Consider the following 57,671-nt stretch of genomic DNA (forward strand, 5'->3'; position numbering starts at 1 on the left):
CAGCGCCGTCAGGCGCTGCTCGACATGGTCGATCAGGGGCAGGTTGGAATTGCGCGAGGTGGTGTCGAAGGCGATCAGGGTGCGCAATTCTTCGATTGCGGTCGCGAGGAAGGGCGATGACTGGGACATGGGACACCTCGATCAGTTTGTAACGAGGGTGTTAGCCGGTTTTTCACCGCAATTCCAAAACTCAATCCCCAAGGCTCCGGCCAGCGCGCAGTATCGCCCGGTTTTGTGGAGCTTGAGCGCGATGTATTCGAGCCTGGTCAGATATTTGCGGCGTTGGGCCGGCGACCGGAGCGGCAATGTCGCGCTGATGTTTTCGCTCCTCCTGCTGCCGCTGATGGTATTGACCGGCGGCTCGGTCGACCTCAACCAGGCGCTCAACGCCCGCACCCGGCTCGCCCAGGCCCTTGATGCCGCCGCCCTTGCCGTCGGGGTCCAGACATCACTGACCGAGGAAGAGGCCGCCGAGTTCGCCCTCGGCTTCATCACCGCAAACTATCCGGCCGGCGAAATCGGCGAGGTCGGCGGCATCCAGGTGGCGATCGACTCGGTCAATGACATCGTCACGGTCGGCGCCGAGGCGCGGGTCACCACCCATGTCCTCAATCTGATCGGCATCAACGCGATCACCGTACACTGGGAAAGCGAAGTCCAGCGCGCCCGGCGCCGGCTGGAGCTGGCCATGGTGCTCGACAATACCGGTTCGATGGGCGGTTCCAAGATTTCCAGCCTGCGCGGCGCGGCCCGCCTGCTGACGGATATCCTGTTCGAGGGTGCCGATCCGGACAGGCTGAAGATCGGCCTCGTGCCCTTTGCCTCGACGGTCAATGTCGGCACCGGCTACGAACGCGCCTGGTGGCTCGATCCGGCAGCGCTTTCGCCCCTGCACTCGGAGAATTTCATCCCCGCCGCCAATCGCTGGGATTTGTTCGATACCATCACCAATCGCGACTGGACCGGCTGTGTCGAGGCCCGTTCGATCCCGCATGATGTCGAGGACACCCCGCCCGCCAATGCCTCGCCAGAGACGCTCTTCCTGCCGTATTTCGCGCCCGATGAGTCGAGCTACGGCTCCTATCCCAACAGCTATATGAGCGATCAGATGTCCGGCTCGGACCAGCGCGCCCGCATGCGCAACTCGCCCAAATATGCCGGCGCCTCCGTCTCGTCCGGCGACGGGCCGGGCTGGGGCTGCACCGCGCGGCCGATCACGCCGCTCACGGGCAACCAGGCCAGCATCAATGCCGGCATTGCCGACATGATCGCCAGCGGCACCACAAATATCCCGATCGGCATCAGCTGGGGCATTCGGGTCCTGTCACCGGGCGAGCCCTTCACACAGGGTGTCGCCTGGGATGAGGATGACACCATCAAGGCGATGGTCGTGCTGACCGACGGGGAGAATTATCTCAACGGTCGCGGCAACAGCAATTACTCCGACTATTCGGGCTACGGCTATATGCGTGACGGCCGGCTCGGCATCATCTCCTCCAGCGACAGCGCGATCCGCAACGCCCTCGATGATCGCACCGCCGCCGCCTGCGACTATGCCAAGGGGCTTGGCATCCGCGTCTACACCATCACCTTCCAGGTCAATTCCAGCTCGACCCGCAACATGATGCAGGCCTGCGCCACGCATCCGGGCCTGTATTTCGACTCGCCGTCTTCGGACGCCCTGCGCGATGCCTTCGAGATGATCGCCGGTGATCTGAGCAATCTGCGCCTGTCGCGATAATTCACCCCCGCTTAACCATCCCGTCTAACGCGGCTTTAACTCCGAACCGCTAGAGTTTTAGCGAATAGATGATGGTAACCGCACATGTGCCTGGCCCGCCTTTTCAGAAAACTCACCGAATTTGCGTCGGACCGGCGCGGCAATGTTGCGGTTATTTTCGCCCTGGCGCTGGCGCCGGTAACGCTGCTGGCCGGCGGATCGGTTGATCTGAGCGCGGCGATGAACGCCCGCAGCCGCCTGGCCCAGGCGCTTGATGCGGCGGCTCTGGCCGTGGGCGTCAATGCCTCGATTTCCGATGAGGACGCGCTGGAAATCGCCACCGGCTTCATCAATGCCAATTACCCCGAGCGCGAGCTGGGCAATATCACCAGCATCTCCGTTTCCGTCGACCCGGAGACCGACAGCGTCACCGTGCGCGGTGCCGCCGAAGTGCGCACCACCATGCTCGGCCTCGCCGGCATCCAGAAGATCACCGTGCATTGGGAAAGTGTCGCGCAACGGGCCCGCCAGCGGATCGAGTTGGCGATGGTGCTCGACAATACCGGCTCGATGGGCGGCTCCAAGATCCGCAATCTGCGTGAATCGGCGCTGCTGCTGTCGGAGACCCTGTTTGAGGGTGTCGAGGATCCGGAAGACGTGAAGATCGCCCTCGTGCCCTTCGCCGCAACGGTCAATGTCGGGACCGGCTATGAGCGCGACTGGTGGCTGGATCCGGACGCGATCTCGCCCATTCATGCCGAGTGGGCCGGTGGCGACTACAGCGTCGAGGAATGTTCAGGCCGTGGCCGTCGCCGTACCTGCACGACCACCGAGATCCACCCCAATCACTGGGACCTGTTCGACGAGCTGAGAAACACCAGCTGGGGCGGCTGCGTTGAAGCGCGGGCCCTGCCGATGGATATCGACGATACCACCCCCAATCCCGGCCGGCCCGAGACACTCTTCGTGCCGTATTTCGCGCCGGACGAGCCGGACACCTGGGGATTCTACAATGATTATCTCGATGACGAAGAGTCGGGCGATGATTTCGAGCGTTTGCAGTATTTGCCGAAATACGACGATGTCCGGCCGAGCTTCGACGGCCCCAATGCCGCCTGCACGGTGACGCCGATCACACCGCTGACCAGTACCCGCTCGCGGATCGACAATGCGATCTCCGACATGGAAGCCAGCGGCAATACCAATATTGCCAACGGGATTGGCTGGGGCGTGCGCGTGCTGTCGCCGCAAATGCCTTTCACCGAGGGCGCCGATTATGATGACCGCGACGTGCTCAAGGCGATGGTGATCCTGACTGACGGCCAGAATGTCCTCAGCGGCCAGTATAACAGCTTCATGTCGCGCTATGAGGCCTATGGCTATATCAACGACGATCGCCTGGGTGTTCGCACGTCAAGCGGCAGCCAGTTGAGCGATGCCCTCGATGACCGCACCGTGGCCGCCTGCGCCTATGCCCGGGCACAGGGAATCCGCGTCTACACCATCACCTTCCAGGTCAATTCCAGCTCGACCCGATCCATGATGGAAGCCTGCGCCTCGAACCCGAGCCTGTATTTTGACTCGCCTTCGTCCTCGGCCCTGCGCGATGCCTTCGAGATGATCGCCGGCGATCTCGCCAATCTGCGTCTGGCGCGCTAGCGCCGTACCGGCGGGCTCACGCCCCCGATACGGCACTGCACAGTCTTCAGTTACCGGAGCATGGCAGCGGATGGCCCGTGCCGGCCACTAACGGTCGAACACAACGTCGAGCAGCTCAAGCTGGAAAGCCAGGGCTTCGTTCGGCCCGATCGGGCCGCCGGGCGTGCCGCGCGGGCCATAGGCCAGTTCCGGCGCGATGAAGAGATCCCAGGATTCGCCAACACGCATCAGCGGCAGGGCTTCAACCCAGCCCGCAATCAGGCGGTTGGAGGGGAAGGTCGCCGGTTCGCCGCGGGCATAGGAGGAATCGAACTCCCCGCCATAGGTGAACATGCCGCGATAATGCACCGTGACCATATCGCCGGCGATCGGTGAAATCCCGTCCTCGCTGGCTTCGCGAATGCGGAAGAGCAGGCCCGAGGGCAATTCGAACACGCAAGGCTCGGCGCGCACCGCGTCAAGATAGGCGATGGCCGCTGCGGCATTGGCTTGCGGGTTCTGATTGCCGTCGGCAGGCGGATCGACGACCAGCATGGTCGTGTCGGCTGCGCCGGCACAGGTCCGCGCCTCGGCCACGATCGTCTGCTCGGGCGTCATTGGAGCGGGCGTGGCGACAGCAACGGCATCGCTTGCGGTGTCCGGCGCAGTCTCGGTGGCGGTCTGGGTCGCAGCGCTCACGCCAGCGTCCGCGCGGTCATGTTCGGCACGGACTTCCTTCGAACAGGCCGCGAGCGTCAGGGCAAGCGCGGCAGTGGCCAACAGGGCAGATTTCATTTCCAGTCTCCATTTCGGGCCCTCGGGCCCGGTCCAGTCGTGCGGGCGCGGCTGCGCCTATTCCGTCTCACGCGGCAGGATGGTCACCCGCCAGCTCGTTTCAGGCCGCAGATAGGTCGCGGCCATCTCGACCAGCTCCTCCCGCGAAATATCGCTGTAATCGGCCATCAGCCCCCGGATCCGGTCCAGCCGTTCGGGCTTGTCCCAGGAGTGGGACAGCCAGCTGAGCCAGGCGCTGTTGTTCTCGAATGCTTCCTCGATCTGTTCCAGCAATGGACGGCGCGCACGCAAAATCTCGTCGTCGGAGATATCGCCCGCCGCGAGCATCGCGGCCAGCTCGTCAATCGCGGCATAGGTCGGCGCAAGATTTTCGGGCCGGACATCGACCCCGACCCACAGATAGCCATAACCGGGATAGACATCCGAATTACTGGAATTGTTGAAGGCCGAATAGGTGAAACCCTCGGCTTCACGCAGACGTTCGGTGAGCTTGAGATCGAACACGGCGCGCAGCAGGCTGAGCGTCCGGCTGCGCCGCCGGTCACTGTCGTCAAAGGCCGGCCAGTAGACATTGGCCATCGCCTGATAGTCCGGCCCGTTATGGCGCAGGATGACGGGTTCGGCCGTCGGTTCCGGGAAGCGGATATCGCGCGCCTCGTCATAGTCCGGCCAGCTCGCCGCGCGGTCCGGCAGGGCACCGAAGGTCGCACCGACCGCAGCGATCACGGCCTCTTCGCTGATATCGCCGACAATGGTGATCTCGATCGGAGCGTTGTCCAGCGCCGGTTCGAGGAAGGCCTGGATGGCGGCCAGATCGACACCGGCCACCTCCTCGTCGTCGGGGAAGCCATAGCGCGCATCGCCGCCATGCAGCATGCGGGTCACATCAGCCTGAAGAATGCCGGTTGGCGAGGAATAGAGATTGCGCCGGATCTCCGGTGCCTGGCCCCGGTATTGTGCCAGACCTTCCTCGCGCCAGCCCGGATCGGTCATGAAGGCCGCGAACACATCCATCTGGATCTCAAAATCCGCCGGCGTGGTGGTGGCGGAGAAACTGAAGCTGTCATCGCCGACGCTGAAGCTGAGCCCGACCGAGCGGCCGGCCAGCACACGCGACAGATCGTCGGCGCTATGGGCGCCCAGCCCCGATGATGTGAAAACGGAACTGGCCAGGATATCGACCGCCGGCACCGCGCGTGGCTCCAGCTCGCCGCGACCAAACTGGACCTGGACACGGACAATCTGGTCCTCGAAATCGGTCTGTTTCAGCGTCACCGCGACACCGTTCTCGAAGCGCAGGCGGACGAGGCCGAGATCCTCGACCACGGTGCGCTCGGCAACCGCGCCGGCCGGGCCGAAATCGGTATAGGCAAAGGCCTGGGCTCCGCTTTCCTCCGGCGGGTCAACCGGTGTGGCGGCGCTGGCCTCCCAGACCGACCGGATCGCGGTTTCCGGATCATCGAGGACCACGGAGGTCGCGAGGAAGAGCAAGGGCTCGGCATCGGTCCACTGGGTCCGCCAGGCGGCGTTCACGGCGTCGACGGTGATGCGGTCGGCACTGGCCTCGAAACGGGCCAGGCCGGAAGCCGGGGTGGTGAAGACCTGGTCGCTGCGCCAGCTCGACCAGATCGCATCAGACAAGGCAGCGCTGTCGCGGGTGCCGGCCTGGTCAGCGGAGTTCTGCAGACTGGTGCGGAAGTTCGACACCTGCTCATCGAGCTCGGCCTGGGTGAAGCCGTATTCCCTGGCCCGGCGCAGCTCCTGCTCGATCACGGCGATGGCTTCGGCCCAGCGCTCCGGCGTCGCCACGGCGAGTATGCCGGCTTCGTCGGTCAGCTCATAGCTGCTCGAATGACTGGCACCGGCCTGCAGCAGCGGCGAGACCCCGGAATTGACGATGGTCCGCAGACGGCGCGACAGGATGGCATCGCCGAAACTGGCCAGATTGTCGCGAAAGCGGCTTTCGCCGGTGTCGGGCTCGTGCTGGTGCGGACGGATCGTATTGACGGTGAAGATGGTGAAGACTTCAGGGTCGTTGAAATAGCCGACCGAGAAGGGCCGGTCGGCATCGACCGTACCGAGATCCGGGTCCGGACGCGCATCGGCGCGCGACTCCCAGTCCGAGAACACTTCGCGGATCCTGGCTTCAACCGCGTCGGGATCGATCGCCCCGACCACGACCACCATGCCGCGCTGCGGCACATAGAAATTCTCGTAATAATCGACAAACCGGTCGCGTTGCGCCGTCTCGAGGGTTTCAACCGTGCCGATCGGATCACGCTCCGGAATCAGCGAGCCGGGCAGCTGGAAATACTGCAGCGCCGTGCCCCAGCGGCGGATCGCCGTATTGCGGAAGCGCTCCTCGGACAGGATCACGCCGCGTTCGCGGTCGATCGCCTCGGGGTCAAACACCAGTTCGCTGGCGGTTTCGCGCATCAGGAAGAGCGCGGTATCGATGGATTCCGCATCGGCTTCGGGCAGGTCGAGCTGATAGCCCACCGTATCAGGTCCGGTGAAGGCATTGGTATCGGGGCCGAATTGCAGGCCGTATCGCTCCAGCAGCGGCACCATCTCGCCTTCGGCGACATGGGTGGAGCCGTTGAAGGCCATGTGTTCGATGAAGTGCGCGATCCCGCGCTGGTCGTCGGCCTCGCCGAGCGAGCCCATATTGAACACCATGCGCACCGAGGCGACATTGGCCGGGGTCTCATTGACCAGGATCGCATAGCGCAGGCCGTTCTCGAGCTGGCCATAGCGCACTGCCGGATCGGCCACGAGATCGCTGATGTCCTGCGGCTGACCGGCGTGCTCGGCCGGCTGGCAGGCCGCGAGCATCAGCCCGGCAAGCAGGGGCAGGAAGGCGAGCTTGGATAAGGCCCTGAGCGACATGAGGTTCACCGATTCAGCTTTGCGTGCGGGGCAGCATAGCGTGCGGGACGCCCGCGTCGATTAAATTGGACGTAAGACCGGTCGAGATCAGGCGGGCGCGTGCTGGATCGGATCGTGTTCGGCAACCCAATGACCCGGCTCGACCTCGATCAGTTGCGGCTGATACTGCTCGGCATCGGGATCATCGATCAGCTTGGACTGCATGAAGCGCAATTGCGCCCGCGTATCCATCGGCGAAGGCAATTCGCCATCGAGCTTCAACCGCTTGCGGGTCTTCTCGATCAGCGGATCGGGGACCGGCACGGCAGAGATCAGCGCCTGGGTATAGGGGTGGCGCGCGTCCTCATAGATCTGGTCGCGATCCGCCATTTCGACGATACGGCCGAGATAGAGCACCATCACCCGGTGCGAGATCTCGCGCACCACGGACAGATCGTGGGAGATGAAGATCATCGACAGGTCGAGATCCTGCTGCAGCTTGATCAGCAATTCGACGATCTGGGCCTGGATCGACACGTCGAGCGCCGAGACAGCCTCGTCGCAGATCACGAGCTTCGGATTGAGGATCATGGCGCGGGCAATGCCGACGCGCTGGTTCTGGCCGCCGGACAATTCGTGCGGATAGCGATTGATCATGTTCCGGTCGAGTCCGACCCGGTCCATGATCTCGCGCACGGCATCCTGGCGCTGTTCCCGGTTCATGTCCTTGCGGAAGGTCTGCATCGGCTCGGCGATCGAGGCGCCGATCGTCATGCGCGGATCGAGCGAGGCCATCGGGTCCTGGAACACGATCTGCAGGTCTTCACGGGACTTGCGCATATCCTGCCGGCTCAGGCCGAGCAGGTCGCGGCCGATCCAGGTGACGGCACCTTCCTGGGCAGGGACGAGACGCAGCACGGCGCGCGCCAGGGTCGACTTGCCACAGCCGGATTCGCCGACCACGCCCAGCGTCTCGCCGGACTTCAGATCGAAACTCACACCATCGACGGCGCGCAGAAGCTTGTAGGTCGGGCGCAGGCCGCCGCTGACGCGGATCGGGAATTGCACCTTGATATCATCGACACTCATCAGCGGCTTGGCGCCGGCCTGGTCTACCACGGGCTTGAGCTGGACATGGCCCGGACGGTCCGGCGCATCGATGCGCGGCATCGCGTCGAGCAGCATGCGCGTGTAATCATGTTTCGGATTGGCGAAAATGTCCTCGCAGACACCGCCTTCGACATACTCGCCATAGCGCATCACCTCGACCCGGTCGGCCATGCGCGCGACAACGCCCATATCGTGGGTGACGAAGGCCAGGGCCGCGCCGGTATCACGCTTGAGCTCGTCCATGATGTCGAGCACCTCGGCCTGGACGGTCACGTCGAGCGCGGTGGTCGGCTCATCGCAGATCAGCAGATCCGGTTCGCACAGCATCGACATCGCGATCATCACCCGCTGGCGCATGCCACCGGACAATTCATGCGGATACTGGCTCAGGCGCCGGTGCGCTTCGGGAATGCGGACCCGGTCCAGCCATTCCAGCGCGCGCTGCTCGGCCTTCTTGCCATGGAGCTTGAGATGGATGCCGAGCACTTCCTGCATCTGGTCGCCGATACGCATGTGCGGCGTCAGCGAGGTCAGCGGGTCCTGGAAGATCATCGTCATCTTGCGGCCGCGGACACGATTGAGCTTGTGCGGTGCCAGGCCGAGAATTTCCTCGCCCCGATACCGGATCGAGCCGGTCGCGCGACCGTTCGAGGCCAGCAATCCCATAGCGGCAAGGAAGGTCTGGCTCTTGCCCGACCCGGATTCGCCAACGACAGCCAGGCACTCGCCAGCTGCGATTTCGAGCGAGATGCCCCGCACAGCATTGACCATGCCGTCCGGTGTCTCGAACCGGACGTCCAGGTTCTCGACCTGCAGGATCGGCTGTGCGCCAACCGGCGTCTGTCCGCTATGCAACACTGGCAAACTCCTCACACACGGAATTAGGGCCGCAAAGCATATCGCCGATATCGCGTAAGACCAGCGCGCGGATCACCAAACGCTGCGGTCATATCAAATGATCACGCTTGCCTCTGCCGCTGATAACCGTAAACCGGCAGTCATGATATCGGTCGCGGCGGGTTTGCAATGACAGGTGGCGGCCCGTCCCGTCAGCCCGGCCAGTGCCGGCAGGGCATGAAAGCCGGCGCGTTTCAGGCCGCGTTCGCGCAACCGGGCTTGGAGGTCGCCACTGACTCGGGCAAGCTCGTGCGAAGTCGGGCCTGGCGCGGGCCGCCAGAGCAGAACAGAAGCGGGACGCATGACCGAGCCGAAAGATATGCTTCAGACGCTCTACCGGAACTCCCCGAATGCGGTGGTCGTGACCAATGCCGCCCGCGAACTGGTCTCCATCAATCCGGCCGCCGAGCGTCTGTTCGGCCGCACCGGCGCGGACATTGCCGGTGAATCTGCGCAACTTCTCTATGCCGACCCGCGCGATTATGACCAGCTCGGCCAGACCCATTTCCACCGGGACGCAACCAACGACACCCGGACCTATTCGGTGCGCTACCGGGCCCGGACCGGCCGCATTTTCGACGGCGAAACCCTCGCGAGTCCGATCATTTCCGCGAGCGGCGAGCGGACAGGCTTTCTCTGTATCATCCGGGATGTGACCGCCGAGCTCGCGCTCCAGGCCAAGCTCGAAGCCAGTGACATCCAGCTGCGCGTCGCCCTCTCCTCCGCCAATGAGGGCACATTCTCCCTCAACCTCGCTTCCGGACTGGGGTCGACCCGCGGCTTCATCAATGAATTTCTCGGCATCAAGGCCGCCGACGCGACGATCAGCCTAGCACGCTGGTCCGACGCGCTGCACGAACAGGACCGGGACGATTTTCACCGCGCCATCGACCTGCTCAAGAAACGGCCCACGGCCAAGCTCGACACGGTTCACCGGGCCCGCCGCGTCGATGGCGCCTGGCGCTGGCTGCAGACCCGCGGCCGTGTCAGCGAATTCGCCAATGACGGCACGCCGCTGCGCATCTCGGGCATCGTCGCCGATGTAACAGAGCGGCGGGAACTTGAAATCCGGCTCGCCGAACGCGAGCAGCAACTGGAGAACGCGATCGCCGCCGGTTCCTGCGGCATCTGGGAAATCGCTTCCGACTCGCCGGGAATTGTCGCGATCGGGCCGATCCGGGCCATGCTCGGAATGGCCGACGGCCCCGAGAAGGTCAAAGTGGAATCCTGGCTCGCCCAGATTCATCCGGACGACCGCGACAATGTCATCAGTGTCACCGGGCAATTGGGCCGCAGCGAGATCGACACGGTTGATATCGAATACCGGCTGCGCGACCTGCGCACCAACCAGTGGGTCTGGCTGCGCGGACGCGGCAAGCGGGTGACGACGGACCCGGCGCGCTCGGTCATGGCGGGCGTGCTGATCGACATCTCGGTCCAGAAGGAACTTGAAGACCGCCTCGCCCGGAGCGAGCGCCTGGTGCGTGAAGCGCTGGAGTCGGTCAAGGATGGTGCCTGGAGCGTCAATCTGGAGCGCGAGACCGTGCGCGTGTCGGGATTTTTGGCCGACCAGGGCGGGCGCAAGAACCTGAATGAAGAAATCCCGGTCAAGACCTGGCTTTCCTTCCGGCCCGCCGAGGATCGCGAAGTCGGCTTTGAACGGCTCAAGCAACTCCAGCAGCCGGCCCCGCTCAATGACCGGGCCAGCAAGGTGAGCGTATTCGACTTCCGCACCCTCGACCGCAATGGCGAGATCGTCTGGGTGCGCAGCCGGGGCCGGGTGATCGAATGGGACGAAGCGGGCAAACCGCTGCGTGCCGCAGGAACCCATTCCGACATCACCGAGGAAAAACGCCTCCAGGCAGAACTGGCCGATCGCGACCTGCAATTCCGGGATGCCCTGCAGGCGACAAATGAAGGGGCCTGGCGGATCAATCTGAAAACCCGGATATCCGACGTCACGGCAGTGATCAGTGAAATGATCGGCCTGCCGCCTCGCGATGCCCGCATTGCCCGCGACGAGCTGGTATCGCGGATCCATCCCGACGACCGCCCCATCGCCGAGGCAGCCTTCAAGAAGCTCGATTCCGGCCAAGCGGACACGGTGGACTACACCGTGCGCTTCCACTCCCAGAAGGATGGCTGGATCCATATCCACAGCCGCGGCCGCATCAGCAGTCGCGATCCGCAGGGCAACCCCCTGATCGCGACCGGCTTTCTCTCCGATGTCACCGAAAGACTGGAAACCGGCAAACGCCTGCAGGAACGCGAGGATCAGTTGACCGATGCCATCGCGGCGACCTCCCTGGGTCTGTTCCGGATTGATGTCAAAACCGGTGAGCTATGGCTGCGCGGGAACGCCGCCGAGGAGTTGTTCGCCACGCCCGCCGAAGTGCGGATTTCAGCGGACGACTGGCTCGGAAAAGTTCACCCGGACGACCTGCAGCTGGTCACCGAGACGACATCAGCCATGTACCGCGGCACGCAACTGGTCGCCGATATCAGTTATCGCATGCAGACCCGCGATGCGGGCTGGGCCTGGTACCAGGCGACAGGCCGGGTCGTGGAACGCGCTGCAAGCGGACGCGCCCTCTCAATCAGCGGCGTGCTCTGGAATATCGACTCGCAGAAACGGCTCAATGATGCCGTGCTGGAGGAACGCAGGCGCTTCGAGGCAATCTACCGGGCGACCCCGGCCATGACGCACACGATTGATGCCGATGGCATCATTCGCGAGGTCAGTGATTACTGGCTGTCCTATCTCGGTTATGAGCGCGAAGAGGTTGTCGGCCGGCAATCCACGGATTTCCTGGACGCGGACTCGAGCCAGCGCGCCAAAGAGATTTACCTGCCCGAACTGTTCCGCACCGGTCAGAACCGCGACGTGCACTATCGCTTCGTTCACAAGGACGGCACCCGGTTTGACATGCTGCTCTCCTCCTTCCTGGTCCGCGACGAGAACGGCGAGCCCCTGCGCAGCTATGCCGTGATGACGGACATTACGCCGCTGCGTGCCGCCAATGCCCAGCTGGAACGCTCAAACCAGGAACTCGACCGCTTCGCCACGGTGGCGAGCCATGACCTCCAGGAACCCCTGCGCAAGGTCGCGGCCTTCGCCAGCCTGGTCCGGCGGCGCTATATCTCGCAACTTGATGAGGACGGCGTGCGCAGCCTCGATTATCTCGTCGACGCCGCCCAGCGCATGCAACGCCTGATCGATGACCTGCTCGCCTATTCGCGCATGTCGAGCCAGCCGCTGCAGCTCCAGGCGGTTGATCTGGGCGCCTTGCTGGAGGACGTGCTCGAACAGCTCGACGCCTCGATCGTCGAAGCCGGCGCCAGTGTCGAAATCGATATCGATACCATGCCGACCGTGTGCGCCGATCCGCTGCTGATGCGGCAGGCGCTGCAGAACCTGGTGAGCAATGCCGTCAAATACCGCGGCACCGAGGCGCCCCGGATCAAGATCACGGCCAGCTCTGACGCCGAGAGCTGGGCCATCACGGTCAGCGATAACGGGATCGGCATCGACCCGAAATTCTTCGACAAGATTTTCGCCCCCTTCCAGCGCCTGCACTCGCGTGAGGCCTATAGCGGCACAGGGATCGGCCTCGCTATCGTGCGCCAGGCAATCGAGCGGCATGAGGGCCGGGTCTGGGTCGAATCCGCAGAAGGCACCGGGTCGAAATTCTGCCTCTCCATCCCGGTACAGACGGCCGTCCGGGACAGGGAAGACGCCAGGAGCGCCTGATCGCTATTCGAAGCGGAGCGCCTCGATCGGGTTGAGCCGGGCTGCGCGGTGGGCCGGGTAAAGACCGAAGAAGACACCGACAAAGGCCGAGGCCCCGATCGCGATCGCGACAATGGCCGGATTAACGGCAATTTCGAGCTCTCCGACATTGGCATAGGCGATTGTGCCGCCGACACCGACCACCAGCCCGACCAGCCCGCCTGTGACACACAGGACAATGCTCTCGATCAGGAACTGGTTGCGGATATCGCTGGCGCGCGCGCCAACCGCCAGACGCAGGCCGATCTCGCGCGTTCGCTCGGTCACCGAGACCAGCATGATATTCATGATCCCGATACCGCCAACCAGCAGCACGATGCCGGCACCGACCGCCAGGAGCAGGCCGAGCTGGCTTTCGGTTTCATTGCGGGCACGGATGAACTCGGCCAGGCTGGAGACGTTGAAATCGTCATCGGCACCCGGTGCAATACCGCGCCGGACCCGCAGCAGATCCTGGATATCGGCGATGACCCGGCCGGTGTCTTCCCCGGCGCCCACGGCGACATAGATTGTCTGGACCGGGTCCCGCACCGTCGGCACCTCTCCTGCACCGAAACGTTGCCGGACGGTGGACAACGGCAGGAAGACGATATCGTCCTGGTCAGAGCCGTAGGAGGTCTGCCCCTTGGCCGCGACGGTGCCGATGACCGAGAATTGCTGTCCGCCAATGCGCAGGGACTGGCCGACCGGGCTCGCGCCGTCGAACACTTCATCGACAATGGTCTGACCGATCACCGCCAGACGCCGTGCCGACTGTTCCTCTTCCACCGAGAAGGCACGGCCTTCCTCGATCACCCAGTCGCGAACATCAAAGAAGGCCGGATTGACTCCGGTGATCCGTGTCGACCAGTTGACGCCGCCAAACACCACGCTCAGCCCGAACGCGTTGACCTCGCCGGAGACCCCGCCGATCCCGCTGATCTGGTCACGGATGGCTTCGGCATCGGCATCAGTCACCGGCGTGCCCGTGCCCTCGGCACCGCGGCGCCCGCCAAACATCGAGGCGCCGGGACGCACGATCAGAAGATTGGCACCGAAACTGGCGATCTGGGCCTCAACGGCCTGTTTGGTGCCTTCACTGATCGAGACCAGCACGATCACCGACGCAACACCGATGATCACGCCGAGCATGGCGAGCGAACTGCGCAGGGCATTGATCCGCAAGGCGGTCAGGGCAACGCGTATCGAGGCGAGCAAATTCATGTGCGGTCCTCCACCACCTGGCCATCACGAAACACGATCTGGCGGCGGGCATGATCTGCGACTTCCTGCTCATGGGTCACGAGGATCACCGTGATGCCCTCACGATTGAGCTGGTCAAAGATTTCCATGATGTCGTCCGAGGTCTTGCTGTCGAGCGCGCCGGTCGGTTCGTCGGCGAGCAGGATTTTCGGGTCATTGACCAGGGCGCGGGCAATCGCGACGCGCTGCTGCTGGCCGCCGGACAATTGCGATGGCTGGTGATCGGTGCGCTCGCCAAGACCGAGCTGTTCAAGCCGTACCAGGGCCCGCCGCCGCCGTTCGGCATGGGGCACACCGCCATAGACGAGCGGCAGGGCGACATTCTCCACCGCCGAGGTGCGTGGCAACAGGTTGAATTGCTGGAATACGAAGCCGATCGTGCGATTGCGAAAACGCGCCACCTCCTCCGGCCCCAGCGTACCGAGATCCTCGCCGGCCACCTTCAACAGGCCCGATGTCGGCCGGTCGAGGGCGCCGAGCAGGTTCATGAAGGTCGACTTGCCCGAACCGGAACTGCCCATGATGGCGACATATTCACCTTCCTCGATGGTCAGGGAGACGCCATCGAGCGCGCGAATGGTCATGTCGCCCATGGTGTAGGTCTTCACCAGGTTGCGGCATTCGATCAGCGCCGTCATTCGCGCACCTCGCGGGCGCGGGTCACCACGGCCTCGCCCTCGGCGAGATCGCCGGCGACGACTTCTGTATTCTGGCTGTCGGAAATCCCCAGGCGCACACGGCGCTCGGCCAGCATGCCATCAGCCTCCTGCACCCACACCGTGGCGGCGCGCGTTTCCGCGGCCTCGCGGGCGATGGCGCGATAGCGCTGCATCTGGTCCGGCGTGAGAATGCCCGACAGGCCGCGATCGACTTCCGCCTGCACCGCCGCGCGGTCAAAACCGCCACCGGCCTGGGCTGCAGCCTGGGCGCGGCCAAAGGCGCCGCGGAACAGGGTCGTGACCTGCTCGGCCTGGTCCGGTGTCAGATCAAGCTGTTCGGTCAGGCGGTCCGCCGGGTTGGGCCGGCCGCCACCAGCACCTCTGGTGCGGGCGCCAGCCTCCGCGGTCTCGATCGGCCGGGTGCGATCCTCAATGGCCGATGAGGGGCGAAAGCGCAGTGCGGCATTGGACACACGCAGGACGCCATCGCGCTCACCGGTGACGATATCCATATTTGCCGTCATCCCCGGCAGCAAACGCTGGCCTGGATTGGAAGCCGACACGACAACCGTATAGGTGACGACATTGTTCAGGGCCGTCGGGGCGAGGCGGATCTGGTCGACAACACCGGTCAATTGCATATCCGGATAGGCGTCGACGGTGAAATTGACTGTCTGACCCTGTGCGATCTGGCCGATATCGGCCTCGTCGACCTGGGCATCGATCTGCACCTGGCTGAGATCCTGGGCGATGGTGAACAGCACCGGCGCCGACAGGCTGGCTGCAACGGTCTGGCCCTCATCGACGGCACGATCCACGACGATGCCATTGATCGGCGAGCGGATCGTGGTGCGTTCCAGATCAATACGGGCGCCTTCCAGCGTCGCATCGCGCTGGGCCAGCACCGCTTCGGCATTGGCGATCTGGGCCTGGGCGACGGCGACGTCGGCGAGCGCCGAATCGAGCGCTGCGCGGGCATTGTCGAGCGCTGCTGCAGAGGCATTGCCGCGCTCGCTCAGAGTCTGGGTGCGGTCGAAATCGAGCTGGGCTGTGCGGGTATTGGCCCGCACCCGCGTCAGGGTCGCACGCTGCAGCGTCAGGCTGGCCAGCGCCGTGGAGCGGGAGGCCTCGGCTTCGCGCACACGTGTCTCATAGGTCTGCGGGTCGAGACGGGCGATGACCTGGCCTTCCTCGACCTCGTCATTGAAATCGACGAGGACTTCGGCGAGCTGGCCGGAAAGCTGGGAGCCGACCTCGACAGTCACCAGGGCCCGCACCGCACCGGAGGCGGCAACAATGCGCCGCACCTCACCGGTGGTGACGGCCGAGGTTTCGATCTGCACCGATCCCGTACTGGCCGACGAGCGGCCGAGGAACCACCAGGCCGCGAGCGCCAGCACGACAATCCCGGCAACCACCATAATCCAGCGTTTATTCTGCAACATCTTCGCCCCTTGGACCTCAAGGGCCCTGAATTTGTACACACGACCTCAACGCGGCTGCGGTGTGATTCCGTCGCGCGCCTTGCAGTTCAATGCGGTGTAGCCTGCCGCGTCCGCGAAGGCTATCCACACCACGCGCTCACAGAAGGGTCCGCTCATGGATGTGATGGAACTGCTCGATGCGCCGGGAATGGCGCCGCTGCTGGAGGCGGCACCCCTGCTGGGCCTGGTATTGTGGGTCTTGCTGGTGGCCCTGCTGTGGCGGGATGGCTTCAACGACCTGGCCGAGCGCTTCACCCGCCCGGGCTGGACGATGACGCAACGCCTGGCGACGCTGCTGATGATCCCCGTGCGGGGCGTCATGCTCGCTATTGCCGCCGCGCTCGGTGCCGCCCTGACAACACTGGGGCTTCTGATCAATATCGGCGTCGTCCTCAACCTCCTGCGTGCCGGCAAACTCCTGCTGGCGGGCTGATCCATACCGGGATGTGCTGCCGGTCAGTTTGTCACGCCTGCTGCATGGTGACATGGCCGCAACCGGGCCTTATGTGTAAGCTCCCCAGCTGATAACGACTTGCAAACGCAAGCAGCCGCGACAGGACCGGATGTGACGCTCGACCAACTCGAAAAGGGCCAGATTTGCCACGTGACCGGATTTATCCCGGGCTGCGAGGATCTGGTGATCAAGCTCCGCGAGATCGGCTTTGCCGAGTCCGATGAGGTCGAACTGATGCATCGCGGCCCGCTCGGCGCCCAGCCCCTCTGCTTTCGCCTCAACCGGACCCTGATTGCCCTGCGCAGCGATGAAGCGCGCGCCATTGAAGTGGAAACACCGCAATGAGCCGTTTGCGCATTGCGCTGGTCGGCGCGCCCAATTCGGGCAAGTCGACCCTCTTCAACGGCCTGACCGGTGGCCGCGCCAAGGTCGCCAATTACTCGGGCGTCACGGTGGAGACCCGTACCGGCTGGCTGCAGACGCCCGGCGGCACCGAGATCGACCTGATCGACCTGCCCGGCATTTACGGTCTCAAGGCGCGCTCGGCCGATGAACGCATCGCCATCGAGCTGTTGTGCAATGGCCGCGATGACGAGCCCGCACCCGACGGCATACTGGTCCTGATCGACGCCGCCCATTTGCGCACCCATTTGCACACCGTGCTGCAGATGCGCGCCATTGGCCGGCCGATGATCGTCGTGCTCAACATGATCGATCTGGCCGAACGCGATGGTCTGAAGATCGATGTCGAACGCCTTCAGAGCGAACTCGGCGTCCCGGTCGTCACCTCTCGTGCGACCCGCGCTGCCGGCCGCGCCGACCTTCTGGCCTGCCTCGATCGCCAAACCGCAAACTGGCCGGCCCGCCATGCGGCGGACGAGAACAAGGTCTGCACCACCGATATCGACCTCACCGCCCTGCAGCGCGAGGCCCGCGGCATCGCCAACCAGGCCATCCTGTTCGAACCGGCGATGAACCGGCTCACCCGCCAGGTGGACAATTTCGTCCTCCATCCGGTTGCCGGCCCGATCATCCTCTCGGCCCTGCTCTTCTTCATGTTCCAGGCTGTCTATTCCTGGTCCGGCCCCTTCATGGACGGACTCGAGGCCGGCGCCGCCGCGCTCGGCGACCTCGCCGGCCGAGTCCTGCCGGCCGGCTGGATCCATGACCTGGTGGTTGACGGCATCATCGCCGGGGTCGGCAGCGTCGTCGTCTTCCTGCCGCAGATCATCATCCTCTTCCTCTTCATCCTGGCATTGGAGGCCTCGGGCTACATGGCCCGCGCCGCGGTGCTGATGGACGAGCTGATGCTGCGCGTCGGGCTCAATGGCCGCGCCTTCATTCCGCTTCTGTCGAGCTTCGCCTGCGCCATTCCCGGCATGATGTCGGCCCGCACGATCGACAATGAACGCGACCGGCTGACCACGATCATGGTCGCACCGCTGATGACCTGCTCGGCGCGCCTGCCCGTCTACACGTTGATCATCGGCGCCTTCATCCCGCCCGATGCCGTGGGGCCGTTCAACCTGCAGGGCATTGTCATGTTCGGCCTCTACCTTACCGGCGTCGTCAGCGCCGTCACGGTGGCCTTCGTGCTCAAGCGCACCGTGACCAAGGGGACCAACCAGGTCCTGATCATGGAATTGCCGACCTATAAACTGCCCAATCCGCGCGATTTCTTCCTCTCGCTCTGGGGCCATATCAGCGCCTTCCTGAGACGCGCCGGTACCATCATCCTGACGACCTCGATCATCCTGTGGTTCCTCGCCAGCTATCCCAGCTCGGCCACGAGCCTGCGGGACAGCTATGCCGGCATGATCGGCTCGGTACTGGAAAAGATCCTCGCCCCGATCGGCTTCAATCTCGAGATCGCCATCGCGCTCGTGCCCGGCATGGCCGCGCGCGAAGTGGCCGTCGGCGCCCTGGGCACGGTCTATGCCATCCAGGGCGGCGAAGAGAATGTCGAGGGCCTCGCCGCGGCGCTACAGGGCGCCTGGTCCCTGCCGACCGCGCTCGCCTTCCTGGCCTGGTATGTCTTTGCCCCGCAATGCTTCGCCACCCTGGCGACCGCGCGGCGCGAGACCAATTCCTGGGCCTGGACCGGCTTCATGTTCACCTATCTGATGGTGCTCGCCTATATCGCCGCCGGAACGGTGTTCCACGTCGCGACCTGGCTGGGGCTTTAGGGGCGCCGGACACCTTCACGCAGGGCATCAAACCAGGCCGCATTCGCAAGCCCCGTGATCGGTGCCCGCGCGCCAGCGAGTACCCGCTCACGTAAAACCTGCTTGGCCCGGGCCTTGCCGTCAGGCTTTAACGGTTTGACCGGGCGTGCCTTGCTCGTGGTCATGGGCTCAGAATACTCGTTTCGGCGATGACCGGAAAGGTCACGAATAATCCCTCACTTGACACGATACCAAAAGGTTTCCTATAAACGGAACCGAAAGGTTTCACATCATGTCCACAGACCTCGACTCCGCCCAGCCTGTCTTCCGAGCCCTCGCCGATCCCACTCGGTGCGCGATTGTGAAACTGCTCGCTGAGCAGGATCTGCGCGTCGGCGATATCGCGGCGCATTTCGCGATGACGCGGCCGGCGGTGGCCAAGCATCTGGCGGTGCTCAAATCGGCCGATGTCATCCGTGTCAGCCAGGCCGGACGCGAGCGGATCAATTCCCTCAATCCGGCGGCGCTCAAAGCGGCCTCCGACTGGCTCAATTATTTCGATCACTTCTGGGACGACCGTCTGGCCGCCCTCAAATCTGCCGTGGAGGCTGACGCATGACCGAGCTCAAGATCACCAAGACCCTGTTTCTCAAAGCCCCGGCCAGCCATGTCTGGAAATTCCTCACCGAGGCCGACAAGCTGGCGGTCTGGTTCCATCGCGGTGGCGCGGACCTCGTCGCCGATGGCGAATACAGCGTGCTGACCAATTCCCTGGGCAAGGAAGGCACGAAGATGTGCTGGGGCAAGGTGGTCGAATTTGATCCGCCACACCGCCTCGTCCACACCTTCACGCATGATCATCTCGACGGTGTCGAAACCCTGTGTGTGTGGACGCTGGCCGATGCCGCGGGCGGCACGGTGCTGACGCTGGAACATACCGGTTGGGAAAAGGTCGGCGAAGCGGCCTTCAACATGGCCGCCAATCATGATGCCGGCTGGGACGAACACTTCCCTCGCCTGCGCCGCGTCGTCAGCTGATCGCGTCCGCCATATCGGCCAGTTTTGCGATCGTGTTCATGTTCCGGGCGGTGCCGGCCTTTGCCGCCGGGATGACGAGTTTCGACTGGCCCATACCGCCCGGATAATGGACATAAATCTCGCGCGCTCCGGGGTGGATTTCCTCGTCCTTCCGATTGCGGATTCCGTCAGGCTCGCCCGGCGGCGCATCAAGGAAGATCGCCACGGTGCGATTGCCGGGCTGGCCGGCGAAAGGATTGGCCTGCAAAACGGCGCGCATCTCATCCGCAGTCCGCACCATCACCCCTACCGGCTTGCCGGCCCAGGCGAACAGCCGAGCCTCGAGGCCGGCCTTCACCGCCGCCGCATCCTGGTCGCTGGTGAAGACGACATTGCCTGAAGCAATCCAGGTCCGCACCCGGTCATGGCCGAGCCCTTCGCACATCGCGACGAGCTCGCCCATCGGCAATTTGCCGGTGCCGCCGACATTGACGGCGCGCAGCAGGGCGATGAAAGCGGTCATGGCTGAGCTCCGGAGATATTGGGGCGAAATATCATCGCCAAGCACACACAGCTTATCCGGCAGGGTCACCGCGCTGCGCTCGCGCCCGCAGGTCTGCGAAATAGGCCGCATCGACCGGGCCTTTTGGGGCAGATCGTGCGCCTTCTAGCAGCAGCCCCCGCACCCGTTGAAGATCCATATCCTTGCGGATCAGCTCCCCGAGATATTCGCTCACGCTCCCGTACCCACCTTCCGCGACTTGAGCGTGGACGAAGGCCTTCAGCGACCCCGGCAAGGAGATATTGATGGTGCGCATGCCGCCAGATTGATGCGGATGCCGGCACTTGGCAAGAATTTGCCGGGCAGGCGGAGTGAATTACGCGCTTCGGGTAGCCGCACCAGACGCCCGATCTACGAGCTCCCTGGCGCTAAACCGATGGCGGCCGACAGGGTAAAAGGGGGCGCGCCGGCCTCCGCGGCCGGACCGCGCCCCGTCCTGATCAGCCCGCGATCGGTCCGCCGCGCGTGGAGGCGATGCCGCCATCGCAGACCACCGTGGTGCCGACGACATAATCACCGGCGCGCGAGGCGAGGAAGATCGCCGTGCCGGCCATGTCTTCAATTGTCCCGACGCGGCCCGATGGCACCGCCTGGGAAACCAGATCGGCATGATCGCGCGCGACCTTGTTCATTTCCGAGGCGAAGGCGCCCGGCGCGATCGCGGTCATGACGATATTGTCGCGCACCAGTTCCAGCGCCATGCGCTTGGTGAGATGGATGATGCCGGCCTTGCTGGCGGCGTAGGAATAGGTCTCGAGCATGTTGACGGAAATGCCGTCGACCGAGCCGATATTGATCACCTTGGACGGCTGTTCCTTGCTGCCACCGGCCTTCAGCGCACCGAACAGGGCCTGGGTCAGGAAGAAGGGCCCCTTCACATTGACGTCCATCACCTTGTCCCAGCCATTTTCCGGGAATTCGGCAAAGGGCGCGCCCCAGGCAGCGCCCGCATTATTGACGAGAATGTCGAGCTTGCTCTCCTGCTTGAGGAATTGTGCCGCCAGTTCGCGGCAACCCTCGACGCTGGAGACATCGCCCGGGATGGCGACGCACTCGCCATATTGCGACAGCTCCTTGGCCGCCTCGAGACACGGCCCCGCCTTGCGCGCCGAGATATAGACCTTGGCACCCGCCCGCAGATAACCCTCGGCGATCATTGCCCCGATGCCGCGCGATCCGCCAGTGATAAGAGCCACACGGCCTTTGAGAGAGAAGAGGTTGTCCATGCTCATGATCGGTCTCGCTGATTGGGCGCGGCGGGAGGTGTGGCGGCGCGGATTGGAAGAACGGGTTTGTCGAGCATGGATTAGCGTGAAGGGCGCGGGGCGTCCAGTTGAGATGTGGGTATGGGAAGAGATTGCGGCGAATTTCACTGAACCTCTCAAAACCCTCCGCCGTCATCCCAGACGGATGCCCGCGCATGCGGGGGGCAGATCAGGGATCACAAGCTGTTGGCTTATAGGAAAATGAAGGCCCCCTGCTCCGCCGGGTCCGGCAGCACATCCGCCACGCTGACCCGTTCAAAATCGTGCATCTGGTCGAGATAGGCATCGAAACAGGCCTTGTGGGGGACGCCGACGATGGCGAGGGCGTCTGCGCCGCGAACCGCTCTTTGACATCGCACAGACGCGCAGCAAAACGGCATGGCCCCGATGGGAGCCATGCCGTGTGCAGTTTTCATAGTCTTGGTCAGAGCAGGCGAAATTCACCCGCTTTCAGAAACCCTAGCCACCCGCGGCGGTGCGGGCCCGCTTGCGCTCGAATTCCTTGAGGAAGATCTTGCGGATACGGATGGACTGCGGCGTCACTTCGACCAGCTCGTCATCATCGATGAACTCCAGCGCGAATTCGAGCGTCACCCGGATCGGCGGGGTCAGGACGATATTCTCGTCGGTGCCGGAAGCGCGCATATTGGTCAGTTTCTTGCCCTTGGTCGGGTTGACGACCATGTCGTCATCGCGGGCATTCACGCCAATGATCTGGCCTTCATAAATATCGGCCGCGTGACCGAGGAAGAGCTTGCCGCGATCCTGCAGGTTGAACAGCGAGAAGCCGGCCACCTTGCCATCGACCATGGAGACCATGGCGCCGTTGTGACGCTGGCCGAACCGGCCTTCGGTGCGCGGGGCATAGTGATCGAAACTGTGGAACAACAGGCCCGTACCCGAAGTCAGGGTCAGGAATTCGGAACGGAAACCGATCAGGCCACGGGTCGGGATGACATAGTCCAGGCGTACCCGGCCATGCCCGTCCGGCACCATGTTCTTCAGTTCGGCGCGGCGCTGGCCGAGCTTTTCCATCACGCCGCCCTGGTGGATTTCCTCCAGGTCGATGGTCAGGGCCTCGTAAGGCTCGCACGATACGCCGTCGATTTCCTTGAGCACGACCCGCGGACGTCCGACGGCGAGCTCGAAGCCCTCGCGGCGCATGGTCTCGATCAGGATGGAGAGGTGAAGTTCACCCCGGCCCATCACGTTGAACTTGTCGGCATCATCCATCTGCTCGACGCGCAGGGCGACATTGTGGATCAGCTCGCGATCAAGGCGTTCCTTGATATTGCGGCTGGTCACGAACTTGCCCTCGCGGCCGGCAAACGGGCTGTCATTGACCTGGAAGGTCATCGACAGGGTCGGCTCGTCAACGGAGAGAAGAGGCAGGCCTTCAACATGGTCCGGATCGCAGACCGTGTCGGAGATTTTCAGCTTGTCGATACCGGTGAAGGTAATGATGTCGCCAGCCTGGGCCGCATCGATCTCGACGCGCTCGAGGCCGTGAAAGCCGTAGAGCTGAAGGATCTTGCCCTTTTGCAGCGTGCCATCAGCCTTGGCGACCGTGACCGCCTGGTTCTTGCGGACGGTACCACGGGCGATGCGGCCAATGCCGATAACGCCGGTGAAGCTGGAATAATCGAGCGCCGACACCTGCAGCTGCAGCGGACCATCACGGTCAACCGGCGGCTCGGGCGTGTACTCGGTGATCATCTTGAAGAGCGGCTCCATATCGGTGCCGATCTCGCCCGGATTGCTCGCGGCCCAGCCCTGCAGGGCTGAGGCGTAAACGACCGGGAAGTCGAGTTGTTCTTCGGTGGCGCCGAGGCGATCGAACAGGTCGAAGGTCTGGTCCAGCACCCAGTCAGGGCGCGCAGACGGACGGTCGGCCTTGTTGATCACGACGATCGGCTTGAGACCGCGCGCCAGGGCTTTCTTGGTGACGAAGCTGGTCTGCGGCATCGGGCCGTCAACGGCGTCGACGAGCAGAAGCACGCAATCGACCATGGAGAGGACGCGCTCCACTTCGCCGCCGAAATCGGCGTGTCCGGGGGTGTCGACGATATTGATCGACCATTCGCCCCAGGTGACAGCCGTGTTCTTGGCCAGAATTGTAATACCGCGTTCTTTCTCCAGATCGTTGGAGTCCATCATGCGTTCGGATGTATTGGCGCGTTCGCCCAGCGTGCCCGACTGCTTGAGCAGCTGGTCAACGAGGGTGGTCTTGCCGTGATCGACGTGCGCGACGATGGCAATATTGCGCAGCTTGTCGAGGGACGCGCTCATGAGTGTAATCCTGCTTGGTGAAAAGGCGCGCCCTCATACGCCGCCCAGCCCGGCATGGCCAGAGTTTATTCCGCATGTTCTATGAGCGCTGCCGGAGCGGGGGCGGTGCCGGCGGGCTAATTCTCGCCTGTCTCGTCCGCGGATTGTCTCCGTGACGCCGGGTGGGCGCGGGCCAGCACGGCCCGCAGGACGTGGAAACCGAGCGAGGCCAACAGGACAGTCGCGAACAGGCACCACGCCCAGAAGCGCGCGGTGGCGCGTGTCGAGCTCAGGTCTACAACAGAGACGAAATACCAGGACGGGCCGCGAATCCGGCTGAAGGCGATCATGTTCTCGCCGCCGGGCACCACAAACACGCCGAACGGCCGCGGGTCCTCGCGAAGCATGAGCATGATCGCGTCGGGCTGCAGGCTCGCCTGGCCCTGGGCAGACGGCGCGAGGGCGCCGCGGGAGATGACGTCGCCATTGCGGTCAAACAGCAGGTTGACGCCGTGGGTCGGCGGCGTCGCCAAGGCCGATGTGAGGGTTTCGTTCATCGAGATCGATGTCCCGAATCCGCCCAGCAAGGCCTCACCTTCGCGCACGGGTTGCCGGCATGCGCTGGCCACACGGGCGCCGCCGTCGGAATACACAAAGCGCGACAGCCCGGTGCATTGCATCTCGCTATTGGGGTTCAGATGCAGATCGAACAGGGCCGCATCCTCGTCCCCGCGCAACTCGAAATCGGCCGGCGCATCGGCACGATAAAAGCTTAGCCGGTCCTCGCGACCGGGCGCGAAAATGACCATTCGCCGGTCCGGAGTGAAGAAATAGAGGCTGGTAAACCGGCCCAGAAAGGCCTCGCCGACGCTGCGAATGGTATGGAAGGCGGCCAGGTAGCGGCGCTTGTCCGTCTCGGTCATCTCGGCGCCGTCAGCGAGAAACGCGCCCACCCCGAAGACAATATCGCCGCCGGGCAGGCTGGCACCATCGAACAATTCCGGCGCACTGCGGCGGGTGCCGTCACCATAGAGCGGGAAGAGGCGGTCAAATTCGGCGTCGACCGGCTGACCCTGCAGAGAGTCCAGCCGGCGCCGGAATGCCAGCTCGGCGGACTGGTTCAGTGCGCGTGCATCCTCGAATATCTGCGCCTCGCGCTCCGAACGCACCTGGATATAGGCCTGCAAATGCTGGGCCTGCGCCGCTTCAAGCGCACCGGCGAGGATCTGGTAACCGGCGAAACCGGCCAGCGCTGCCAGCATGGCGCAAAGCGCCAGATGCATGACAGGAATCAAAAATGGCCGGCTCGACAAACCATTTCTCCGCATTGTTGTTGATCGCAACTTATTGACTCGCAATCCCTAGACGCAAGGCGCTAAGAATTCGTATCCACAGGGGGCAAGGCATCCCGGGCTCGCGCTTCCACCGGCTGATCATCCGGCAGGGACTCCAGCAGCAAGCTGGACAGGCGCTTGAGGCTGGCTTCGAATTGCCGGTGTTCCGGGGCGGTCAGGACAGCCCGGGCCCGGGTCGAGATGGTTTCGACCTGCGGGACCAGCGACTGGTAGACGGCCTCGCCGCTGGCGGTCAGGTGCAGATGACTGATCCGGCCATCATCCTGGGATGCTGTCCGGACCACCAGCCCGGCCTCCAGCAGGGCCTTGGTCGCCCGGCTGACGATTCCCTTGTCCATCGGCGTCACCGCGACCACTTCGGCCGCTGTACGCCCCGGCCGCTCGGCGATCGCGGCCATGACGCGCCATTGCGACAGGTTCAATCCCGCATCGCGCTTCACGATCGCCGCCGTGTGGCGCGAAATATGGTCCGCCAGCACCGTCAGCTGGTAGGGCCAATAAGTGTCGAGTTCGAGCACGCGCCGCGTGGCAGGAATGGTCCGGGCCTGGTTCATGCCGGCAAATTAGTTGTTTTCACAACTTGACGCAATAGCAACGACAATGATATTCCAACCACAGGCTGACATGGACTCCATGCGGCCACATCATTCATTCCGGGAGATAATTCATGGCCGATCTGTTCGAAAATCCTATGGGGCTGTGCGGCTTCGAATTCGTCGAATTCACGGCACCGCAAAAGGGCATTCTGGAACCGGTCATGGCCTCGATGGGCTTCACCCATATCGCCAACCACCGCACCAAGGATGTCCAGCTCTGGCGCCAGGGCGGCATCAACATGATCCTGAATTACGAGCCCAATTCGCCAGCTGCCTATTACGCCGCCGAACACGGCCCGTCGGCCTGCGGCATGGGTTTCCGCGTCCGCAATGCGGCTGAAGCCTACAAGCTGGCCGTCTCCAAGGGCGCCGAGCCGATCGACATGAAGACCGGTTTCAGCGAGTTGCGCCTAGCCGCGATCAAGGGGATTGGCGGCGCCTCGGTCTATCTGATCGACCGTTTCGAGGACGGCACCTCCATCTATGATGTCGACTTCGAATTCATCGAGGGCGTCGACCGTCACCCGGCCGGCTGCGGCTTCAACGTCATCGATCACCTGACCCACAATGTTTACAAGGGCCGGATGGATTACTGGGCGAACTACTACGAAAACCTCTTCAATTTCCGCGAGATCCGCTATTTCGACATCAAGGGCGAATATACCGGCCTCGTCTCGCGCGCCCTGACGGCGCCGGACGGCCTGATCCGCATTCCGCTCAACGAGGAAAAGGGCGAGAAAGTCGGCCAGATCGAGGAATATCTGCGCGAGTACAAGGGCGAAGGCATCCAGCACATCGCCTTCTCCTGCGATAACCTGATCGAATGCTGGGACCGTCTGAAAGCCTCCGGCGTCAAATTCATGCCGGCGCCGCCATCGACCTATTACGACATGCTCGACGACCGCCTGCCCGGCCATGGCGAGCCGGCCGACGAGCTGCGCCAGCGCGGCATCCTGCTCGACGGCACCACCGAAGGCGGCGAGCCGCGCCTGCTGCTGCAGATCTTCTCGGAAAAGGCGATCGGCCCGGTCTTCTTCGAATTCATCCAGCGCAAGCAGGATGAAGGCTTCGGCGAAGGCAATTTCGAAGCCCTGTTCAAATCCATCGAGGCTGACCAGCTCGCCCGCGGCGCCATCGACGCGGCCTAGGAGGCATCATGACCGTCAATCTCAAGCGCATCCACCACGTCGCCTATCGTTGCAAGGACGCACGCGAGACGATGGAATTCTACAAGCGCGTCCTCAACATGGATTTCGTGCTGGCGATCGCCGAGGACCAGGTGCCTTCCACCAAGGCGCCTGACCCTTACATGCACATCTTCATGGATGCCGGCATGGGCAATGTGCTCGCCTTTTTCGAACTGCCCAATTCACCGGAAATGGGCCGCGATGAGCGGACCCCGGAATGGGTCCAGCACATCGCCTTTGAAGTCGAAAACATGGACGCGCTGGAAGCGGCCAAGGCCCATATCGAAGCCGAAGGCCTCGATGTGCTCGGCCCGGTCAATCACGGCATTTTCAAATCCATCTATTTCTTCGACCCCAATGGTCACCGGCTCGAACTCGTCGCCAACACTGCCACCGAGGCCCAGATGAAACAGCTCCACGAGGTCGCCCCGGCGATGATCGAGGAATGGAGCCGCACCAAGCGCGCACCCAAACACGCCGCCTGGCTGCACGAGCAAGACTAGGCGAGAGCCTGACGCATTTCCCTCCCCCAGCCCCGGCCGCAATGCCGGGGCATTTTTTTGCGTCACCCTTGAAATCCTAGGCTTTTCATTTCCCAAACTCGACGAGCATGCTATTTCTCGCCTGACGGGGGAATGCACGCATGAATCGCTTCATAGGCGAATTGCTCAGACGGCACGTGCTGCGCGTTGCAGCGGCGTCTCTGATTACCGGCTGGCTGATCATGCAGGTGGTCTCCGTCATGACCCCCGGCGCTCAATCTTCCCGACTGGGTCGACGGTTTCTTTGCCGTCCTGCTGATCGCCGGCTTCCTCGACTTTGCCACCCGCTCGGTGATGGCGATTTCGAGTGTGATTGAGACATGACCCAATGACCAGTTTCCTCGCCGAACTTCGTCGCCGCAATGTTTTCCGCGTCGCCGCCGCCTATCTGGTGGTCGGCTGGCTGCTGATCCAGGTCTCGGCCCTGCTGGAGGCGAGCCTCGGCCTGCCGGCCTGGTTCGACGCCGTGGTGATCGGCTTTCTCGCTGTGTGCTTCCCGATCGCGGTCCTGCTCGCCTGGGCCTTCGAGATGACACCGGAGGGCATGAAGCTGACCGCCGCCGTGCCCGATGGCCAGAGCATCGCGCCGACCACAGGCCGCAAGCTGGACTTCGCGATTGTCGCCGCCCTGGCACTGATGATCGCCCTGATCGGCTGGCAGCAAATGGCGCCGCGCGCCGCAGGCCCGGCCCGCACCGTTGCGGGTGAAGGAACAAGCGCCTCGGTCGCAGTCCTGCCCTTCGTCGATCTCAGCCAGGCCGGTGACCAGGAATTCTTCTCTGACGGGATTTCCGAGGAAATCCTCAATGTTCTGGTCCGCATCCCGGGACTGGGCGTGGCGGGGCGCACCTCCAGCTTTGCCTTCAAGGGCCGCAATGAGGATTTGCGCGAAATCGGCGAGGCGCTCGGCGTCGATCATGTGCTCGAAGGTAGCGTGCGCCGCTCAGGTTCGCGGCTGCGCATCACCGCCCAGCTGATCCGCTCGTCCGATGGCTTCCATATGTGGTCGGAAACCTATGACCGCGAGATCGCCGATATCTTCGACATCCAGGACGAGATTGCCGCCGCCGTCGCGGACGAGCTGGCGCTCTCGCTCGGGATTGACTGGCATCCGGCCGCGCATGACCGGACCAGCGATATCGAGGCCTATGAGCTCTTCCTTCAGGCCCGGCAGCTCTATTTCCGGCGCGGTCAGCGCAATCTCGAGGAGGCGGCGCTTTTGCTGCACGAGGTCGTCGCCCGGGACCCCGAGTTTGCGCCGGCCTGGATCGCCCTGGCCGGGGTGTATTCGGTGTATGAGTCGTATCAGCCGAATGACAGAATTGGTGATTATCCCTATTGGCGCCGCATCGGCCTGGCGGCGGCGCGGCGGGCGGCAGAACTCGATCCGCAGTCGGGCGAAGCGCAGACTTATATCGGCAGCTTTCTGGCCAACCAACATCAATGGATCGCGGCCTATCAGGCCTTTAATCGGGCCGTTGCACTCGAACCGCAAAACGCATCCGTCCTCGACATCTTTGCCCAAAAACTCATCGATACCGGCTACCCCGTCGAAGCCCGGGCACTGGCGGCTCGCGCCGTCGCGCTCGACCCTCTGGTGCCGATCTATCACAACACGCTGGGCTGGGCCTCGATGGAGCATCCCGACTATGGAGGCGAGGCGGCACTCGAGGAGTTTCGGCTGGCGCGCGCGCTCGGACCTGACCTGCCCTTCAGCTATAACAACGCCTTGCGAGTCCTGTTCAACCACGGACGGCGCGAGGAGGCCGAACAGATTTTTGAAGAGATATTGCGTCAAGGCATCTATCCTCCAGAGGCCCGGGAGCCGATTGATCGCCTCATGGAAGCTTGGGCGGCCGGTGACACGGCGCTGCGCGCCCTGCCGCCGGACCACACATTCTGGCGTTCAGGGATTGCTATCCTGCTGGATGATGTGGATATGGCCCTGGCGACAGCCGAAGCGAACTGGGCAAGGGAACCGCGACCCGGTCTCGGCCTGATCCTTGGCCTCGAAGCCAATTACCGCAATGATCCGCGCTGGCGCCAGCACATCCGCGACATCAACCTGCTTGAGCTCTGGCAGGTGCGCGGCTTCCCCGAGGGGTGTCAGGCGCTTGGTGCTGATGATTTCCAATGCGAGGCCTTGCCGATCCGATGATCCTCTCCCGCATCATCCACCATCTGAAGACCCAGAACTGGACCGCCGTCGGGCTTGAATTCCTGATCGTCATTCTTGGCGTTGTGATCGGCTTCCAGGTCACCGAGTGGAACACGCAACGTCAGGCCATCGCACGCGCCGAACTCCTCACCACGCGGCTGATCGAGGATTTGCGCAATGAACAATGGCGGGTGGAAGGCAATGCGTTTTACTACGCCCAGGTCTCCGACAACGCACAGCGCGCGATTGATGCACTGGAAGGGCGGCGGTCGGTCGATGACGAGACCCTGGTCATCGAGGCGTTTCGGGCCACCCAGATATTCAGCTTCCCCATCATCAGCACGACCTATGCGGAGCTTGTCGCAACCGGGACCATCAGTCTCGTCGCCGATGATGCGCTGATGATCGCGGCGGTTGAATACTACGAAAGCGGAGCCGACGTTCTGAGTTTTCAGGATCGCGACCGGACTTACCGTTCCACTTTTTTCCAACTCGCTGACCGGGCCCTTGTTGAGGCACTTGCCGACAACTGCGCCGAACCGCGCACAATGGGCATTGGCGATTATGCCGCGCTGCCGGAAATACTCGACTTCCCCTGTGACATCGACGGCCATGACGCGGCGGTCACAGCGCTGGCCGGACGCCTTCGGGGCAATCCCGCCATCCTGCCGCTGCTCCGCCAACGCGCCGTCGAGACCTTGGTCGAGAGCCGGTCACAAATCTACTGGCGAACCCTGTTCGGGCAAGTCCTTCCACCCGTGGAGGTGTCCGAATGATCCTCGCCCGCATCACCGATGCCTTGCGCGCCCAGAACTGGACCGCCATCGCGCTGGAATTCCTGCTGGTCCTCTCCAGCGTCGTGCTCGGCTTCCAGGTCACCGCCTGGAATGAAGCGCGCCACGACCGCCAGGAAGCGACGCTGATGGTCGCGCGTGTCGCTGACGAGCTGGAGCAATCACTGCAACTGGTCGAGGCTGAGCTTCCCGTAGCCGAAACACTCGTCGAGGCAACCGGCCGGGCCCACACCCTGCTGATCTCCGGCGCGCTCGATGAGAGCAACCGGACCGAATTCGAGAACAGTTTTTCGGCCGCAATCACGATGGCCGAAGTGCGGCTCCACAAGTCCGCACTCGAAGTATTCCAGAATTCAGGCGCGGCGAATTCAGGCACTCCGGCGGACTTGCGGCTGGCGATCGCGCGGTATTATGAATTCGTGCTGATCGAACGGGAGCAGGACCTGCTCCTGCTGTCCGACTTCACCGTGCTGGCCGGCGATCTGTTCGACCAGATTGATGTCGATACCGACTATTTTTCGACCGGCCACATCCGCGGTGACCTGGCGCCACTCAATGACAATCCCGCGCTGGCGCGCACCCTGCTGCAGATCAATCTGCGGCAGCAGGTTCAAGTCTACCGCCTCGAAGCCATCCGCGACGAAATCCTGGCATTGCGCGATCTGATCGCGGCAGAGGCTGGCGGTGGGGATGGGTAAGACCCGTCGAAGGTGGGGTGCCCCGCATCACACCAGCCCGCCCCGCTGCACCCCGTCACCCGGCTCGGTCAGCCATTCGCCCTCGCTGCGGACATTGCCGACCGCCTTGTTGGCCTCATGGATGGTAATCGCCTCCGACGGCGCGCCCTTGAGGATGAGCTCGATATCGGCGGTGTGGGGTTCCAGCCAGGGCTGGCAATCCTCCGGCCGCAACATGACCGGCATGCGGTTATGGACGCGCTTCATCGCCTCATTGGCCGGGATGGTCAGAATGGTGAAACTGTCGATCACTGCGCCCTCGATTTCGGCCCGGTCCCACAGCCCGGCCATGCCGAACCAGTCCGTGTCCTTCATCCCGATAAACCAGGGCTGTTTGGCACCCTTCTCGCCGGTCCATTCGTAGAATCCGACCGCCGGCACGATGCAGTGATGGCGGCGGAAGGCATGGCGGAAACTGGGCAGATCGGCCGCGGTTTCGGCCTTGGCGTTGAAGGTGGAATATTTCATCTCGCTCAAGGGCTTGTGCCAGAAATGCGGCACCAGACCCCAGCGCGCCATCGCCATCTCATTGCCGATTTCCTCATCGGTGCGCTGACGGATGATCGGCGCGAGCTGGGTCGGGGCGACATTCCAGCGCGGCTCGAGATTGGTCGCCGCCTGCCGGAGCTTGAACGTCTCCTGCAGGATCCACCACTGCAGCTTGCCGATGGCATAACGTCCACACATGGGGAGAGGTTAGCCGAAATCAGGGCCGCCTTGCCATCATTGTGCAGGTCTGACTGACAGGGCGTAATCGATATAGAGGGAGAGTTCCATGGCACCGGCCCGTTGCCAGTGAACGCCGCCTTCAAGCCCTGAAACCTCGATGGTGAAATCATCTCCGAAGGCAGCGGCGGTGCGGTGAGCATCGGCGGCAATGGCGGCAATGATCTCGTCACGATAGCGCGCCGGGCCACCGGTGACCGTCAATTCCCAGTCATTCGTGTTGAGCATTTCGGTGCGCCCGACCACCCGCGTATTTTCGATGAAATCATTGATCCGCGCCGTGGTGGCATCCACCGTATCCTCCGGCGAAATCGCCGTTGTGGCCATAATCACCACTTCACTGGTATCGGTGCGGCCGCGCCCGGTCCCGATCGGCAATGAATCGATCATCGTCTCGTCGAAATCGACAATCAACTGGTCGCCGATATCATTGCGGTCCACCAAAAGGCCGATTGCGACATTGGAACTCTGCCGTCCCGCCCGGACCAGATTGCGCAGCGTGTCACGCAATTCCCGCAGGCGCTGCGCCTCTTCCCGGGTATCGCAGACGACACGCACCCGGACCGAAATCGCGTCCGCCCGGCGCTCAAGCCGGACACTGGGCACAAAATCACTTTCATAATCGGCCATCCGCGACCCGGTCACGACGATCACGTCATCGCTCTGCAGGGCAAAGCCCGGTGCGGTGAGGGCAAAGGCCATGACGATGGCCGACAGACATGCGCGCATTGTTTCTTCCCCCAACTCAAGAGCGATCAGGCTAGCCGATATTTCCACACCAGGCCAGCCAGCACAAAATCCGCCACGGCGCCGCCGCCTGGCGTTATTCGGGAATACGGGCGGGCCAAAAGACCCGGATTTTTTTAGCGCTTTAACTTGGAGAGAGCCTCATGGCCCGCCCGTACGCGGTGGTGTCGGCCCTTACCAACGGGCAATCTTACCCTCGAACACATCCGGAGCCGGCGGAGAAGCACAGGATATCATTTCAGCCTGCTGTCATGTCTGCCGGTTACCCGTATCAGCCCACCCTGGCTCTGGTTCCGCTGGACCGGTCGTCACCCGATCCTCACCATCCCCTAGGGACACCGCACCCCACCCACGTCACCGAACGGTCCGGAACGCCCCGTTGCGGGAGGAGATGCGTGGAGTATGCGCCAGGCCTGGAGGGAGAGGATAAGTTGGGTTTTTATCGTCATCCCGACGAAAGTCGGGACCTCGATGGACCGGGCTCCGCGCTTGCCACGCCGGGGTCCTGACTGGCGTCAGGATGATGTGGGCCAATTGCTGAAGGGCGGGGATAAACCGCTGTCCTGGCCAGCGCCGCGCCCGTCATCATCACCCCAAAAACCAAATCCTGTCATCCCTGACGGATGCCCCGCGCATGCGGGGCGCAGATCAGGGACCCAGAACCACCAAGGTTAAATGACTCAGGCTCTGCGGGAAAAAGGCGGCCGACCGAACAGGCAGCGGCTCACCCGACGGGCGTCTGGGTCCCTGATCTCCGCCCGGACCGCTGACGCGTCCGGGCATCCGTCAGGGATGACAATTGGTGTTGGCTTGTGGGTATTTGGGTAGGCGGCGGGAAGTCGCCCCACACCCCACCGATTCACCCCTTGACTCTCCGCCCCCCTGACCGGAACATAAGCAGAACATTCAACAGAGGCCATGACATGCCAACTGCGCCGCGTGCCCGAACAGGGCGGCCGCAGCTCGAGGAGCTGCGACGCCAGATCCAGGCGATTGAAACGCCGATGACCGGTCCCGTCCTGACGGGGCAGGACGCGCTGGTGCTTGGCCAGAATGCGCTGGTGCTGTCGCCGGGCCTGCATGAGGTCTGCCCGGCGAGCTATCTCGACACGCCCGCCGCGCTGGCCTTCCAGATCGGCATGCTCGGCCAGGGTCTGGCCGAACAGGACAGGCTTCGCCCCGTGATCTGGGTGCGCCCGGCGGGCCAACGCGCCCATGATTTCGGCCGTCCCTATCCGCTCGCCCTGGCCCGTTGGGGGCTGGCGCCGGAACGGGTCCTGCTGGTCGAGGCGCGCGATGCGACCGACGTGCTGTGGGCAATGGAGGAAGGGCTCAATGCCGGTGCGCTGGTGATCGGCGAGATCGGGGCCTCGGCCCGCTATGATCTCACCGCCTCGCGCCGCCTGCACCGTTCGGCCCAGGCCGGAGGCGCGCGCGCGCTCGTCTTGCGCGGTCATCAAGATATCCAGCCCAGCGCGGCCCTGACCCGCTGGCGATTATCCGCCCTGCCGTCACCGGACCGGCCATGGCGCGGGGCGACAGGCCTGCCGGGATTGGGAGCGCCGCGCTTTTGCGCCGTGCTCGAACGGGTCCGGGGCGGCCCGCCGAAAACATTTGAGATCGAGTGGAAAAATGCGGCGTTTCATGTCCTTGAGCCTGCCGAGATGGCCCGTCGAACGGCGCAGCCTGCGCCCCAATTCGACCGCCTCGCCGTCTGATGCGCCCGGGCTCCCCTTCGCCCTGGTTCACACCTCAACCGGTGGCGAGCGGCTCTATGCCCTCAATCATGAGGCGGCGCGGCTGGGCTTGCGGCGTGGCCAGGCCCTGGCCGATGCCAAGGCGCTGGAACCGGGCCTGCGCATTGCGCCCTTCGCGCCCGATGCTGACCGGCGCCTGCTCGGTGCCTTTGCCCGCTGGTGCGGCCGCTGGTCACCCTGGACCGCGCCCGATCCCGGCGAACCGGGAGAGGATGGCGTGATGGTCGATATCTCCGGCTGTGCGCATCTGTTCGGCGGTGAGGAGGCACTGGTCAGCGCCGCCCTGCAGGCCGTGCGCGGTCAGGGCCTCACCGCCCATGCTGCCATCGCCCCGACCATCGGTCTCGCCTGGGGTCTGGCGCGCTTTCCGGCCCGGCGCGCGGCCACGGGCTGGCTGATCGCCCATGATGTGCCGGCCAGCCTGCATGCCCTGCCCGTCGAGGGCCTGCGCATTGGCGAAACGGCGGCGCGCCTGCGCCGCTTCGGGCTCAAACGCGTCGGCGATATTGCCGGCCTGCCGCGCGCCAATCTGGCGCGGCGTTTCGGCCCCGATCTGGTGCGCCGCCTCGACCAGGCCCGCGGCCAGGAAGACGAGACCCTCAATCCGCTGCAGCCGAAAACCCCGTTTCGCGCCCGCAGGCGCTTTGCCGAGGCCCTGCTCCTGCTGAAGGGGATCAAACAGGGTGTGCGCGAGACCGCCGAAACGCTGTGCGCCCATCTCGAGAGCGAGGGCCGCGGCCTGCGCCGGGCCGAGCTCAATCTTTTCCGCGTCGACGGCAAGATCCATCTCCTGATCATCGGCACCGCCGCCCCGGTCCGCGATGCGGCCCATATCGCCCGCCTGTTCAATGAAAAGCTCGACCGCGCCGAGATCGATATCGGCTTCGGCATCGATGTCATCGAACTCAATGCCACCGCTACTGCCCCCCTGTCGGGCCGGCAGTCCGGACTGACCGGTGATGCCAGCCTTGATGATAACCGCCTGGATGCCGAGGATTTCGCCCGCCTGACCGACCGGCTCAGCGTCCGCCTCGGCGAGGCCCGCGTCAAACGCGCCGCCCGCCGCGACAGCCATATCCCCGAACGCGCCGCCGGCTGGAGCGGCGAGGCCAATCCCGCCGGTGCCGCCCTGATGCTGCGCGAAGCGGGCGGCCAGCACGCCTTCCTGCTGACGCCGGAACGCCCCCTGCTCATCCTCGCCCGTCCGGAACCGGCCGAGGCCGTGGCCGAGATTCCCGACGGCCCGCCGCGCAGTTTCGTCTGGCGCCGCACCCGCCACCAGGTCCGCCAGGCCGAGGGGCCCGAACGCCTCGCCCCGGAATGGTGGCGCCCTGAAAGCCGCGCCAGCCCGAAGACGCGCGATTACTTTCGCATCGAGACAATCGAGGGCCGCCGCTTCTGGCTCTATCGCGACGGGCTCCACGGCCCGGAAACCCGTAACCCCCAATGGTTTGTCCACGGAGCATCATGATGGAAATGACCCAAGCAACTCTCACCGCCACCGAGATCGCCCGCCGTCATCGCAAGACCATGCCGCTGGCCGCCAGGATTCTCTGGCAACGCCTGCGCTCCGGCCGGATTGCCGGCCATAAATTCCGGCGCCAGCACCCGATCAGCGGCTATATCGTCGATTTCGCCTGTGTGCAGCACAAGCTGGTGATCGAGCTTGAGACCGGCCCACGCCCGACCGGCGAAGCGTTGCAGCGTGACCGCCGGCGCATGCTTGATCTGATGCATGAGGACTGGACCGTGTTGCGGCTGGCCGAGTCCGATATCTTCAACCGGCTCGAACAGGTGATCGCCACCATCGCCCGGCATCTGCCTGCGGAGTCCGGTCGCCAGACCGCAACCGCTCACGCCGGGCAGCACGTGTGACCGCATTCGCCGAGCTGGTTGCCGCCAGCAATTTCACCTTCCTGACCGGCTCCTCGCATGGCGATGAAATGGTCGCCCAGGCCGGGGCGCTTGGCCTGGCGGCAATCGGATTGGCGGATCGCAATTCCTTTGCCGGCGCGGTGCGCGGCCATCTCGCCGCGAAAGAGGCCGGGATCAAATTCCTCGTCGGGGTGAGGCTGGTCACGACATGCGGCTTCGAACTGGCCGCCTATCCCAGGCATCGCCACGCCTATGGCGCCCTGGCGCGCATGCTCACCGACGCCAATTTCCGCTCGAAAAAAGGGACATGCGAGCTGTGGCTGGAACAGATTGTCGAGGCCTCGAAGGACCAGGTCTTCATCCTGCTGCCGCCCGACCCGCCCTGCCCGGACTGGCAGGCCAGGGCGGCGGACTTCTGCGCCCGCTCAAGGGCCCGCCACGCCCTCGCCCTCACCCGCCGTTTCGACGGCCGCGATGGCGAGCGCCTGCACCAGCTCGATCAATGCGCCACCGAGCTCGGCCTCGACTGCATCGCCAGCAATGACGCGCTCTATCATGTGCCCGAGCGCAAGCCGTTGGCCGATGTGGTGGCCTGTATCCGCGAGCATGTGCGGATCAAACAGGCCGGATTTCTGGTCGCCGCCAATGCCGAACGCCACCTCAAACCGCCGGAGGAAATGGCGCGCCTGTTCCGCGGCTATGAGCACGCCGTCGCCAATACCGTCGCGCTCGCCGACAGCATTAATTTCAGCCTCGCGGAACTGGTCTATCAATATCCCAGCGAGGTCGTCGGCGATGATGAAACCCCGGCCCAGACCCTGCGCCGCCTGACGGCGGAAGGGCTGGAGCGGCGCTGGCCCGATGGCGCGCCGGACAAGATCCGCGCCGCCATCGCCCATGAACTCGAACTGATCGAAAGCCTCGATTTCCCGGCCTATTTCCTCACCGTCCACGATATCGTCCGCTTCGCACGCAGCCAGGGAATCCTGTGCCAGGGGCGCGGCTCGGCAGCCAATTCCGCCGTGTGTTTTGCCATCGGCATTACCGAGGTCGACCCGACCCTGATCGATCTTCTGTTCGAACGCTTCGTCTCGGCGGAACGTGGCGAGCCGCCCGATATCGATGTCGATTTCGAGCATGAGCGGCGCGAGGAGGTGATCCAGTATGTCTATGAGAAATATGGCCGCCGCCGCGCCGCCATGACCGCGACGGTGAATTGCTACCGGCCGCGCGGCGCCATTCGCGATGTCGGCAAGGTGTTCGGCCTGTCCGGCGATGTCATCTCGGCCCTGTCCAAGACGCTGTGGGGCTGGTCGACCGATGATCTCACCGATAACCGCATCCGCACCGAGCTCGGCCTCGACCCCGACACGCCCGATATCGCGATGACGCTGCACTATGCCCGCGAGCTGATGGGCTTTCCGCGCCATCTCTCCCAGCATCCCGGCGGTTTCGTGATGATGCAGGGCCGGCTCGACGAGATCGTGCCGCTGCACAATGCCGCCATGCCCGACCGCACGGTGCTCGAATGGGACAAGGAGGATATCGACGCGCTCGGCCTGATGAAGGTCGATGTGCTCGGCCTTGGCATGCTCACTTGCGTCGCCCGCGCCTTCGAGCTGATCGAGCGCCATTATGGCCGCTCCCTGACCATGGCTTCCGTGCCCCAGGCCGATAGCGCCGTCTATGACATGATCTGCAAGGCCGACACGGTCGGCGTCTTCCAGATCGAAAGCCGGGCCCAGATGACCATGCTGCCGCGCCTGCGGCCTCGCTGTTTCTATGATCTGGTGATCGAGGTCGCCATTGTCCGCCCCGGCCCGATCCAGGGCGATATGGTGCATCCCTATCTGCGCCGCCGCTCGGGGCAGGAAGCGGTGGAATACCCGTCAAAGGCGCTCGAGGAGGTGCTCGGCAAGACGCTCGGCGTGCCGCTCTTCCAGGAACAGGCGATGCGGATCGCCATCGTCGCCGCCGGTTTCACGCCGGCCGAATCCGACCAGCTGCGCCGCTCCATGGCCGCCTTCCGGCGCTCCGGCTCGATCCATGAAATGGGCGAGAAACTGGTGAAGGGCATGATCGCCAAGGGTTATGAGCCCGACTTCGCAGAGCGCTGTTTCAAACAGCTCGAAGGCTTCGGCGAATACGGTTTCCCGGAAAGCCATGCCGCCAGCTTCGCCCTGATCGTCTATGTCTCCTGCTGGCTGAAGCACTACTACCCGGATGTCTTCGCCGCCGCGATCCTCAATTCCCAGCCAATGGGATTCTACGCCCCGGCGCAACTGGTCCGCGATGCGCGCCAGCACGGCGTCGAGGTCAGACCGCCCGACATCAATCATTCCGACTGGGACTGCACGCTGGAGCCGGCCAGATCGGGCCCTCACTTCGCGCTGCGCCTCGGCCTGCGTCAGATCAAGGGCCTGCGCGAAGCGTCAGCCGCGCGCCTGATCGCGGCGCGCAATGCGGGCGGGCCCTTCACCAGCGTGCCCGATCTGGCCCGCCGGTCACGCCTCGATCGCGCCACCATGGACCGGCTCGCCAATGCCGACGCCTTCGGCTCCATCGCGCTGGACCGCCGCCAGGCCGGCTGGACCGCCCTCGCCCAGGCCGGCAAGCCCCTGCCCCTGTTCGAGCATGCCGATGAATACGGCCATGAGGTTGCCATTGCCCTGCCGCAGATGAGCGCCGGCGAGGAGGTCGCCCGGGATTACGCGGCGCTGCGGCTCTCGCTGAAGGCGCATCCGATGAGCTTTTTCCGGCCTGAACTGGAGGAGAGCGGCCATGTCCGCGCCGACCAGCTGGTCGATATGCGCGATGGCCGCTGGGTGACGCTGGCCGGCCTGGTGCTGGTGCGCCAGCGCCCCGGCTCGGCCTCGGGCGTCATCTTCGCGACGCTGGAGGATGAGAGCGGAGTGGCCAATATCATCGTCTGGCCGAAATGCTTCGAACGCCACCGCAAGATCGTGATGCGCTCCAAACTGATGAGCGTCACCGGGCGGCTGCAAAAGGAGGGCGAGGTGATCCACATCATCGCCAGCCGCATCACCGACCATAGCTGGCACCTCGCCGCGCTGGCCGATGGCGAGGAATTCTCGGAAGCGCTGGCCCACGCCGACGAAATCGCCCGCCCGCAAGATGACCCCCGCCTGATCGGGATCTATCGCCGCGTCATGCAGGGGGAAAGGCTGGAGGATGTGCTGCCGAAGAGCCGGGATTTTCATTGAGGTGCACGCGCTTGCATTGAGGCGCCTGTTTCAGAGATATTCAGGCCATGTCCCGACCGCCTCACAACACAGCCACCAACCGACACGCTTCCCCCGCCGGCCTGACACAGGCTGCATGGGCCGGGTTCTTGTATTTTTCCGCTATTTTCGCGCTTGGTTTCGGGTTTGGCGTTTTGCGCACGCTCGCTCTCGAAGCCTTCCCGAAGCTGACCCGGCTGGGCGCGGTCCTGGTGGAAATCCCGGTCATCCTCGCCCTTGCCTGGATGGTCTGCGGCGTTCTCGTAGCCCGCTTGCCGCTCACCGGTGGCGAGCGTTCGGCGGTCGTGATGGGCGCATTCGCACTGGCGCTGCTGCTGGCGGCCGAGGCAGGGCTTTCAGTGGGGCTGAATGGCTTGAGCCTGCAAGAGCATTTGGCCCTCTACCGCCAGCCCAGCCATGGCATCGGGCTGGCGGGGCAGTGCATCTTTGCGATCCTCCCCTGGGTTCGGATCCGGTACTTCAGCCCTCCGGCGCGCCGTTTGCAAACAAAACCCTAACACGCCGGACCTGTTGCGAAGCGGGTCAAGCCGTTGCAGATTGGGAGTTGTCATGAGCGAGCCGCAAACCCTGAGCGAAGACGAAGCCCACGCCATGCGCCTGTTATGGGATCGTGGCGGTGCCTCGGTATCGGAACTGGCCCGGGCGAGCCGGCTGCCGGCGAGTGCGACGCTGTCCATCCTGCAGCGCCTGCGCCGCAAGGGTGCGGTCGAGCGCCAGCAGCGCGGCCGTGATATCCGCTATCTGCCGCGCCTCAATCGCCAGACGGCAGCGACACACACGCTCGGCCGGCTGCTGGCCGAGCCAGCGGGTGATGATCGCAATAATCTCGGTGTCGTGGTGCTGCGCGAAAGCGATATCGACCCGCAGGACTGGGCCGATCTGCAGGCGGAAATCGCGGCCAGGGCGGCCGGGAAATCCACCCGCTAAATCAGTTTATTGCGCCAGGAAAGCCCGGACATCGGCAACGGTGCGCGCCGGATCTTCCTCGTGCAGGATATGGCCGAGATCGTCATAGATGATCAGTTCGGCCTGCGGCAGATCGCCGGCGATGCGGCTGGCCTGCTCCACCGGGATCATCACATCACGTCCGCCCCACAGCACCAGGGCCGGCGCCTCGACCCGCGCCAGATCGGCACTCGGGTCCGGCAGGGTGAAGACTTCCAGCCGCTCGACCAGGGCCTGGCCGACGCCGGGTGTCTGCATCAGGGCGTGGACGCGGCCGGGCAGGGCCGGGTCCATGCGGGTGACATCGCCGAACAGGCCGGCGGAGGCGGCGGCAATCATCGCTTCGGGCGCGCTGGTGAGATAGAAGCTCACGCCCATCGGCACGGCGACCGGCTCTTCGGTGACGCCATTGATGGAATAGGCACCCGGCGCGACCAGCACGAGGCGGTCAACCAGGTCGGGGCGCTCGGCGGCGAGGCGCCAGGAGACCAGACCGCCGAGGGAATTGCCCGCCAGTGTGACATGGTCGAGGCCGAGCTCATCGAGCAGATTGCCGAGGAATTCAACGGTCTGCGGTACGGAATAGCGTTGCTGCGGATCGGGGCCGGTCAGGCCATGGCCGGGCAGGTCCATGCGGATGATGCGGTAGTCCGCGCTGAGGTCTGCGGCCCAGCCATCCCAGCTTTCCAGTGAATAGGAAAATCCGTGCACCATGACGATAACCGGCGCATCGGCCGGTCCCTCGCTGCGCACGCGCGCCATGACGCCGTCGACATCGACCAGGCGGTCGGCATCGCTCCAGTAGGGCGAGTCCAGGCGCGCTTCGGTATCGAGCGGGGCCTCGGCGCCGGGGCGGGTCAACATCCAGACCAGCGCGCCGATAACGACAAGGGCGGCCAGGGCGAGAAGCGCAAGCACGGAACGGGGCATGGGGTTTCCTTCAGGTCAAAACAAAACGGCCGGCGTCCCCTGATGCTCAGGAAGCGCCGGCCGGTCAAGTTCGGCAGGAACGGACGGGGGAGGTTCCCGTCCGTTCTCGTCCGTGTGCCTAGTAGCGGTAGGCCAGCGTTGCCGTGATGGTACGTGGATTACCGTAATAACCGACCAGGGTGCCCGAGGTGCCAAGCTCAGGTGCATAGGTCGAGTTGTTGACGAAGTCATAGCCGGAGACCCGGTATTGCTCGTCGGTCAGGTTGCGGCCGTGCAGGCCGAGCTGCCAGGCGCCGTTTTCGCTGTCCCAGACCACCGAAGCGTTCCAGAGCGCATAGGCTTCCTGATCAAGCGCCGGGAAAGGAATCTCGAACTGGCTCGAGTCGCCGCGGTAGGAAACCGTGGCCGAGGCGTTCAGATCACCACCAGCGAAGGGTGCCATATAGCCCAGCGTCGCGCTGAGGGTGGCTTCCGGCGTGTTCTGGATCACGACGTCATTGGAGATATCGACACCAAAGGCATTGATGAACTCGTCATAATTGCCGTCCAGGATACCCAGTGCCCAGGCGAAGTTCAGGCTGTCGCCGCCGGTGAAGACGTCGCTGCCCAGATCCACATTGCCTTCATACTCGATACCCGTGATCGTCGCGGCACCGGCATTGGTGGTCACGCCAGTGAAGGTGTCGTTGATGCCGTCAGCATCGGTATCGATGCCGACCGAACCGGGAACCTGGATGTCGGTATAATCCATGTGGAACAGTGCGACGGCGTGGCTGTAGCTGCCGCCCTGGTATTTCCAGCCGAGTTCAAAGCTGTCGACCGTTTCAGGATCGAAGGCCATGAATTCGAAGACTTCGTCGGCCGTAACCGTGCCGCTGAGATCGAAATCCGGGGTGCCGGTGGTCTGCGCCCGCGGATCGAAACCGCCGCCTTTGAAGCCCTGGGTGTAGGTGAAGTAGAAATTGTTCGAGCTGCTCGGCTGCCAGGCGACCGAAACCGTCGGGCTGAAGTCATCCCAGGAATTGGTGCCGAGGAAGTCGGAGGTGGTGGCAATCGGGAAGCCGGCGCCGCCGAAAAACTCCGAGAAGCCGCCGAGATAGGTCCGGCGAAGGACGCGCGACGTGCGCTCGTCTTCCGTATAGCGACCGCCGAGGGTCAGGCTGACCGTATCGGTGAGATCATAGGTGAAGTTGGCGAACACCGACCAGGTGCTGGTGTCGACATCACCAAAGGTCTGGGCGTTGAGGCCGGTCAGGACGGTGTCGAGCAGAACGTCGAACACGGTCGTGGCGTTGGCATCAAGCGAGTAGTAGCCGATCACACCGGCGAGGCGATCGCCTTCATACAGGACCTGGAATTCCTCGGAGGTCTGTTCATTGGTGTAGATCGCCGGAACGTCCAGATCGCCTTCGGGAAGATTGTCGAAATCGATCGGGGTCGTTGAATCATCCTGACGCTGGGACAGGATATTCCGGATGGTCCAGTTTTCGTTGATGTTCCACTCGGCGGTCAGGGCGAGGCCATCGCTCTCGACGCTCTGGGCGACGACATCAAGACCGGCGCGGGTGTCGAACACATTGTCCAGCACGCCGTAATGGGCCGGATAGCCGGGTGCACTCGGGATCAGACGGTGACCGCCGCGGGCATTGGAGGTGTCTTCGACATTGTCATAGGCGAGACGGAAGAACAGATCAGGAGTTGGCTCCCATTCTGCGCTGACGCGATAGCCGAGCACGTCCTTGTTATAGTTCTCGTCGCCATTGGTCAGGTTGGTACCGAAACCGTCGCGCTGGAGATTGGCAACTGCCGCACCCATGCGGAAGGTGTCGCCCATTGGCAGGCTGCCGGAGACGATCTCGTCGAGCTGGCCGTAGGAGCCGACATTCACACGAGCCGTCAGGCTTGGCGCATCGGGATCAAGGCGGCGGGTGACGTATTTGATCGCGCCACCGATGGTGTTGCGGCCATAGAGCGTACCTTGTGGGCCACGCAGCACTTCGATGCGCTCAACATCATAGATGTCGAGAACAGCGGCCTGCGGGCGGTTGAGGTAGACGTCATCGACATAGATGCCGACACCGGCTTCAAAACCGGCGACCGGATCCTGCTGACCAACGCCGCGGATGAAGGCGGTGAGGGTCGAATTGGTGCCGCGCGACGCTTCGAGCGTCACGTTTGGCGTCGTTTCAGCGACGGCCAGGATGTCGACAGCGCCCATGGCTTCGAGTTGTTCGCCGGAATAGGCGGTCACGGCCAAAGGCACGTCCTGCAACGATTCCTCGCGGCGGCGGGCGGTGACGGTGATCACGTCCTGGCTGGCGGTGTCGCCGGCCTGCTGGGCATGAACCGGAGCGGCGATCAGCATGGTGGAGGCGATGGTGCTGAGCAGAAGCGCCGACCGGGTTAGTTTCTGGTTGGATTTCATGATTGGATTCCCTCGATATTATGGTTGTTGACCGCCGGCGCCTGGGTGCGACTGGCGAATTGTGCGACCGCTCTTGCGAACTCTTCCGGTTCTTCCAGATGCGGAGCATGTCCCGATTGCGCGAAGGCGATGGTTTGCGCATCGGGTAGAGTCTTGACGAGATACCGGCTCGTCTCCGGGCCGTAGGCTTCACTGCGCGCGCCAGATGTGACGAGCGTCGGCAAGTTCATTGCGGGCAGGGCCTCGCGCAGATCCTGACTGGCCATTGAGAGCCAGAGATCTGCCATGGCATCGCCATCGCGCCGGCTGAGCCGGTGGACGATGTCTTCAACCATTTCCGGTTCGCGGGCCGCACGGCCACGCGCAAACATGCGCGGCGCAAAGGCGGCCGCATAGGCCGGCCAGTCGCTGCGCATCGCTTCGATGGCGCGGCTGCTGCCGGCGATATCCATTCCGGTCGCCATGCCCAGGGCCCAGCTCTCGGTGTTCAGAATACGGGGGCTCATGTCCTCGATGACCAGACCGGCAAAGCGGGCATGGCCGTAGCGGACGAACATCTGCCACAGAACGGTGGCGCCCATCGACCAGCCGAGCGCGACGATATTCTCAAGGTCGAGCGTCTCGACGAGCGTCTGGAGGTCACTGGCCAGCAAATCGATATTCAGCGGCGCCCGCCCGGCAGGCGTCGCGCCGTGCGCACGCAGGTCGGGAATGACGATGCGGAAATCCTGGCCGAGATGCGCGACAAGGGAGTCGAAGAAATCGCCGGATGCGGCCCAGCCATGCACGAGCAGCAGAACAGGACCGGTCCCGAGATCGCGATAATGCATGACGGAGCCGTCGCTCATGCAGCATGACTGCATGCCCGGCACTTCGCCATCGACACTATCTGACCTGACATTCAGCACTGTGCAGATCTCTCCCGGATATATCGCTCGCCCTGGCATTTGTGCCATGTTGCGTTATCGGCAATTTTGTGAAAACTGAATCATATGTCAACTTCACTTTCTTCCACGCCCTCGAAAAGTCCCAAGACCGCACGCGGCGAACGGACGCGAAATCGGCTGCTGGATGCGGCCGAGGAATCCTTCGGCGAGAACGGATTTCACTCGTCCTCGATCGGCGATATCACGCGCCGCGCCTCTGTCGCGCTCGGGACGTTTTACGTTTATTTTGACTCAAAGGATGAGATATTCCGGGCACTTGTCGCACATATGGGCGACATGACCCGGAGCTGGATCGCGGAGCGCGTCAAGGGGTCGACCGATCGTCTCGATGCCGAGCACAAGGGCCTGGTCGCCTACATCGAATTCGCCCGCTCCCACCCCAATCTCTACCGCATCATTGAGGAGGCACAATTCGTCGCCCCTGATGCATACAAGGCACACTATGACAGTTTCGCCGACCGCTATCGCCGCAATCTCGAAGAGGCGGCCGAGCGTGGCGAGATCAGTGATGGCGATCACGAAACCCGCGCCTGGGCCCTGATCGGCATGAGCGTTTTCCTCGGCCTGCGCTTCGGCATCTGGGAACCGTCGCGCAGCGCCGACGAGATCGCACGCGCGGCCTCCAACCTGATTACCCGGGGGCTGGCACCATGACCGCTTCGACCGGGCAATCCGAAATTCTGGTCACGCGCGAGGCTGGCGTGCTGCGGCTGACGCTCAACCGGCCCGGCCGGGGCAACAGCCTGACGCCCGGCCTGCTCGCCGCCCTGAGCGAGGCCCTCGCCGGGGCGGACAATGCCCGGGCCGTGGTCATCACCGGCGCCGGCACCAGCTTCTCCAGCGGCGGCGATGTCGCAGCCATCCGGCAGAACAGCGACAGCCCCGACCGCCTGCAGACCTATTGCGAAGCCCTGGTGGGCGGCCTCAACCAGGCCCTGCTGCAGATCCGCGCCCTGCCCTGCCCCGTGATTGCTGTGGTCAACGGACCGGTCACCGGCGGGTCGCTGGGTCTGATGCTGGCCGCCGACCTCTCGGTGATGGCGCGAACGGCATTCATTCAGCCCTATTACGTCAAGATGGGCTTCGCCCCCGATGGCGGCTGGACCGCACTCCTGCCCGACCGGATCGGCCGCGCCCGGACCGCCGGCTGGATCGCGCTCGACACGCGCGTTAGCGCCGAAGCGGCGCTGGAAATGGGTCTCACCGACCGCATTGCCGATGCGGCTGCGCTCGAGGCGACCCTCGCGGAAATGCTGGGCGAGCTCGAAGCACATGATGCCAGCGTGGTCGCCGTCAGCCGCCAGCTGCTCGACCGCCAGGCCGGCCCGGCGGGCCTGGCCGACCGCCTCGAGGCCGAACGCCTTGCCTTCCTGGCGCAGATCGCACGGCCGGAAACACGGGTCCGCATGGATCGTTTCCTCAACACATCCCGCGCCGCACGAGCCGTCGGAGCGCGCCCATGAATTCACTCCTCGACATCACCGCCCGGCGCGCCCGCATCGCCCCGGAAGCCGTCGCCTTCCACGTGGTGCAGACCGGCGAATCCGTCAGCTATCGTGCGCTGGAGCGCCGCAGCGCCCGGGCCGCGAGCCTGCTCGAATCCCGTGGTGTATCGCCCGGTGACCGGGTCACCATTCTGTGCCGCAACCGCGTCGAATTCTTCGAGACCCTGTTTGCCTGCGCCAAGCTCGGCGCGATTCTGGTGCCGCTCAACTGGCGCATGCCGGTGGGCGAACTGGTCCAGCTGATCGAGGATTGCAGGCCGGTCCTGATGATCACCGGCGAGGAAGACCGCGAGACGGCGCACGCCACAGCCCGCGACCTGCAATTGCCCGTGCTCGACTTCGATGACGGGTATGAGGCGCTGCGCGATGGCGCCGCCCGGCATCCGGGCCGGCCGTCCTGGCCATCGCAGGAATGCTGGTATCTGATCTACACCTCCGGCACGACCGGCAAGCCCAAGGGCGTCATCCAGACCTATGGCATGGCCCTGGTCAATGCGATCAATATCGGCCAGGCGATCGGTCTGCGCGGAACGGATTCCACGCTGAACTTCCTGCCGCTCTTCCACACCGCCGGGATCAATCTGCACACCCTGCCGGTGCTGTTCGGCGGCGGCACGGTGCACATCCTGCCCGGCTTCGAGGCCGGTCCGATGCTCGAACTGATCAATGCCGGCGCGCTGGACGTTTTCATCGGCGTGCCCGCTGTCTATCGCGAGCTGACCCTGCACCCTGATTTCGCCCGCACCGATCTGACGCGCCTGCGTCACTGGGCCTGTGGCGGCGCGCCTCTGCCCGACATACTGGTCGAGACCTTCGCCGCGCGCGGCGCCGTGGTCTGCAACGGCTTCGGCATGACCGAGACCGGCCCCACCGCCTTCCTCGTCGACGAGGCGCATGCGCTGGAGAAGATCGGCTCGGTGGGCAAGACGCAGATCCTGGTCGAGGCGCGAATTGCCGGACCCGACGGCGAAGTCCTCGCCGCAGGCGAAACCGGTGAAATCCAGTTTCACGGCCCCGGCCTGACGCCAGGCTATTGGGAACGCCCCAAAGAGACGGCCGAGCTTTTCACCCCCGATGGCTGGCTGAAGAGCGGCGATCTCGGGCGGTTTGACGACGAGGGCTATTGCTTCGTCGCCGGCCGTATCAAGGAGATGTATATTTCCGGCGGCGAGAACGTCTATCCGGCCGAAGTCGAGAACGTGCTGGCCGACCATCCCGAAGTGCAGGATGCCGCAGTGACCGGCGTGCCCGACGAGAAGTGGGGCGAGGTCGGCTGTGCCCACATTATCCTGCGCGCCGGCTCGGACTGCGACGCCGCCGCCCTGACCAGCTGGTGCCGTGAGCGGCTGGCCGCCTACAAGGTGCCGCGCCACATACTGTTCGCCCGCGACTTCCCGCGCACCGCCGCCGGGAAGGTCCAGAAACACCTCCTGCCAGACCCGGTGCCGCCACAATGAACCAGACTGCCTCGCTGAACCGTACATTCTCCCAGGCCGATTTCGATGCCTTCGCGGCGCTCTCCGGAGACGACAATCCGATCCATGTCGATCCGGAATTCGCTGCCGGCACGCGCTTTGGCCAGACGGTCGCCCATGGCGCGCTGCTCTGCGCCGTGCTGCGTGGCCTGGTCGAGGAGCTTGTGCCCGGCGGCCGGCAGATCAGCCAGTCGACACAATATCCGGCGCCCTCGCCGGCGGACGTCCCGCTGCGCTTTGACGCCGAGACCATCGCCGTCGAAGACGGGGTCGCCACCATCCGGCTCCAGGTGATGCGCCTTTCAGACATGAGGATTACCTGCAGCGGACAGACCGAGGTCAGACCATGACGAACACCGCAAACCCGGGTCTGGCACTGGGCATGTCCACCGAGACCACGCGCCTCTTCACCGCCGCCGACATCGAGGCCCTGCACGCCGTTTCCGGCGCACCTGCGACGCGGACCGCCGTGCCCGAAGCCCTGGTCAACGGGATGTTTTCCTTCCTGCTGGGTGTCGACCTGCCCGGTCAGGGGACGAATTATCTCAAGCAGGAAACCGAATTCCTGCAGCCGGCCCCCATCGGTGAACCGCTGACGGCGCGCGTGGAAATCACCCGCCTGCGGCCGGAGAAACACCTTGTGGACCTGGCTACCACATGCCGCACGAGCGATGGCACGCCGATCGCCCGCGGCCGTGCCCTGGTGCTGGCGCGCGATGTCGCCGGCGCCTTCACCTGAGCCACACAACTTTCGATTTGCATTTACCTTTGCAGTTTCCTGTGGAAACTGCCGGTCATGTCAGCTCTGCGCAAATCAGCCTCAGTGCCCGTCCCCGGACAGGACATCATCATTGTCGGCGGCGGCCATAACGGGCTCGTCTGCGCCGCCTATCTGGCCAAGGCCGGACTGAAGGTCACCGTGCTGGAGCGCCGGCACGTGCTCGGCGGCGCCGCGGTGACCGAGGAGTTCCACCCCGGCTTCCGCAATTCCGTCGCCGCCTACACCGTCTCGCTGCTGAACCCGAAAGTGATCGCCGATCTCGACCTGCACCGGCACGGGCTGAAAATCGTCGAGCGCAAGCTGGGCAATTTCCTGCCGCGCGAGGACGGCTATCTTCTGGCCGGCGAAGGGGTGACGAAGGCGCAGGTCGCCAAATACTCGCAGCGTGATGCGGAGCGGCTGCAGGACTATGAGGCCCGACTGGAGATCATCGCTGACACGCTGCGCGCCCTCGTCCTGAAAACACCGCCCAATCTGCGCGAGGGCGGCTGGGCCGGCGCGATGCCGGAATTGTTCAAGGCGCTCAATCTGGGTGGCAAGCTCGGCGCCCTCGACCTTACCGCCAAGCGCGATCTGCTCGACCTGTTTTCCAAGTCGGCCGGCGACTGGCTCGATGGCTGGTTCGAGAGCGAACCGGTCAAGGCCCTGTTCGGCTTCGACAGCATTGTCGGCAATTATGCCAGCCCCTACACGCCCGGCAGTGCCTATGTGTTGCTGCATCACGTCTTCGGCGATGTGAACGGCAAGAAGGGCGTTTGGGGCCACGCGATTGGCGGGATGGGCGCGATCACCCAGGCCATGGCGGCCTCATGCCGTGAACGCGGCGTCGAGCTGCGCACCGATACGGCCGTGAAGGAAATTCTCACCGACGGACATGCCGCCCAGGGCGTGCTGCTGGAGTCCGGCGAGGTGCTTTACGCCCGCGCCATTGTTTCCAATCTCAATCCGAAACTCCTGTTCGGCTCCATGATCGACGCCGCCGTCCTGCCGGAGGATTTTCGCGAGCGCATCACCCAGTACAAATGCGGCTCCGGGACGTTCCGGATGAATGTCGCCCTGTCGGAGCTGCCCAGTTTCACCTGCCTGCCCGGGCCCGGCGATCATCTCTCCGCCGGCATCATCATGGCGCCCTCGCTCGACTATATGGATCGCGCCTGGAGCGATGCGCGCCGCGATGGCTGGTCGCGCGAACCGATCATCGAGATGCTGATCCCCTCAACCCAGGACGATACGCTGGCCCCGCCGGGCCAGCACGTCGCCAGCCTGTTCTGCCAGCATGTCGCGCCGGTGCTGTCAGGTGGCCGCAGCTGGGATGATCACCGCGAGGAAGTCGCGGACCTGATGATCGAGACGGTGGATAAATGGGCGCCGGGCTTCAAGGCCTCGGTGCTGGGCCGGCAGGCGCTCTCGCCGCTCGACCTGGAGAGGACATTCGGCCTCACCGGCGGCGATATCTTCCACGGCGCGCTGAGCCTGGACCAGCTCTTCTCCGCGCGGCCCGTCCTGGGCCATGCCGATCATCGCAGCCCGGTGGCCGGGCTTTATCAATGCGGATCGGGAACGCATCCGGGCGGCGGGGTTACCGGCGCGCCCGGACACAATGCGGCACGTGAAATCCTGAAGGACTTCAAACGGCACTGATCGCTGATCAGGCCTTGCTGGCTTTCTCGCGCTCGATCGCCTCGAGGATCAGCTCGCGGGCACGGGCGGCATCGCCCCAGCCTTCGACCTTGACCCATTTGTGGGGCTCGAGATCCTTGTAGTGTTCGAAGAAGTGCGTGATGCGCATGATCAGCGGCTTCTGCACGTCCGAATAATCCAGGATGTCATCGTAGAACGGCGTCAGCTTGTGGTGCGGGGCGCAGAGGATTTTCTCGTCCAGCCCGCTCTCGTCTTCCATCAGCAGAACGCCGATCGGACGGGCGCGAACCACACAGCCCGGCATCAGGGTCGTCTGACCGAGCACCATGACATCGATCGGGTCGCCATCTTCCGACAGGGTGTGCGGCATGAAGCCGTAATTGCACGGATAGCTCATCGGCGTGTGCAGGAAACGGTCGACGAAGACGGTGCCCGCCTCCTTGTCCATTTCATACTTCACCGGCTGGCCGCCAACCGGGACCTCGATGATGACATTGATATCTTCTGGCGGGTTCACACCCGAGGCGATCTTTTCGATCCGCATATTCGTGCTCCAGTCGGCGGGGATTTGGCGATCTCATACGCTGATATGCACGGCGAACCAATCCCGTGCTGCACCGCAACACGGGATTTCACATCAAGCGAGCCGCGTCGCCGGCTCGTCGGTCTCCACAGGCGTCTCGCGCCGCACGACTTCCTCGCCCCGGATATGGACGAAATGCTCGCGTTCAACGGCCCAGTCGGCCAACAGGCGCTTCGCCCGGGCCGAGCCGGTGTGCCGCGCATGCTTCTCGATCAGTTCCCGGCAGCGGGTTTCAGCGCTGGCTGACATGGCGAGCGCAACCACCGTATCGGTGTTGAGGCGCGCATCGAGGCGGCGTTCCGGGTCGTGCACAAAGACATCGCCGCCCGTCATGCCGGCCGCGAAATTATCGCCGACCGGGCCGATGATCACGGCGACACCCCCGGTCATGTACTCACAGCCATTGGCGCCGCAGCCCTCGATCACCGTCAGGGCGCCGGAATTGCGCACGGCAAAGCGCTGGCCGGCCTGTCCGGCAGCAAACAGCCGTCCGGAGGTCGCGCCGTAAAGGCAGGTATTGCCGACGATCGCACTGCCCGTGGTCTGGTCGCGCGATCCGCCGAACGGACGCACGATGATCGTCGCGCCGGACAGGCCCTTGCCGACATAGTCATTGGCATCGCCGTCGAGCTCGATCCGCAGGCCGCTGGTCGCGAAGGCGCCGAGCGACTGGCCCGCCGAGCCGCGCAGTTTCAGCGTCAGATAATCCTCGGCCAGGCCGGTGCCGCCGAACACGCGGATGATCTCCGACGAGGTCCGCGTACCCACGGCGCGGTCGGTGTTGCGCACCGCATAGTCGAGCTGCATCTTCTCGGCGCGGGCAAAGACCGGTGCCGCATCGACAATGATCTGCTCGTCCAGGCTTGGCGCGACCGGATTGCGCTGCTCGCGGGTCGAGCGCGCCGGGCGTTCGGCCGCATCGGCGCGGGCCATGATGGCGCTGAGGTCGAGATCGTCGAGTGCCTCGGAACCGCGCGAGACCTGGTCGAGCAGATCGGTGCGCCCGATCACGTCTTCCAGGTCTTTCGCGCCCAAGCCCGCGAGGATTTCGCGCACATCCTGGGCCAGGAAGGTCATCAGATTGACGACATGATCCGGCGCGCCGCCAAAGCGGAGCCGCAGATCATCATCCTGGGTACAGATGCCGACCGGACAGGTGTTGGAATGGCATTGGCGCACCATCAGACAGCCCAGCGCCAGCAATGAGGCCGTGCCGATACCGAATTCCTCGGCCCCGAGCATGGCCGCAATGACGATATCGCGCCCGGTACGCATGCCGCCATCGGCGCGCAGGGTGATGCGTTCGCGCAGACCGTTGAGCGAGAGCATCTGGTGTGCCTCGGCGAGACCGAGTTCGAGCGGGCCACCGGCAAACTTGATCGACGACAGCGAGGCCGCACCGGTGCCGCCGACACTGCCGGAGATATTGATGATGTCGGCATTGGCCTTGGCGACGCCGGCCGCAACCGCGCCGACCCCGGCCGAGGCGACCAGCTTGACGCCGACCCGGGCGCGCGGATTGATCTGCTTGAGATCATAGATCAGCTGCGCCAGATCCTCGATCGAATAGATATCATGGTGTGGCGGCGGCGAGATCAGCGACACGCCCGGTGTGGCCAGGCGCATCTTTGCGATGAAATCGGTCACCTTGAAGCCGGGCAATTGCCCGCCCTCGCCGGGCTTGGCACCCTGGGCGACCTTGATCTCGATCTCGCGGCACTGGTTGAGATATTCCGCCGTGACCCCGAAGCGGCCCGAGGCGATCTGCTTGATCGCCGAATTCATGTTGTCGCCATTGGGCATCGCCGTATAGCGACGCGGATCCTCGCCACCTTCACCGGAGACGGATTTGGCGCCGATGCGGTTCATGGCCACGTTCAACGCCCCGTGCGCTTCCGGGGACAGCGCCCCCAGCGACATGCCGGGCGTCACGAAACGGCGGCGGATCCCGTTGATCGACTCAACGGTGCCGACCGGAATTTTCGGCCCGAGCGGCCGGATATCGAGCAGATCGCGCAGCTGGATCGCGCCCTGCCCGGCCAGCGCGTCGCGATAGCGCGCCCAGGCGGCGGGGTCATTGTGTTTGACCGCCTGCTGCAGCTCGGTGATCGTCGTGGCGGTGACGGCATGACGGTCGCCGGTCGAGCGCTGGCGGTAGAACCCGCCCACCGGCAGGCGGGCATCGCCGCGCCAGGCGGTGGTGTGCAGATCGACCGTGCGGGCTTCCAGCCCGGGCAGGCCGAGACCGGAAATCCGGCTCACCACGCCGGGCAGATAGGCTTCCACCAGCGCCCGCGACAAGCCGAGAACCTCGAAATTGCAGCCGCCGCGATAGGAGGAGATGATCGAGATGCCCATTTTCGAAATGATCTTGAGCAGGCCGCCATCGAGCGCGAGCTTGAGATGCTTGGCCCGGCTGCGCGCAGCCTGGTCATCACCCGGATGATCGCGATGGGCGGTGATCGTCTCGAAGGCGAGATAAGGATTGACCGTGGTCGCGCCGAGCCCGATCAGCACGGCGGCATAATGGGGATCGAAACACTCGGCCGAACGCACATTGATCGAGCAGGCATTGCGCAGGCCCTGGCGGGTCAGGCGCGAATGCACGGCACCGGCGACGAGGATCATGGGCAGGGCACAATGGTTTTCGTCGGAATTGTGATCGGTGAGCACCAGATGCGCCGCACCATCGCGCACGGCATAGATGGCCGCCTCGATCACCCGGTCGATCGCCGCGCCGAGGGCGAGCCCGTCGCCGGTGGCTTCCCCAACCGGCAGCAGGCAATCGATTTCCTTGACCGCCCCGCCCATCATCTCACGCCAGCGCGCATAGGCGCCATTGGTCAGGATCGGGCTGTCGAGCACCAGGACATTGGCCCGGGTCTCGCCCTGGGCCAGGATATTGCCGAGATTGCGGAAACGCGTCTTCAGCCCCATCACGCGGCCCTCGCGCAGGGAATCGATCGGCGGATTGGTGACCTGGGCAAAGGTCTGACGGAAGAAGTGTGACAGGGGCCGGTAGGTTTCCGACAGCACGGCGAGCGGCGTGTCATCGCCCATCGAGCCGACCGCCTCCTTGCCGTCCTCGGCCATGGAATTGATCACCAGCTCGATTGCCTCGAAGCTGAACCCGGCCGCCGCCTGGCGCCGCAGGCGTTGATCGGCGGTGTATTCGACCGGCTCCGGCCCGATACCGATGGCCGGTTCGATATCCTCGACCTCACCGAGCCAGCGCTGATAGGGATGGGTCTCGCTGAGCGTGTCGAGAATCTCGTGCTCGCGGTAAAAGCGCCCCTCCTCGAGATCGAGCGCGATCAGTCGGCCCGGCGTGATGCCGCCGCGCTCGACGACGCGCTCCGGCGCGATCGGGGCCATGCCGGTTTCCGAGCCGGCGACCAGCAATCCGTCATCGGTGATCGCATAGCGCATCGGGCGCAGACCATTGCGGTCGAGCCCGGCAATCGCCCAGCGGCCATCAAAGGCCGCAATCGCGGCCGGCCCGTCCCAGGGCTCCATCACCGAATTGAAATACTCATACATCGCGCTCCAGCCATCGGGCATGACATCGGCGCGCTTGGACCAGGCTTCCGGGATCAGCAGCGTCTTGGTCATCGGCGCATTGCGACCGGCGCGGACGAGGATTTCGAACACCTGGTCGAGCGCGGCTGAATCGGAAGCGCCGGGCTGGATCACCGGTTTCACATCCTGTTGCGCATCGGCAAAGGCGGTCTCGGCGATGTGGGCCTCGTGGCTCTTCATCCAGTTGGTATTGCCGCGGATCGTATTGATCTCGCCATTATGGGCGAGCATGCGGAAGGGTTGGGCCAGGCGCCATTCCGGGAAAGTGTTGGTCGAATAGCGTTGATGGAAGATCGCGAAGGGCGAGATGAAGCGCTCGTCCTTCAGATCAATATAGAAGGAGTCGATATCCTCGGCGCGGAACAGCCCCTTGTAGATGATGTCATGCGGCGAGAGCGAACAGATATAGAGCTCGCGCAGATTCTCCTCGCGGGCGCGGCGCTCGATGCGGCGCCGGATGATGTAGAGCGTATGGGCCACGGTGGCCGCGTCGCGGCCGCGGGGATCGCGGAACAGGACCTGCTCGATTTCCGGCAGGGTCGAGCGCGCCTTGGTCCCCAGCACGGCCGTATTCGTCGGCGTCTGGCGCCAGCCGTAAAAGCTGAAACCCTGGCCGAGGATCTCCGCCTCGATAATGGCGCGGGCGCGTTCGCGGGCGGCGAAATCCGTGCGCGGCAGAAACACCATGCCGACGATCACATCACCGCGTTCCGGCTCGTGACCGGTGCGGGCAACGGCCGCCTTGAAGAAGTCCTGCGGCACGCCAAGACGCAAGCCGGCGCCATCGCCGGTGCGGCCATCGGCATCGACAGCGCCGCGGTGCCAGACGGATTTGAGCGCGTCGATCGCCAGTTCGACAATCTCGCGGCGCGGCTTGCCCTTCATGTCGGCGATCAGGCCGACACCACAGGCATCGCGTTCATCCTCGGACCGGTAGAGACCGGACGATTCAAGCAGTTCCAGCCCTGCGCGGTGCCGGGATTCAGACCAGTTGGTGTGTGTCATTCGGCGGCTCCGAGCACGGCGAGGCGATTGTCCAGATAGCTTTCGATCGAGCGGGCGGCATCGAGCCCGTCGCGAATGGCCCAGACAACGAGGGAGGCTCCGCGCTGGATGTCGCCGGCGACGAAAACGCCGTTGAGGCTCGTCATGCTCGAGTCGGGATCGGACTCAACCGTGCCCCAGTCGGTGAGGTTCAGTTCCGGCGCCTCGAAGCTCTGGCGCAGATCCTCGGGCTGAAAGCCGAGCGCGGAGATGACCATGTCGGCGGGCAGATCGACCGTCTTGCCAGGCTCGGCCTCGGGCAGGCGCCGGCCGGAGGCATCGGGATCGCCCAGCCGCATGCGCTGGACCCGGACGCCGGTGACGTCCTCACCCTGGGTGAGAATTGCAAGCGGAGCAGAGAGCCATTCGAACACGACGCCCTCTTCCTCGGCATGGCGCACTTCGCGGGCCGAACCGGGCATGTTGGCGCGGTCGCGGCGATAGAGGCAGGTCACCGAGCGCGCCTTCTGGCGGATGGCGGTGCGGACACAGTCCATCGCAGTGTCGCCGCCACCGATCACGATCACGTCCTTGCCCTCGGCCGACAGGCGCTCATTGGCAGCCTGCGGATCGCCGAGCCCGTCACGATTGGACCGGATCAGGTAATCGAGCGCCTGGACAACATCCTCGCCGGCGCCGGGGCAGACCAGTTTGCGTGCTGCATAGACGCCGGTGGCGATCAAGACTGCATCATGCTGCGAGCGCAGGACATCCAGCGAGGCGTCGCGTCCGATCTCGAAATTGAGCCGGAACTGCACGCCGCCCCTGGCGAGACGGTCCAGCCGGCGCTGGACCACGCTCTTGTCGAGCTTGAAGCCGGGAATGCCATACATCAGCAGACCGCCGGCGCGATCGGCGCGCTCATAGACCGTGACCTCGCAGCCCGCCTCGCGCAGCCGTTCCGCAGCCGCCAGTCCGGCGGGCCCGGATCCGATGACGCCCACACTTTGTCCGCGCGGCGCACCGGGACGGATCGGGGGCACCCAGCCCTCATCCCAGGCCGTATCGGTGATGTATTGCTCGACGCTGCCGATCGTGACGGCGCCATGACCGGATTTCTCGACCACGCAACTGCCTTCACAAAGGCGGTCCTGCGGGCAGATGCGGCCACAGATCTCCGGCATGGTCGATGTCGCCGCGGAAACCTCATAGGCCTCACGCAAGCGCCCGGTCCCGGCCAGCATCAGCCAGTCGGGGATATTGTTCTGCAAGGGGCAACCCGATTGGCAGAACGGAATGCCGCATTGCGAACAACGCGAAGCCTGCGCCGCGACTTCGAGAACATCAACAGGTTGATAAATCTCGAGAAAGTCATTTCGGCGTTCCGCTTCCGGGCGCTTGCCCGGATATGCCTGATCGATGTCCACAAATCGCAGCAAAGGCTTTCCTCTAATCGTTCACACTCTTCTGCAGTGCAGCACACCCGGGCCTCGCACTCAAGGGCGGCGCCGAGTCTCGCTCGGAAAGAATGTACCAAAATTTGCCGTTGATTGGTATTTTTTTGTCTTATGGACTGGTTGAGACCCAAGTGTAGAGACTTTTTAGCCAAGTTTTTCGCTGTCGAAAATTGCTGCAGCGCGGCATAATCGGGTCGCTTCCCGGTCGCAGCGGCCCGGCTTTGCCCGGACAGACGCAGCGACAAATTGACCCGATCGGAGAAAGCGCCGCGATCAGCACCCCGAGGCGGGCGGGTCGCCCACCCGTCAGCACCGGATCGGACAAGCCGATGCAACAGGGAAGCCGGTCTCCGGGCACCCCTGCACCGCCAAAACCCGGTGGGGTGACACATATGTGCACGCAGGCTAGCGTCCCGTCTGCACAGCTGTGGGGAGCAGGATCATGACGGGTTATCTGAACAGACTGGCCACGGGCCTGGCGATTTTGCTGATGGCGGCGAGCGCGCCCGCAGCCTGGTCCCGCGACGAGGCCGCCAGCTATGCCGAAACAACCGAGGGCCTGTCCCGGGTCGAAGGACTGTTCACCCTGCATGTCGATGAGGATGATGGCCGCATCCTTGCCGAGCTGACGCCGCAGGATGACGGCTCGCTCGGACGCCTGATCTACACCGCCTGGCTGGCCTCCGGCCTCGGCTCAAATCCGGTCGGACTGGATCGCGGTCTGGGCGCTGAGTCCCGGATCCTGCGC

48 protein-coding genes (1 of these 48 running past the window's edge) are annotated in these 57,671 nt (G+C 64.2%); 26 read left to right on the forward strand and 22 right to left on the reverse strand.

Annotated features, from left to right (window positions below):
• Positions 1-250 precede the first annotated feature (250 nt).
• On the forward strand, positions 251-1,741 hold the full coding sequence (locus tag ACN0YF_RS08610; protein WP_417494065.1) for a pilus assembly protein TadG-related protein: 1,491 nt from the start codon (positions 251-253) through the stop codon (positions 1,739-1,741).
• Between the two features lie 84 nt (positions 1,742-1,825).
• A complete protein-coding gene (locus tag ACN0YF_RS08615; RefSeq protein WP_417494066.1) occupies positions 1,826-3,379 on the forward strand; it encodes a pilus assembly protein TadG-related protein in 1,554 nt (517 codons plus the stop codon).
• A gap of 87 nt (positions 3,380-3,466) precedes the next feature.
• Here the strand turns inward: ACN0YF_RS08615 and ACN0YF_RS08620 are convergent, their stop codons facing one another.
• The 3 genes from ACN0YF_RS08620 to ACN0YF_RS08630 form a co-directional block, all read right to left on the reverse strand.
• A complete protein-coding gene (locus ACN0YF_RS08620; RefSeq protein WP_417481864.1) occupies positions 3,467-4,153 on the reverse strand; it encodes an FKBP-type peptidyl-prolyl cis-trans isomerase in 687 nt (228 codons plus the stop codon).
• A 57-nt stretch (positions 4,154-4,210) separates the two neighbouring features.
• Entirely contained in the window at positions 4,211-7,042 is a 2,832-nt protein-coding gene (locus ACN0YF_RS08625) for a M16 family metallopeptidase (protein ID WP_417494067.1), read from the reverse strand.
• Positions 7,043-7,129: 87 nt separating this feature from the next.
• Positions 7,130-8,902 carry a dipeptide ABC transporter ATP-binding protein gene (locus ACN0YF_RS08630; RefSeq protein WP_417494116.1) on the reverse strand — a complete coding sequence of 591 codons (1,773 nt, stop codon included), beginning with the start codon at positions 8,900-8,902 and terminating at the stop codon, positions 7,130-7,132.
• A gap of 427 nt (positions 8,903-9,329) precedes the next feature.
• Here ACN0YF_RS08630 and ACN0YF_RS08635 point away from each other — a divergent pair, with 427 nt between their 5' ends.
• Complete coding sequence (locus ACN0YF_RS08635; RefSeq protein WP_417494068.1) at positions 9,330-12,779, forward strand: PAS domain-containing protein; 3,450 nt, start codon at positions 9,330-9,332, stop codon at positions 12,777-12,779.
• A gap of 3 nt (positions 12,780-12,782) precedes the next feature.
• Here the strand turns inward: ACN0YF_RS08635 and ACN0YF_RS08640 are convergent, their stop codons facing one another.
• From ACN0YF_RS08640 to ACN0YF_RS08650, 3 genes are read right to left on the reverse strand one after another with little or no spacing between them, the layout of a single operon-like run.
• Positions 12,783-14,021, reverse strand: coding sequence for an ABC transporter permease (locus ACN0YF_RS08640; protein WP_417481861.1), 1,239 nt, complete (start codon positions 14,019-14,021; stop codon positions 12,783-12,785).
• Entirely contained in the window at positions 14,018-14,698 is a 681-nt protein-coding gene (locus ACN0YF_RS08645; RefSeq protein WP_417481860.1) for an ABC transporter ATP-binding protein, read from the reverse strand. Before ACN0YF_RS08645 ends, ACN0YF_RS08640 begins: the two co-directional genes overlap by 4 nt.
• Complete coding sequence (locus tag ACN0YF_RS08650) at positions 14,695-16,164, reverse strand: efflux RND transporter periplasmic adaptor subunit (protein ID WP_417494069.1); 1,470 nt, start codon at positions 16,162-16,164, stop codon at positions 14,695-14,697. The genes ACN0YF_RS08645 and ACN0YF_RS08650 overlap by 4 nt, the downstream gene beginning before the upstream one ends.
• Positions 16,165-16,318: 154 nt before the next feature.
• Between ACN0YF_RS08650 and ACN0YF_RS08655 the strand changes: the two genes are divergently transcribed.
• The 3 genes from ACN0YF_RS08655 (at position 16,319) to feoB (ending at position 18,843) form a co-directional block, all read left to right on the forward strand.
• On the forward strand, positions 16,319-16,636 hold the full coding sequence (locus ACN0YF_RS08655) for a hypothetical protein (RefSeq protein ID WP_417481858.1): 318 nt from the start codon (positions 16,319-16,321) through the stop codon (positions 16,634-16,636).
• Between the two features lie 171 nt (positions 16,637-16,807).
• Positions 16,808-17,002 carry a FeoA family protein gene (locus ACN0YF_RS08660; protein WP_417494070.1) on the forward strand — a complete coding sequence of 65 codons (195 nt, stop codon included), beginning with the start codon at positions 16,808-16,810 and terminating at the stop codon, positions 17,000-17,002.
• Positions 16,999-18,843: a ferrous iron transporter B gene (feoB, locus tag ACN0YF_RS08665; RefSeq protein WP_417494071.1), complete on the forward strand. Its 1,845-nt coding sequence runs from the start codon at positions 16,999-17,001 to the stop codon at positions 18,841-18,843. The genes ACN0YF_RS08660 and feoB overlap by 4 nt, the downstream gene beginning before the upstream one ends.
• Here feoB and ACN0YF_RS08670 read toward each other — a convergent pair.
• A complete protein-coding gene (locus ACN0YF_RS08670) occupies positions 18,840-19,007 on the reverse strand; it encodes a hypothetical protein (protein WP_417494072.1) in 168 nt (55 codons plus the stop codon). The two genes, feoB and ACN0YF_RS08670, sit on opposite strands and share 4 nt — an antisense overlap.
• A gap of 107 nt (positions 19,008-19,114) precedes the next feature.
• Between ACN0YF_RS08670 and ACN0YF_RS08675 the strand changes: the two genes are divergently transcribed.
• Together ACN0YF_RS08675 and ACN0YF_RS08680 are read left to right on the forward strand one after the other, a co-directional pair.
• Positions 19,115-19,441 carry an ArsR/SmtB family transcription factor gene (locus tag ACN0YF_RS08675; RefSeq protein ID WP_417494073.1) on the forward strand — a complete coding sequence of 109 codons (327 nt, stop codon included), beginning with the start codon at positions 19,115-19,117 and terminating at the stop codon, positions 19,439-19,441.
• Positions 19,438-19,860, forward strand: a complete 423-nt coding sequence (locus ACN0YF_RS08680; protein WP_417494074.1) for an SRPBCC family protein — start codon at positions 19,438-19,440, stop codon at positions 19,858-19,860. Before ACN0YF_RS08675 ends, ACN0YF_RS08680 begins: the two co-directional genes overlap by 4 nt.
• On the opposite strand, the gene ACN0YF_RS08685 is transcribed toward ACN0YF_RS08680, so the two are convergent.
• From ACN0YF_RS08685 to ACN0YF_RS08715, 7 genes are all read right to left on the reverse strand, one after another.
• Complete coding sequence (locus ACN0YF_RS08685) at positions 19,853-20,362, reverse strand: DUF1697 domain-containing protein (protein ID WP_417494075.1); 510 nt, start codon at positions 20,360-20,362, stop codon at positions 19,853-19,855. The genes ACN0YF_RS08680 and ACN0YF_RS08685 overlap by 8 nt on opposite strands.
• Positions 20,363-20,414: 52 nt before the next feature.
• On the reverse strand, positions 20,415-20,657 hold the full coding sequence (locus ACN0YF_RS08690) for a ribbon-helix-helix domain-containing protein (RefSeq protein WP_417481851.1): 243 nt from the start codon (positions 20,655-20,657) through the stop codon (positions 20,415-20,417).
• A gap of 184 nt (positions 20,658-20,841) precedes the next feature.
• The gene (locus tag ACN0YF_RS08695) at positions 20,842-21,633 is read right to left on the reverse strand and encodes an SDR family NAD(P)-dependent oxidoreductase (RefSeq protein ID WP_417494076.1); all 792 of its coding nucleotides are present in this window, start codon (positions 21,631-21,633) and stop codon (positions 20,842-20,844) included.
• Between the two features lie 224 nt (positions 21,634-21,857).
• Complete coding sequence (locus ACN0YF_RS08700) at positions 21,858-22,064, reverse strand: hypothetical protein (RefSeq protein WP_417494077.1); 207 nt, start codon at positions 22,062-22,064, stop codon at positions 21,858-21,860.
• A gap of 61 nt (positions 22,065-22,125) precedes the next feature.
• Positions 22,126-23,955: a translational GTPase TypA gene (gene typA, locus ACN0YF_RS08705; protein ID WP_417494078.1), complete on the reverse strand. Its 1,830-nt coding sequence runs from the start codon at positions 23,953-23,955 to the stop codon at positions 22,126-22,128.
• Between the two features lie 116 nt (positions 23,956-24,071).
• Positions 24,072-25,217 (reverse strand): hypothetical protein, encoded by a 1,146-nt coding sequence (locus tag ACN0YF_RS08710; RefSeq protein ID WP_417494079.1) that lies wholly within the window; start codon positions 25,215-25,217, stop codon positions 24,072-24,074.
• Between the two features lie 92 nt (positions 25,218-25,309).
• Positions 25,310-25,843 carry a MarR family winged helix-turn-helix transcriptional regulator gene (locus ACN0YF_RS08715; RefSeq protein ID WP_417494080.1) on the reverse strand — a complete coding sequence of 178 codons (534 nt, stop codon included), beginning with the start codon at positions 25,841-25,843 and terminating at the stop codon, positions 25,310-25,312.
• A 113-nt stretch (positions 25,844-25,956) separates the two neighbouring features.
• Here ACN0YF_RS08715 and hppD point away from each other — a divergent pair, with 113 nt between their 5' ends.
• From hppD to ACN0YF_RS08740, 5 genes are all read left to right on the forward strand, one after another.
• On the forward strand, positions 25,957-27,033 hold the full coding sequence (gene hppD / locus ACN0YF_RS08720; RefSeq protein ID WP_417482972.1) for a 4-hydroxyphenylpyruvate dioxygenase: 1,077 nt from the start codon (positions 25,957-25,959) through the stop codon (positions 27,031-27,033).
• An 8-nt stretch (positions 27,034-27,041) separates the two neighbouring features.
• Entirely contained in the window at positions 27,042-27,575 is a 534-nt protein-coding gene (locus ACN0YF_RS08725) for a VOC family protein (protein ID WP_417482971.1), read from the forward strand.
• Positions 27,576-27,942: 367 nt separating this feature from the next.
• Positions 27,943-29,772 carry a hypothetical protein gene (locus ACN0YF_RS08730; RefSeq protein WP_417494081.1) on the forward strand — a complete coding sequence of 610 codons (1,830 nt, stop codon included), beginning with the start codon at positions 27,943-27,945 and terminating at the stop codon, positions 29,770-29,772.
• Positions 29,748-30,548: a hypothetical protein gene (locus ACN0YF_RS08735; protein ID WP_417494082.1), complete on the forward strand. Its 801-nt coding sequence runs from the start codon at positions 29,748-29,750 to the stop codon at positions 30,546-30,548. The genes ACN0YF_RS08730 and ACN0YF_RS08735 overlap by 25 nt, the downstream gene beginning before the upstream one ends.
• Positions 30,545-31,264 (forward strand): hypothetical protein, encoded by a 720-nt coding sequence (locus ACN0YF_RS08740; protein WP_417494083.1) that lies wholly within the window; start codon positions 30,545-30,547, stop codon positions 31,262-31,264. The genes ACN0YF_RS08735 and ACN0YF_RS08740 overlap by 4 nt, the downstream gene beginning before the upstream one ends.
• 27 nt (positions 31,265-31,291) lie before the next feature.
• Here ACN0YF_RS08740 and ACN0YF_RS08745 read toward each other — a convergent pair whose 3' ends face one another.
• Positions 31,292-31,990 carry an SOS response-associated peptidase gene (locus ACN0YF_RS08745; protein ID WP_417494084.1) on the reverse strand — a complete coding sequence of 233 codons (699 nt, stop codon included), beginning with the start codon at positions 31,988-31,990 and terminating at the stop codon, positions 31,292-31,294.
• 36 nt (positions 31,991-32,026) lie between these two features.
• The gene (locus tag ACN0YF_RS08750) at positions 32,027-32,758 is read right to left on the reverse strand and encodes a hypothetical protein (RefSeq protein WP_417494085.1); all 732 of its coding nucleotides are present in this window, start codon (positions 32,756-32,758) and stop codon (positions 32,027-32,029) included.
• A 1,022-nt stretch (positions 32,759-33,780) separates the two neighbouring features.
• On the opposite strand from ACN0YF_RS08750, the gene ACN0YF_RS08755 reads away from it, so the two are divergent.
• Genes ACN0YF_RS08755 through ACN0YF_RS08780 form a run of 6 tightly spaced genes read left to right on the forward strand, consistent with a single transcriptional unit; the run spans position 33,781 to position 40,598 of the window.
• Entirely contained in the window at positions 33,781-34,494 is a 714-nt protein-coding gene (locus ACN0YF_RS08755; RefSeq protein ID WP_417494086.1) for an ImuA family protein, read from the forward strand.
• Positions 34,427-36,004: a DUF6504 family protein gene (locus ACN0YF_RS08760; RefSeq protein WP_417494087.1), complete on the forward strand. Its 1,578-nt coding sequence runs from the start codon at positions 34,427-34,429 to the stop codon at positions 36,002-36,004. Before ACN0YF_RS08755 ends, ACN0YF_RS08760 begins: the two co-directional genes overlap by 68 nt.
• A gap of 5 nt (positions 36,005-36,009) precedes the next feature.
• Positions 36,010-36,408, forward strand: coding sequence for an endonuclease domain-containing protein (locus ACN0YF_RS08765; protein ID WP_417494088.1), 399 nt, complete (start codon positions 36,010-36,012; stop codon positions 36,406-36,408).
• Positions 36,405-39,632 carry an error-prone DNA polymerase gene (locus ACN0YF_RS08770; RefSeq protein ID WP_417494089.1) on the forward strand — a complete coding sequence of 1,076 codons (3,228 nt, stop codon included), beginning with the start codon at positions 36,405-36,407 and terminating at the stop codon, positions 39,630-39,632. Before ACN0YF_RS08765 ends, ACN0YF_RS08770 begins: the two co-directional genes overlap by 4 nt.
• Positions 39,633-39,679: 47 nt before the next feature.
• Positions 39,680-40,168: a hypothetical protein gene (locus ACN0YF_RS08775; protein ID WP_417494090.1), complete on the forward strand. Its 489-nt coding sequence runs from the start codon at positions 39,680-39,682 to the stop codon at positions 40,166-40,168.
• A 52-nt stretch (positions 40,169-40,220) separates the two neighbouring features.
• Entirely contained in the window at positions 40,221-40,598 is a 378-nt protein-coding gene (locus ACN0YF_RS08780) for a BlaI/MecI/CopY family transcriptional regulator (RefSeq protein ID WP_417494091.1), read from the forward strand.
• A 6-nt stretch (positions 40,599-40,604) separates the two neighbouring features.
• Here ACN0YF_RS08780 and ACN0YF_RS08785 read toward each other — a convergent pair whose 3' ends face one another.
• The 3 genes from ACN0YF_RS08785 to ACN0YF_RS08795 form a co-directional block, all read right to left on the reverse strand.
• The gene (locus ACN0YF_RS08785; protein ID WP_417494092.1) at positions 40,605-41,546 is read right to left on the reverse strand and encodes an alpha/beta fold hydrolase; all 942 of its coding nucleotides are present in this window, start codon (positions 41,544-41,546) and stop codon (positions 40,605-40,607) included.
• A 118-nt stretch (positions 41,547-41,664) separates the two neighbouring features.
• On the reverse strand, positions 41,665-43,971 hold the full coding sequence (locus tag ACN0YF_RS08790) for a TonB-dependent receptor (protein ID WP_417494093.1): 2,307 nt from the start codon (positions 43,969-43,971) through the stop codon (positions 41,665-41,667).
• A complete protein-coding gene (locus tag ACN0YF_RS08795) occupies positions 43,968-44,819 on the reverse strand; it encodes an alpha/beta fold hydrolase (RefSeq protein WP_417494094.1) in 852 nt (283 codons plus the stop codon). The genes ACN0YF_RS08790 and ACN0YF_RS08795 overlap by 4 nt, the downstream gene beginning before the upstream one ends.
• 144 nt (positions 44,820-44,963) lie before the next feature.
• On the opposite strand from ACN0YF_RS08795, the gene ACN0YF_RS08800 reads away from it, so the two are divergent.
• Genes ACN0YF_RS08800 through ACN0YF_RS08825 form a run of 6 tightly spaced genes read left to right on the forward strand, consistent with a single transcriptional unit; the run spans position 44,964 to position 50,320 of the window.
• The gene (locus ACN0YF_RS08800) at positions 44,964-45,572 is read left to right on the forward strand and encodes a TetR/AcrR family transcriptional regulator (protein WP_417482958.1); all 609 of its coding nucleotides are present in this window, start codon (positions 44,964-44,966) and stop codon (positions 45,570-45,572) included.
• The gene (locus tag ACN0YF_RS08805) at positions 45,569-46,381 is read left to right on the forward strand and encodes an enoyl-CoA hydratase/isomerase family protein (protein ID WP_417494095.1); all 813 of its coding nucleotides are present in this window, start codon (positions 45,569-45,571) and stop codon (positions 46,379-46,381) included. The genes ACN0YF_RS08800 and ACN0YF_RS08805 overlap by 4 nt, the downstream gene beginning before the upstream one ends.
• Positions 46,378-47,880, forward strand: coding sequence for an AMP-binding protein (locus ACN0YF_RS08810; protein ID WP_417494096.1), 1,503 nt, complete (start codon positions 46,378-46,380; stop codon positions 47,878-47,880). The genes ACN0YF_RS08805 and ACN0YF_RS08810 overlap by 4 nt, the downstream gene beginning before the upstream one ends.
• A complete protein-coding gene (locus tag ACN0YF_RS08815) occupies positions 47,877-48,248 on the forward strand; it encodes a MaoC/PaaZ C-terminal domain-containing protein (protein ID WP_417494097.1) in 372 nt (123 codons plus the stop codon). Before ACN0YF_RS08810 ends, ACN0YF_RS08815 begins: the two co-directional genes overlap by 4 nt.
• Positions 48,245-48,637 (forward strand): phosphate acetyltransferase, encoded by a 393-nt coding sequence (locus ACN0YF_RS08820; protein WP_417494098.1) that lies wholly within the window; start codon positions 48,245-48,247, stop codon positions 48,635-48,637. Before ACN0YF_RS08815 ends, ACN0YF_RS08820 begins: the two co-directional genes overlap by 4 nt.
• A 57-nt stretch (positions 48,638-48,694) precedes the next feature.
• Complete coding sequence (locus ACN0YF_RS08825) at positions 48,695-50,320, forward strand: phytoene desaturase family protein (protein ID WP_417494099.1); 1,626 nt, start codon at positions 48,695-48,697, stop codon at positions 50,318-50,320.
• Positions 50,321-50,327: 7 nt separating this feature from the next.
• On the opposite strand, the gene ppa is transcribed toward ACN0YF_RS08825, so the two are convergent.
• From ppa to ACN0YF_RS08840, 3 genes are all read right to left on the reverse strand, one after another.
• Complete coding sequence (gene ppa / locus ACN0YF_RS08830) at positions 50,328-50,864, reverse strand: inorganic diphosphatase (RefSeq protein ID WP_417494100.1); 537 nt, start codon at positions 50,862-50,864, stop codon at positions 50,328-50,330.
• A gap of 93 nt (positions 50,865-50,957) precedes the next feature.
• Complete coding sequence (gltB, locus tag ACN0YF_RS08835) at positions 50,958-55,487, reverse strand: glutamate synthase large subunit (RefSeq protein ID WP_417494101.1); 4,530 nt, start codon at positions 55,485-55,487, stop codon at positions 50,958-50,960.
• On the reverse strand, positions 55,484-56,893 hold the full coding sequence (locus ACN0YF_RS08840; protein ID WP_417494102.1) for an NAD(P)-dependent oxidoreductase: 1,410 nt from the start codon (positions 56,891-56,893) through the stop codon (positions 55,484-55,486). Before ACN0YF_RS08840 ends, gltB begins: the two co-directional genes overlap by 4 nt.
• 472 nt (positions 56,894-57,365) lie before the next feature.
• On the opposite strand from ACN0YF_RS08840, the gene ACN0YF_RS08845 reads away from it, so the two are divergent.
• Positions 57,366-57,671: the 5' portion of a zinc-dependent metalloprotease gene (locus ACN0YF_RS08845; RefSeq protein ID WP_417494103.1), read on the forward strand. Its footprint extends 2,205 nt past the window's final position; 306 of the gene's 2,511 nt are visible here — the first part of the coding sequence; its start codon is at positions 57,366-57,368; the stop codon falls past the right edge of the window.

Source organism: Maricaulis sp., assembly GCF_048270265.1.
Lineage (GTDB): Bacteria > Pseudomonadota > Alphaproteobacteria > Caulobacterales > Maricaulaceae > Maricaulis.

Coding starts and splice junctions, on each gene's coding strand:
- ACN0YF_RS08610 (WP_417494065.1), top strand. CDS start 251: ATGTATTCGAGCCTGGTCAGATATTTGCGGCGTTGGGCCGGCGACCGG.
- ACN0YF_RS08615 (WP_417494066.1), top strand. CDS start 1,826: ATGTGCCTGGCCCGCCTTTTCAGAAAACTCACCGAATTTGCGTCGGAC.
- ACN0YF_RS08620 (WP_417481864.1), bottom strand. CDS start 4,153: ATGAAATCTGCCCTGTTGGCCACTGCCGCGCTTGCCCTGACGCTCGCG.
- ACN0YF_RS08625 (WP_417494067.1), bottom strand. CDS start 7,042: ATGTCGCTCAGGGCCTTATCCAAGCTCGCCTTCCTGCCCCTGCTTGCC.
- ACN0YF_RS08630 (WP_417494116.1), bottom strand. CDS start 8,902: ATGGTCAATGCTGTGCGGGGCATCTCGCTCGAAATCGCAGCTGGCGAG.
- ACN0YF_RS08635 (WP_417494068.1), top strand. CDS start 9,330: ATGACCGAGCCGAAAGATATGCTTCAGACGCTCTACCGGAACTCCCCG.
- ACN0YF_RS08640 (WP_417481861.1), bottom strand. CDS start 14,021: ATGAATTTGCTCGCCTCGATACGCGTTGCCCTGACCGCCTTGCGGATC.
- ACN0YF_RS08645 (WP_417481860.1), bottom strand. CDS start 14,698: ATGACGGCGCTGATCGAATGCCGCAACCTGGTGAAGACCTACACCATG.
- ACN0YF_RS08650 (WP_417494069.1), bottom strand. CDS start 16,164: ATGTTGCAGAATAAACGCTGGATTATGGTGGTTGCCGGGATTGTCGTG.
- ACN0YF_RS08655 (WP_417481858.1), top strand. CDS start 16,319: ATGGATGTGATGGAACTGCTCGATGCGCCGGGAATGGCGCCGCTGCTG.
- feoB (WP_417494071.1), top strand. CDS start 16,999: ATGAGCCGTTTGCGCATTGCGCTGGTCGGCGCGCCCAATTCGGGCAAG.
- ACN0YF_RS08670 (WP_417494072.1), bottom strand. CDS start 19,007: ATGACCACGAGCAAGGCACGCCCGGTCAAACCGTTAAAGCCTGACGGC.
- ACN0YF_RS08675 (WP_417494073.1), top strand. CDS start 19,115: ATGTCCACAGACCTCGACTCCGCCCAGCCTGTCTTCCGAGCCCTCGCC.
- ACN0YF_RS08680 (WP_417494074.1), top strand. CDS start 19,438: ATGACCGAGCTCAAGATCACCAAGACCCTGTTTCTCAAAGCCCCGGCC.
- ACN0YF_RS08685 (WP_417494075.1), bottom strand. CDS start 20,362: ATGACCGCTTTCATCGCCCTGCTGCGCGCCGTCAATGTCGGCGGCACC.
- ACN0YF_RS08690 (WP_417481851.1), bottom strand. CDS start 20,657: ATGCGCACCATCAATATCTCCTTGCCGGGGTCGCTGAAGGCCTTCGTC.
- ACN0YF_RS08695 (WP_417494076.1), bottom strand. CDS start 21,633: ATGAGCATGGACAACCTCTTCTCTCTCAAAGGCCGTGTGGCTCTTATC.
- ACN0YF_RS08700 (WP_417494077.1), bottom strand. CDS start 22,064: ATGGCTCCCATCGGGGCCATGCCGTTTTGCTGCGCGTCTGTGCGATGT.
- typA (WP_417494078.1), bottom strand. CDS start 23,955: ATGAGCGCGTCCCTCGACAAGCTGCGCAATATTGCCATCGTCGCGCAC.
- ACN0YF_RS08710 (WP_417494079.1), bottom strand. CDS start 25,217: ATGCATCTGGCGCTTTGCGCCATGCTGGCAGCGCTGGCCGGTTTCGCC.
- ACN0YF_RS08715 (WP_417494080.1), bottom strand. CDS start 25,843: ATGAACCAGGCCCGGACCATTCCTGCCACGCGGCGCGTGCTCGAACTC.
- hppD (WP_417482972.1), top strand. CDS start 25,957: ATGGCCGATCTGTTCGAAAATCCTATGGGGCTGTGCGGCTTCGAATTC.
- ACN0YF_RS08725 (WP_417482971.1), top strand. CDS start 27,042: ATGACCGTCAATCTCAAGCGCATCCACCACGTCGCCTATCGTTGCAAG.
- ACN0YF_RS08730 (WP_417494081.1), top strand. CDS start 27,943: ATGACCAGTTTCCTCGCCGAACTTCGTCGCCGCAATGTTTTCCGCGTC.
- ACN0YF_RS08735 (WP_417494082.1), top strand. CDS start 29,748: ATGCGAGGCCTTGCCGATCCGATGATCCTCTCCCGCATCATCCACCAT.
- ACN0YF_RS08740 (WP_417494083.1), top strand. CDS start 30,545: ATGATCCTCGCCCGCATCACCGATGCCTTGCGCGCCCAGAACTGGACC.
- ACN0YF_RS08745 (WP_417494084.1), bottom strand. CDS start 31,990: ATGTGTGGACGTTATGCCATCGGCAAGCTGCAGTGGTGGATCCTGCAG.
- ACN0YF_RS08750 (WP_417494085.1), bottom strand. CDS start 32,758: ATGCGCGCATGTCTGTCGGCCATCGTCATGGCCTTTGCCCTCACCGCA.
- ACN0YF_RS08755 (WP_417494086.1), top strand. CDS start 33,781: ATGACCGGTCCCGTCCTGACGGGGCAGGACGCGCTGGTGCTTGGCCAG.
- ACN0YF_RS08765 (WP_417494088.1), top strand. CDS start 36,010: ATGACCCAAGCAACTCTCACCGCCACCGAGATCGCCCGCCGTCATCGC.
- ACN0YF_RS08775 (WP_417494090.1), top strand. CDS start 39,680: ATGTCCCGACCGCCTCACAACACAGCCACCAACCGACACGCTTCCCCC.
- ACN0YF_RS08780 (WP_417494091.1), top strand. CDS start 40,221: ATGAGCGAGCCGCAAACCCTGAGCGAAGACGAAGCCCACGCCATGCGC.
- ACN0YF_RS08785 (WP_417494092.1), bottom strand. CDS start 41,546: ATGCCCCGTTCCGTGCTTGCGCTTCTCGCCCTGGCCGCCCTTGTCGTT.
- ACN0YF_RS08790 (WP_417494093.1), bottom strand. CDS start 43,971: ATGAAATCCAACCAGAAACTAACCCGGTCGGCGCTTCTGCTCAGCACC.
- ACN0YF_RS08795 (WP_417494094.1), bottom strand. CDS start 44,819: ATGAGCGACGGCTCCGTCATGCATTATCGCGATCTCGGGACCGGTCCT.
- ACN0YF_RS08800 (WP_417482958.1), top strand. CDS start 44,964: ATGTCAACTTCACTTTCTTCCACGCCCTCGAAAAGTCCCAAGACCGCA.
- ACN0YF_RS08805 (WP_417494095.1), top strand. CDS start 45,569: ATGACCGCTTCGACCGGGCAATCCGAAATTCTGGTCACGCGCGAGGCT.
- ACN0YF_RS08810 (WP_417494096.1), top strand. CDS start 46,378: ATGAATTCACTCCTCGACATCACCGCCCGGCGCGCCCGCATCGCCCCG.
- ACN0YF_RS08815 (WP_417494097.1), top strand. CDS start 47,877: ATGAACCAGACTGCCTCGCTGAACCGTACATTCTCCCAGGCCGATTTC.
- ACN0YF_RS08820 (WP_417494098.1), top strand. CDS start 48,245: ATGACGAACACCGCAAACCCGGGTCTGGCACTGGGCATGTCCACCGAG.
- ACN0YF_RS08825 (WP_417494099.1), top strand. CDS start 48,695: ATGTCAGCTCTGCGCAAATCAGCCTCAGTGCCCGTCCCCGGACAGGAC.
- ppa (WP_417494100.1), bottom strand. CDS start 50,864: ATGCGGATCGAAAAGATCGCCTCGGGTGTGAACCCGCCAGAAGATATC.
- gltB (WP_417494101.1), bottom strand. CDS start 55,487: ATGACACACACCAACTGGTCTGAATCCCGGCACCGCGCAGGGCTGGAA.